Annotated in this window: 50 protein-coding genes, 1 tRNA gene, 1 pseudogene and 1 riboswitch (1 of these 53 running past the window's edge); of the genes and pseudogenes, 27 read left to right on the top strand and 25 right to left on the bottom strand. The window is 71.9% G+C overall.

Annotation, left to right across the window (positions count from 1 at the left end):
- Positions 1-1,021, bottom strand: the 5' portion of a protein-coding gene (locus ORI94_RS24190; RefSeq protein WP_266079239.1) for a sodium:solute symporter family protein. The gene continues 716 nt to the left of window position 1, outside the view; 1,021 of the gene's 1,737 nt are visible here — the first part of the coding sequence; the start codon lies at positions 1,019-1,021; its stop codon lies beyond the left edge, outside the window.
- Between the two features lie 218 nt (positions 1,022-1,239).
- On the opposite strand from ORI94_RS24190, the gene galT reads away from it, so the two are divergent.
- The 3 genes from galT to galK all read left to right on the top strand — a co-directional run bounded on the left by galT (position 1,240) and on the right by galK (position 4,527).
- A complete protein-coding gene (gene galT / locus ORI94_RS24185) occupies positions 1,240-2,301 on the top strand; it encodes a galactose-1-phosphate uridylyltransferase (protein ID WP_266079237.1) in 1,062 nt (353 codons plus the stop codon).
- The gene (gene galE, locus ORI94_RS24180) at positions 2,298-3,269 is read left to right on the top strand and encodes a UDP-glucose 4-epimerase GalE (RefSeq protein WP_266079235.1); all 972 of its coding nucleotides are present in this window, start codon (positions 2,298-2,300) and stop codon (positions 3,267-3,269) included. Before galT ends, galE begins: the two co-directional genes overlap by 4 nt.
- A 76-nt stretch (positions 3,270-3,345) precedes the next feature.
- Positions 3,346-4,527, top strand: a complete 1,182-nt coding sequence (gene galK, locus ORI94_RS24175; RefSeq protein ID WP_266079437.1) for a galactokinase — start codon at positions 3,346-3,348, stop codon at positions 4,525-4,527.
- A 136-nt stretch (positions 4,528-4,663) separates the two neighbouring features.
- Here galK and ORI94_RS24170 read toward each other — a convergent pair.
- From ORI94_RS24170 to ORI94_RS24160, 3 genes and pseudogenes are all read right to left on the bottom strand, one after another.
- Positions 4,664-5,045: pseudogene (locus tag ORI94_RS24170) on the bottom strand (helix-turn-helix domain-containing protein); the annotation flags it as partial.
- Positions 5,046-5,278: 233 nt separating this feature from the next.
- The gene (locus tag ORI94_RS24165; RefSeq protein WP_266079233.1) at positions 5,279-5,620 is read right to left on the bottom strand and encodes a beta/gamma crystallin domain-containing protein; all 342 of its coding nucleotides are present in this window, start codon (positions 5,618-5,620) and stop codon (positions 5,279-5,281) included.
- Positions 5,621-5,891: 271 nt separating this feature from the next.
- A complete protein-coding gene (locus ORI94_RS24160; protein WP_266079230.1) occupies positions 5,892-6,344 on the bottom strand; it encodes a GNAT family N-acetyltransferase in 453 nt (150 codons plus the stop codon).
- 256 nt (positions 6,345-6,600) lie between these two features.
- Here ORI94_RS24160 and ORI94_RS24155 point away from each other — a divergent pair, with 256 nt between their 5' ends.
- Positions 6,601-7,368, top strand: a complete 768-nt coding sequence (locus tag ORI94_RS24155; protein WP_266079228.1) for a response regulator transcription factor — start codon at positions 6,601-6,603, stop codon at positions 7,366-7,368.
- Here the strand turns inward: ORI94_RS24155 and ORI94_RS24150 are convergent.
- Positions 7,327-7,824: a MarR family winged helix-turn-helix transcriptional regulator gene (locus tag ORI94_RS24150; RefSeq protein ID WP_266079226.1), complete on the bottom strand. Its 498-nt coding sequence runs from the start codon at positions 7,822-7,824 to the stop codon at positions 7,327-7,329. The two genes, ORI94_RS24155 and ORI94_RS24150, sit on opposite strands and share 42 nt — an antisense overlap.
- A 193-nt stretch (positions 7,825-8,017) precedes the next feature.
- Positions 8,018-8,383, bottom strand: a complete 366-nt coding sequence (locus tag ORI94_RS24145; protein ID WP_266079224.1) for a VOC family protein — start codon at positions 8,381-8,383, stop codon at positions 8,018-8,020.
- 91 nt (positions 8,384-8,474) lie between these two features.
- Here ORI94_RS24145 and ORI94_RS24140 point away from each other — a divergent pair, with 91 nt between their 5' ends.
- On the top strand, positions 8,475-9,422 hold the full coding sequence (locus tag ORI94_RS24140; protein WP_266079222.1) for a helix-turn-helix transcriptional regulator: 948 nt from the start codon (positions 8,475-8,477) through the stop codon (positions 9,420-9,422).
- 22 nt (positions 9,423-9,444) lie between these two features.
- On the opposite strand, the gene ORI94_RS24135 is transcribed toward ORI94_RS24140, so the two are convergent.
- Positions 9,445-10,089: a dihydrofolate reductase family protein gene (locus tag ORI94_RS24135; protein ID WP_266079220.1), complete on the bottom strand. Its 645-nt coding sequence runs from the start codon at positions 10,087-10,089 to the stop codon at positions 9,445-9,447.
- Between the two features lie 113 nt (positions 10,090-10,202).
- The gene (locus tag ORI94_RS24130) at positions 10,203-10,634 is read right to left on the bottom strand and encodes a hypothetical protein (RefSeq protein WP_266079218.1); all 432 of its coding nucleotides are present in this window, start codon (positions 10,632-10,634) and stop codon (positions 10,203-10,205) included.
- Between the two features lie 86 nt (positions 10,635-10,720).
- On the opposite strand from ORI94_RS24130, the gene ORI94_RS24125 reads away from it, so the two are divergent.
- Positions 10,721-11,746 (top strand): trans-aconitate 2-methyltransferase, encoded by a 1,026-nt coding sequence (locus ORI94_RS24125; protein ID WP_266079216.1) that lies wholly within the window; start codon positions 10,721-10,723, stop codon positions 11,744-11,746.
- 234 nt (positions 11,747-11,980) lie between these two features.
- On the opposite strand, the gene ORI94_RS24120 is transcribed toward ORI94_RS24125, so the two are convergent.
- From ORI94_RS24120 to ORI94_RS24110, 3 genes are read right to left on the bottom strand one after another with little or no spacing between them, the layout of a single operon-like run.
- The gene (locus ORI94_RS24120) at positions 11,981-13,156 is read right to left on the bottom strand and encodes a CaiB/BaiF CoA transferase family protein (RefSeq protein WP_266079214.1); all 1,176 of its coding nucleotides are present in this window, start codon (positions 13,154-13,156) and stop codon (positions 11,981-11,983) included.
- A gap of 7 nt (positions 13,157-13,163) precedes the next feature.
- Positions 13,164-13,841 (bottom strand): TetR/AcrR family transcriptional regulator, encoded by a 678-nt coding sequence (locus ORI94_RS24115; RefSeq protein WP_266079212.1) that lies wholly within the window; start codon positions 13,839-13,841, stop codon positions 13,164-13,166.
- Positions 13,838-14,875, bottom strand: a complete 1,038-nt coding sequence (locus ORI94_RS24110) for an acyl-CoA desaturase (protein ID WP_266079210.1) — start codon at positions 14,873-14,875, stop codon at positions 13,838-13,840. Before ORI94_RS24110 ends, ORI94_RS24115 begins: the two co-directional genes overlap by 4 nt.
- Before the next feature lie 291 nt (positions 14,876-15,166).
- Here ORI94_RS24110 and ppc point away from each other — a divergent pair, with 291 nt between their 5' ends.
- Complete coding sequence (gene ppc, locus ORI94_RS24105; RefSeq protein ID WP_266079208.1) at positions 15,167-17,908, top strand: phosphoenolpyruvate carboxylase; 2,742 nt, start codon at positions 15,167-15,169, stop codon at positions 17,906-17,908.
- 81 nt (positions 17,909-17,989) lie between these two features.
- Here ppc and ORI94_RS24100 read toward each other — a convergent pair whose 3' ends face one another.
- From ORI94_RS24100 to ORI94_RS24075, 6 genes are all read right to left on the bottom strand, one after another.
- Positions 17,990-18,478, bottom strand: coding sequence for a hypothetical protein (locus tag ORI94_RS24100; protein WP_266079206.1), 489 nt, complete (start codon positions 18,476-18,478; stop codon positions 17,990-17,992).
- A gap of 63 nt (positions 18,479-18,541) precedes the next feature.
- Positions 18,542-19,144 carry an aminoacyl-tRNA hydrolase gene (gene pth, locus ORI94_RS24095; protein ID WP_266079204.1) on the bottom strand — a complete coding sequence of 201 codons (603 nt, stop codon included), beginning with the start codon at positions 19,142-19,144 and terminating at the stop codon, positions 18,542-18,544.
- A 145-nt stretch (positions 19,145-19,289) separates the two neighbouring features.
- Positions 19,290-19,877, bottom strand: coding sequence for a 50S ribosomal protein L25/general stress protein Ctc (locus ORI94_RS24090; protein WP_266079202.1), 588 nt, complete (start codon positions 19,875-19,877; stop codon positions 19,290-19,292).
- Positions 19,878-20,117: 240 nt separating this feature from the next.
- Positions 20,118-21,098, bottom strand: coding sequence for a ribose-phosphate diphosphokinase (locus tag ORI94_RS24085; protein ID WP_266079200.1), 981 nt, complete (start codon positions 21,096-21,098; stop codon positions 20,118-20,120).
- Positions 21,099-21,251: 153 nt separating this feature from the next.
- Positions 21,252-22,700, bottom strand: coding sequence for a bifunctional UDP-N-acetylglucosamine diphosphorylase/glucosamine-1-phosphate N-acetyltransferase GlmU (glmU, locus tag ORI94_RS24080; protein WP_266079198.1), 1,449 nt, complete (start codon positions 22,698-22,700; stop codon positions 21,252-21,254).
- A gap of 130 nt (positions 22,701-22,830) precedes the next feature.
- Positions 22,831-22,906 (bottom strand) — tRNA-Gln (locus ORI94_RS24075).
- A gap of 347 nt (positions 22,907-23,253) precedes the next feature.
- Between ORI94_RS24075 and ORI94_RS24070 the strand changes: the two genes are divergently transcribed.
- Positions 23,254-24,573: a sensor histidine kinase gene (locus tag ORI94_RS24070; RefSeq protein ID WP_266079196.1), complete on the top strand. Its 1,320-nt coding sequence runs from the start codon at positions 23,254-23,256 to the stop codon at positions 24,571-24,573.
- A gap of 90 nt (positions 24,574-24,663) precedes the next feature.
- On the opposite strand, the gene ORI94_RS24065 is transcribed toward ORI94_RS24070, so the two are convergent.
- The gene (locus tag ORI94_RS24065; protein WP_266079193.1) at positions 24,664-25,197 is read right to left on the bottom strand and encodes an SUKH-3 domain-containing protein; all 534 of its coding nucleotides are present in this window, start codon (positions 25,195-25,197) and stop codon (positions 24,664-24,666) included.
- 123 nt (positions 25,198-25,320) lie between these two features.
- The gene (locus ORI94_RS24060; protein ID WP_266079190.1) at positions 25,321-25,836 is read right to left on the bottom strand and encodes a YwqJ-related putative deaminase; all 516 of its coding nucleotides are present in this window, start codon (positions 25,834-25,836) and stop codon (positions 25,321-25,323) included.
- A gap of 354 nt (positions 25,837-26,190) precedes the next feature.
- Here ORI94_RS24060 and ORI94_RS24055 point away from each other — a divergent pair, with 354 nt between their 5' ends.
- From ORI94_RS24055 to ORI94_RS24040, 4 genes are all read left to right on the top strand, one after another.
- Positions 26,191-27,177, top strand: a complete 987-nt coding sequence (locus tag ORI94_RS24055; RefSeq protein WP_266079188.1) for an SMI1/KNR4 family protein — start codon at positions 26,191-26,193, stop codon at positions 27,175-27,177.
- A 9-nt stretch (positions 27,178-27,186) separates the two neighbouring features.
- Positions 27,187-29,751: an SUKH-4 family immunity protein gene (locus tag ORI94_RS24050; protein ID WP_266079186.1), complete on the top strand. Its 2,565-nt coding sequence runs from the start codon at positions 27,187-27,189 to the stop codon at positions 29,749-29,751.
- Between the two features lie 541 nt (positions 29,752-30,292).
- Complete coding sequence (locus ORI94_RS24045) at positions 30,293-31,081, top strand: ABC transporter ATP-binding protein (RefSeq protein ID WP_266079184.1); 789 nt, start codon at positions 30,293-30,295, stop codon at positions 31,079-31,081.
- The gene (locus tag ORI94_RS24040; RefSeq protein WP_266079182.1) at positions 31,078-33,657 is read left to right on the top strand and encodes an ABC transporter permease; all 2,580 of its coding nucleotides are present in this window, start codon (positions 31,078-31,080) and stop codon (positions 33,655-33,657) included. The genes ORI94_RS24045 and ORI94_RS24040 overlap by 4 nt, the downstream gene beginning before the upstream one ends.
- A 231-nt stretch (positions 33,658-33,888) precedes the next feature.
- Here the strand turns inward: ORI94_RS24040 and ORI94_RS24035 are convergent, their stop codons facing one another.
- Both ORI94_RS24035 and ORI94_RS24030 read right to left on the bottom strand, forming a co-directional pair.
- Entirely contained in the window at positions 33,889-34,518 is a 630-nt protein-coding gene (locus tag ORI94_RS24035) for a hypothetical protein (protein WP_266079180.1), read from the bottom strand.
- A gap of 95 nt (positions 34,519-34,613) precedes the next feature.
- A complete protein-coding gene (locus ORI94_RS24030) occupies positions 34,614-35,405 on the bottom strand; it encodes a class I SAM-dependent methyltransferase (RefSeq protein WP_266079178.1) in 792 nt (263 codons plus the stop codon).
- A gap of 216 nt (positions 35,406-35,621) precedes the next feature.
- On the opposite strand from ORI94_RS24030, the gene mfd reads away from it, so the two are divergent.
- Complete coding sequence (gene mfd, locus ORI94_RS24025) at positions 35,622-39,221, top strand: transcription-repair coupling factor (protein WP_266079176.1); 3,600 nt, start codon at positions 35,622-35,624, stop codon at positions 39,219-39,221.
- Between the two features lie 167 nt (positions 39,222-39,388).
- Here mfd and ORI94_RS24020 read toward each other — a convergent pair whose 3' ends face one another.
- Positions 39,389-39,580 (bottom strand): Rv0909 family putative TA system antitoxin, encoded by a 192-nt coding sequence (locus ORI94_RS24020; protein ID WP_266079174.1) that lies wholly within the window; start codon positions 39,578-39,580, stop codon positions 39,389-39,391.
- Between the two features lie 237 nt (positions 39,581-39,817).
- Between ORI94_RS24020 and ORI94_RS24015 the strand changes: the two genes are divergently transcribed.
- The 12 genes from ORI94_RS24015 to ORI94_RS23960 all read left to right on the top strand — a co-directional run bounded on the left by ORI94_RS24015 (position 39,818) and on the right by ORI94_RS23960 (position 52,566).
- Positions 39,818-40,561, top strand: coding sequence for an HNH endonuclease family protein (locus tag ORI94_RS24015; protein WP_266079435.1), 744 nt, complete (start codon positions 39,818-39,820; stop codon positions 40,559-40,561).
- A gap of 208 nt (positions 40,562-40,769) precedes the next feature.
- Positions 40,770-41,426: a hypothetical protein gene (locus ORI94_RS24010; RefSeq protein WP_266079172.1), complete on the top strand. Its 657-nt coding sequence runs from the start codon at positions 40,770-40,772 to the stop codon at positions 41,424-41,426.
- Positions 41,427-41,464: 38 nt separating this feature from the next.
- Positions 41,465-42,961: a serine/threonine-protein kinase gene (locus tag ORI94_RS24005; RefSeq protein WP_266079433.1), complete on the top strand. Its 1,497-nt coding sequence runs from the start codon at positions 41,465-41,467 to the stop codon at positions 42,959-42,961.
- A gap of 171 nt (positions 42,962-43,132) precedes the next feature.
- Positions 43,133-43,783 (top strand): SurA N-terminal domain-containing protein, encoded by a 651-nt coding sequence (locus tag ORI94_RS24000; protein ID WP_266079170.1) that lies wholly within the window; start codon positions 43,133-43,135, stop codon positions 43,781-43,783.
- A gap of 105 nt (positions 43,784-43,888) precedes the next feature.
- On the top strand, positions 43,889-44,878 hold the full coding sequence (locus ORI94_RS23995; protein WP_266079168.1) for a nucleoside triphosphate pyrophosphohydrolase: 990 nt from the start codon (positions 43,889-43,891) through the stop codon (positions 44,876-44,878).
- Positions 44,879-44,955: 77 nt separating this feature from the next.
- Complete coding sequence (locus ORI94_RS23990) at positions 44,956-46,242, top strand: cytochrome P450 family protein (RefSeq protein WP_266079166.1); 1,287 nt, start codon at positions 44,956-44,958, stop codon at positions 46,240-46,242.
- A gap of 331 nt (positions 46,243-46,573) precedes the next feature.
- Positions 46,574-47,509 carry a transglycosylase family protein gene (locus ORI94_RS23985; RefSeq protein ID WP_266079164.1) on the top strand — a complete coding sequence of 312 codons (936 nt, stop codon included), beginning with the start codon at positions 46,574-46,576 and terminating at the stop codon, positions 47,507-47,509.
- 331 nt (positions 47,510-47,840) lie between these two features.
- Positions 47,841-48,010, top strand: a riboswitch (cyclic di-AMP (ydaO/yuaA leader).
- Positions 48,011-48,014: 4 nt separating this feature from the next.
- Positions 48,015-48,788, top strand: a complete 774-nt coding sequence (locus tag ORI94_RS23980; protein WP_266079162.1) for a transglycosylase family protein — start codon at positions 48,015-48,017, stop codon at positions 48,786-48,788.
- A 278-nt stretch (positions 48,789-49,066) separates the two neighbouring features.
- Positions 49,067-50,347, top strand: coding sequence for a phosphopyruvate hydratase (gene eno / locus ORI94_RS23975; protein ID WP_266079160.1), 1,281 nt, complete (start codon positions 49,067-49,069; stop codon positions 50,345-50,347).
- Between the two features lie 138 nt (positions 50,348-50,485).
- The gene (locus ORI94_RS23970; RefSeq protein WP_266079158.1) at positions 50,486-50,962 is read left to right on the top strand and encodes an FtsB family cell division protein; all 477 of its coding nucleotides are present in this window, start codon (positions 50,486-50,488) and stop codon (positions 50,960-50,962) included.
- A 54-nt stretch (positions 50,963-51,016) separates the two neighbouring features.
- Complete coding sequence (locus ORI94_RS23965; protein ID WP_266079156.1) at positions 51,017-51,616, top strand: DUF501 domain-containing protein; 600 nt, start codon at positions 51,017-51,019, stop codon at positions 51,614-51,616.
- Positions 51,613-52,566, top strand: coding sequence for a Ppx/GppA phosphatase family protein (locus tag ORI94_RS23960; protein ID WP_266079154.1), 954 nt, complete (start codon positions 51,613-51,615; stop codon positions 52,564-52,566). Before ORI94_RS23965 ends, ORI94_RS23960 begins: the two co-directional genes overlap by 4 nt.
- Positions 52,567-52,603: 37 nt before the next feature.
- On the opposite strand, the gene ORI94_RS23955 is transcribed toward ORI94_RS23960, so the two are convergent.
- Both ORI94_RS23955 and ORI94_RS23950 read right to left on the bottom strand, forming a co-directional pair.
- Positions 52,604-52,873: a type II toxin-antitoxin system RelE family toxin gene (locus ORI94_RS23955; RefSeq protein WP_266079152.1), complete on the bottom strand. Its 270-nt coding sequence runs from the start codon at positions 52,871-52,873 to the stop codon at positions 52,604-52,606.
- The gene (locus ORI94_RS23950) at positions 52,870-53,142 is read right to left on the bottom strand and encodes a type II toxin-antitoxin system Phd/YefM family antitoxin (protein ID WP_266079150.1); all 273 of its coding nucleotides are present in this window, start codon (positions 53,140-53,142) and stop codon (positions 52,870-52,872) included. The genes ORI94_RS23955 and ORI94_RS23950 overlap by 4 nt, the downstream gene beginning before the upstream one ends.
- Before the next feature lie 523 nt (positions 53,143-53,665).
- On the opposite strand from ORI94_RS23950, the gene ORI94_RS23945 reads away from it, so the two are divergent.
- Together ORI94_RS23945 and ORI94_RS23940 are read left to right on the top strand one after the other, a co-directional pair.
- A complete protein-coding gene (locus ORI94_RS23945; protein ID WP_266079148.1) occupies positions 53,666-55,078 on the top strand; it encodes an NAD(P)/FAD-dependent oxidoreductase in 1,413 nt (470 codons plus the stop codon).
- A 344-nt stretch (positions 55,079-55,422) separates the two neighbouring features.
- On the top strand, positions 55,423-56,721 hold the full coding sequence (locus tag ORI94_RS23940) for an SAM-dependent methyltransferase (RefSeq protein ID WP_266079146.1): 1,299 nt from the start codon (positions 55,423-55,425) through the stop codon (positions 56,719-56,721).
- A 148-nt stretch (positions 56,722-56,869) separates the two neighbouring features.
- Here ORI94_RS23940 and ORI94_RS23935 read toward each other — a convergent pair.
- Positions 56,870-57,269, bottom strand: a 400-nt coding sequence (locus ORI94_RS23935; protein ID WP_266079143.1) for an ABC transporter permease, incomplete at its 5' end; no start/stop codon positions are given.

The following is a 57,269-nucleotide window of genomic DNA, read 5'->3' as shown; positions in this document are numbered from 1 at the left end:
CGGGGGTGCCGATCTGCGGCACCAGGACGGCCGCGACCAGGCCGGGGATCATCACCAGGAAGACGATGAAGATCTTCGGGAACGCGGCGATGAGCGGGGTGCGCTTGGCCGCGGAGAGGTTCTTCGCGGACAGGGCGCGCTGCACCTCGGCGAAGTTGGTCGTCCAGTAGCCGAAGGACAGGACGAAGCCGAGGCCGAGGACGATGGTCAGCCAGTTGGCCCCGAGCGGGTTGTCGCTGCCGATGCCGGTGCCGCCCCAGGAGGTCATGAAGTCGGCGCCGCGGGACTCGGTGAGGGAGTCGGACAGCCCGTCCCAGCCGCCCACGCTCTTCAACCCGAGCACGGTGATCGGGATGAGCGCGGCGAGGATGACGAAGAACTGCAGCACCTCGTTGTAGATGGCCGAGGACAGGCCGCCGAGGGTGATGTACGCGAGCACGAAGAAGCCCGCGACCACGATGGCCACCCACTGCGGCCAGCCCAGCAGCGCCTCGACCACGATCGCCAGCGCGTAGAGGTTGACGCCGGCGATGAGGATGGACGCGCAGGCGAACAGCAGTGCGCTGAGCAGGTGGGCCGCCTTGTCGAAGCGCAGCAGCAGGAACTCGGGGACCGAGCGGACCTTGGAGCCGTAGTAGAACGGCATCATCACCAGGCCGAGGAAGACCATCGCCGGGATGGCGCCGATCCAGTACCAGTGCGTGGTGTAGACGCCGTACTGCGCGCTGTTGGCGGCCATGCCCAGGATCTCGGTGGCGCCCAGGTTGGCGGCGATGAACGCCAGGCCGGTGACCCAGGCGGGCAGGGACCGGCCGGACAGGAAGAAGTCGAGGCTGGTCTTCACGGACTTGCGGGCCGCGAAGCCGATGCCGAGGACGACGACGAAGTAGATCGCGAGGATCAGGTAGTCGAGCCAGTTGGTGGGGAGCCGCAGCTCGGCGGCGAGGTGGAGCGTGCCGACGGGGTCGGCGGGTCCGGCCGGCACGTTCAGTGGTGCAGTCGGGTCTGTGGGGGTCTGCATGAGTACTCGCTTCGTTGCGCGAACCGATACGTCGCGGAACCTAATGCCTCCGTGTTCAGGGATTGAACACGTCCGCCGGTGCTCTTTGTTTGATTGTGATGTGCACTGTCGTGGTGAGTCGTGTTCTGGTATGTTGGTTTCTGTTGAAAGTGTGCGAAGATGTGTGATGACGGCGCCGCGAAGGCGGCGCGGCGAACGGCTCGAATGGAGCGTCCGGCGTGAAGAAGACCTCGACCCGGCTGGCCGACGGTCGCGAACTCATCTACTACGACCTCAGTGACGACACCGTGCGCGACGCGGCCGACCGCCGCCCGCTGGACGCCACCGTCACGACGTCGGAGATCCGCCGCGACCCGCTGCTCGGCGACTCCGTGGCCGTCGCCTCCCACCGCCAGGGCCGCATCTACCACCCGCCGGCCGACGAGTGCCCCCTGTGCCCCTCCGAGGGCGACCGGCTCAGCGAGATCCCCGACTCCTCGTACGACGTCGTGGTCTTCGAGAACCGCTTCCCCTCCCTGGCCGGCGACTCCGGCCGCTGCGAGGTCGTCTGCTTCACCTCCGACCACAACGCCTCCTTCGGCTCCCTGGACGAGGAGCAGGTGCGCCTGGTCCTGGACGCGTGGACGGACAGGACGTCGGAGCTGTCCCATCTGCCCTCCGTCGACCAGGTGTTCTGCTTCGAGAACCGGGGGGCCGAGATCGGCGTCACCCTCCAGCACCCGCACGGGCAGATCTACGCCTACCCCTTCACCACCCCCCGTACCGCCCTGATGCTCCGCCAAGTGGCCGCACACAAGGAGGCATCCGGCGGGGCGAACCTGTTCGACACCGTCCTGGCGGAGGAACTGGCGGGGGAGCGGGTCGTCCTGGAGAGCGACCACTGGGCCGCCTACGTGCCGTACGCCGCGCACTGGCCCTACGAGGTCCACCTGTATCCCAAGCGCCGGGTGCCCGACCTGCTGGGGCTCGACGAGGCGGCACGCGCGGAGTTCCCCCGGGTCTATCTGGAACTGCTGCGACGGTTCGACCGGATCTTCGGCGAGGGCGAGCCCCCGACCCCGTACATCGCGGCCTGGCACCAGGCCCCGTTCGGCGCGCTGGAGGAGTTCGACGGGGTCACGCGCGACGACTTCGCGCTCCACCTCGAGCTTTTCACCATCCGCCGCACATCCGGCAAGCTGAAGTTCCTCGCGGGCTCCGAGTCCGGCATGAACGTGTTCATCAACGACGTGCCGCCGGAGCGCGCGGCCGAGCGACTGCGGGAGGTAGCGAGTTCATGAGCGGGAAGTACCTGGTCACGGGTGGCGCGGGCTACGTCGGAAGTGTCGTCGCCCAGCACCTGCTGGAGGCGGGCCACGAGGTCGTCGTCCTGGACGACCTCTCCACCGGGGTACGCGAGGCCGTCCCGGCCGGTGCCTCCTTCGTCGAGGGCGACATCCGCGACGCGGCGGTCTGGCTGGACCCCTCCTTCGACGGCGTGCTGCACTTCGCCGCGTCCTCCCAGGTCGGCGAGTCCGTCGTGAAGCCCGAGAAGTACTGGGAGAACAACGTCGGCGGCACCATGGCCCTGCTCGGCGCCATGCGCGGGGCGGGGGTGCGCCGACTGGTGTTCTCCTCCACGGCGGCCACCTACGGCGAGCCCGAGCAGGTCCCGATCGTCGAGTCCGCCCCGACCCGCCCCACCAACCCCTACGGCGCCACCAAGCTCGCCGTCGACCACATGATCACCGGCGAGGCGGCGGCCCACGGCCTGGGCGCGGTCTCGCTGCGCTACTTCAACGTGGCCGGCGCGTACGGACAGTACGGTGAGCGGCACGATCCCGAGTCCCACCTGATCCCGCTCGTCCTCCAGGTGGCCCAGGGCCGCCGCGACGCGATCAGCGTCTACGGCGACGACTACCCGACGCCGGACGGCACCTGCGTGCGCGACTACATCCACGTCGCCGACCTGGCCGAGGCCCACCTGCTGGCCCTGACCGCGGCGACCCCCGGCGAACACCTCGTCTGCAACCTCGGCAACGGCAGCGGCTTCTCCGTCCGCGAGGTGATCGAGACGGTCCGCCGGGTCACCGGCCACCCGGTCCCCGAGACCGTGGCCCCCCGCCGGGGCGGCGACCCGGCGGTCCTGGTGGCGTCGGCCGCCGCGGCCCACGAGAGACTGGGCTGGAAGCCGACCCGCCCGGACCTCGCCGGAATCGTCGCGGACGCGTGGGAGTTCGCGCAGCGGCAGCAGCAGAGCAAGCAGTAGCAGGACAACCGGGTCCGGGATCGGGCCCGGGATCGGGTTCGGGATGACGAAGGGTCAGGGCCAGGGCATGAACGCCATGAGCGAGTCCACCACCGGCGAGGCGGCCGCGGGAGCGGTCGGCGAGCGATTCCGGGAACTGTACGGAGCCGAGCCGCAGGGCGTCTGGGCGGCACCGGGCCGGGTCAACCTCATCGGCGAGCACACCGACTACAACGACGGCTTCGTCATGCCGTTCGCCCTGCCGCACACCGCGGTCGCGGCGGTCTCCCGGCGCGACGACGGCATCCTGCGCCTGCACTCCGCCGAGGTGGCGGCGCCGGTCGTGGAACTGACGGTGGACTCCCTCACCCCCGGCGCGGACAAGAACTGGACCGCCTACCCGGCGGGCGTGGTCTGGGCCCTGCGCGAGGCCGGTCACGCCGTGACCGGCGCGGACATCCACCTCGCCTCGACGGTCCCGGCCGGCGCCGGCCTGTCCTCCTCGGCGGCCCTGGAGGTCGTCGTCGCCCTGGCCCTCAACGACCTGTACGCACTGGACCTGCGCGGCTGGCAGCTGGCCCGCCTGTGCCAGCGCGCGGAGAACGTGTACGTCGGCGCCCCGGTCGGCATCATGGACCAGACGGCGTCCGCCTGCTGCGAGAGCGGGCACGCCCTGTTCCTCGACACCCGCGACCTCTCCCAGCGCCAGATCCCCTTCGACCTCGCCGCCGAGGGCATGCGCCTGCTGGTGGTCGACACCCGGGTCAAGCACAGCCACAGCGAGGGCGAGTACGGCAAGCGCCGCGCCGGCTGCGAGAAGGGCGCCGCCCTCCTGGGCGTCGACGCCCTGCGGGACCTCCCGCACGCCGACCTCGACGCGGCGCTGGAGCGGCTGGGCGACGGCGAGGACGAGGTGCGCCGCCTGGTCCGGCACGTGGTGACGGAGGACGAGCGGGTCGAACAGGTCGTCGCCCTCCTGGAAGCGGGCGACACCCGCGCCATCGGCCCGGTCCTCGTCGCGGGCCACGCCTCGCTGCGCGACGACTTCCGGGTCTCCTGCCCGGAACTCGACCTGGTCGTCGACACGGCCGTCGCCTCCGGCGCCCTCGGCGCCCGCATGACCGGCGGCGGCTTCGGCGGCTCGGCCATCGTCCTGGCCGAGGAGACCGACGTCCCGGCCATCACCAAGGCAGTCGAGGACGCCTTCACGACCGCGGGCTTCAAGGCCCCCCGGGTCTTCGAGGCGGTGCCTTCGGCGGGGGCGCGACGGGTGGCCTGAGGGGACCGGGTTCAGTCCTCCGGGCTGTTCTCCCCCACCGAGCGGCCCGTCGGGCAGACCGGATGCCGGCGACGGCGGCGGCAACCGCGCAGCCGAAGCCGGCATCCCGGCGGGCGACGCCCCGCCCCCGGAACTCCTCGGCCCGGCCGTCGCCCACGCGGTCGCACTCGGCGAGGGTCCCGTCGAGCAGGACGTACTCCGGTTCATGCTCGCGCAGGGGCCTTCAGCAGGCCAGGCGCCTGGGCAGCCAGGAGGCCGATCACCGCGGCGGTGCAGGCGTGGGCGGTGCCGACCGAGATCCCGAAGCCGGCGGCTGTCCGGGCCAGGGTGTCGTGCTTGCGCAGATACACCAGAGTGACGAGCGCGCGTGGGTGCGGCGGGAGCTTGCAGCGGCGGTCACCCTCGCGGGTGACGATGAGTATGGTTACCCACTCCACCAGCGCATGGGGCAGGTCGACTGCCCCATGCGCTGGTGGACCAACGAGGCACCTGAGCTGATGAGTTGAGACTTCGAACATCTCCCTCAACGGCACAGGTGCCTAGTGCGTCGTGCCCTCGACGGCGTCACCCCACCGGTGACCACTCTGAAAACGCTCAATGAACCCATCGCGGCGACGTCATGCAGCCGTGTGGACAACTGCAGCTGCGGCCCGGCCGCGCCCCCGCCTCCGCGACACGGTGGGTTCCAGAACCGAGTGCCTGCGCCCTCGCTGACGAGGACCCGCTGTCACCTCGTTTGCGGCGACGGGCGCTACCAGATCCTGATTTTCGTGATCTTGTGGATGGGCTCACCTGGAATGTTACCGAAATGCCACTTGTCCACGGTCGCGCTGGTCGCCGGCGCGCCCAGCCTCGGCACGTACTCCAACGTGACCTTGTTGTCTCCGGTCCAGATCCGGTCCACGCCGTAGATCGCCACGCTCTGCACGCCGGCGTTGGCGAAGCAGAGGGAGCCGCCTGCGTTGTGAAGCGACAGGAGACCCAGTCCATTGCAATCGGTGCGGTTGATGGCGGACGCCGACGAAGCAGGCAGCACAACGGCCATGGCTCCGGCCGCCGCGACTACCGCGAGGCGTGTGATGAAGCGCTTCACTGGTGAGTTGTTCCTTCCATGGTGGTGTGGTGCCGCCGAGGGCCACAGCGCACGGCGGCATCGCAGGGACGCACGCGCCTCCCATCAGCGCAACGTGGGAGAAGGCGCTCCCGTTCACCACTTGAGCGCCTTTCCTCGGACGCGGTCGCGATCTCCCTCCACGTCTGTTGGCCTCTCGCCCGAAGGCGCGTCTCCACGCTCCCGGCAGAGCGCCGGAACCGGTCGCGCCCCGGCGGTTCGGAGCCCGGACGGTCCGACGAGCCCCGACGTCTCACCCCAGCGGCTTGACCAGCGTGTACTCGGTGATGCCCGGCGGGTAGTCCGGGATCACGCAGACCACCTCGTAGCCGTGGCGCCGGTAGAACTCCGGGGCCTGGAAGTCCCAGGTCTCCACGCGGGAGGAGCGGCAGCCGCGGGCCGCGGCGAGGCGTTCCGCCTCGGTCAGCAGGAGGGTGCCGAGGCCCGCTCCGCGGTGGCGTCCGTCGACCCACAGGTACGTCACGTGCAGCCAGGTCGCCCAGGTGTGGCCGACCAGGCCGCCCGCGAGACCGCCGGCCGGGTCCGACGCCCACACGTGCAAAGGGGAGTCGCGTTCCTGTGGGGTTCCGCGCAGCGCCCGCAGGACCGGCGACGCCGCCGTGTTGGTGTCCCGCAGCCGCCTGCGGAGCAGATCACGTCGGGCCTTGTCGACTTCAGTCTCCAGACGAAACATGCGGCTCACCATAAACGCGCAGGAGCGCAAGTTCTGCAAAGAGGCTTCCGCTCCCGGCCCCCGTCCGTACTCTGATGGGCAACGCCGGTGGGGGCCGGCGCCGTTCAGGGGGCGAGGCACCCGGGTACGCGATCCGGGGCGGGGCGGCGGGGACGTGCGGCGGCGGCCGGGCGGCTTCCGGCGACCCGTCCCGGTGCCGGTGCCGTCCTCCGACTCCGACGCCAGAGGTAGTCCCCTGCTCTGCGGAGAGCATGGGGGAGGGGGTTTCGTGCAACGTGTCCGAGTCCTGGTCGTCGACGACCACCGCATCTTCGCCGAGTCGCTCGCCGCGGCCCTGGCCGCCGAGCCGGACGTCGAGGTGTCCGCGGCGGGCAGCGGCCCGGCCGCACTGCGCTGCCTGGAGCGGGCCGCCGGTGAGGGGCGGCGGTTCGACGTCCTGCTCGTCGACGCCGACCTGGGGGGCAGGGTGCCGGCCGGCCGGTCCGCCGTACCCGTCCAGGCGGGCGACGAGGACGGCCCGGTCGACGGGACGTCCCTGGTCACCGGGGTGCGCTCGGTCCACCCGCAGGTACGGATCGTCGTGCTCGCCGAGAAGGACGATCCGCGCCGCGCCGCGCTCGCCCTCCAGGCCGGCGCCGGCGGCTGGGTCGCCAAGGACTGCTCGCTGAGCCGGCTGCTCACCGTCGTGCGGGGCGTGCTGCGCGACGAGACGCATCTGCCGCCCGCCCTGCTCACCGGGGTCCTGCGCGAACTCACCACCGCCCGCAAGCACCGCACCGAGAGCGAGCGGCTCGTGGAGTCCCTGACCCCGCGCGAGCGGGAGGTGCTGCGGTGCATGGTCGCGGGCCTGGGGCGCAAGGCCGTCGCCGAGCGCCTGTACCTGTCCCCGCACACCGTCCGTACGCACATGCAGAACGTGCTCGGCAAACTGGGCGTGCACTCCACCCTCGCCGCCGTCGCCCTCGCCCGGCGGGCGGGTGTCGGGCCCGTCGACCTAACCGGGGGTGTTGTCGAACGGGGCGGTCAGCTGGCGTAGCAGGCTCGCCAGTTCGGCGCGTTGGGCGCGGGGGAGTTCGGCGAGGATCGCCCGCTCCTGCGCCAGCAGCCCGGCCAGCGCCTGGTCGCCGCGGTCCCGGCCCTCGTCCGTGAGGCGGACCAGGACCCCGCGCCGGTCGTTGGGGTCGGGCAGGCGCTCCACCAGACCCTTCTTGGTCAGGCGGTCGATGCGGTTGGTCATCGTGCCCGAGGTGACCAGCGTCTGCGTGAGGAGCTGCCCCGGCGAGAGCTGGTAGGGGGCGCCCGCGCGGCGCAGCGCGGTCAGGACGTCGAACTCCCAGGGCTCCAGACCGTGCGCGGCGAAGGCCAGTCTGCGGGCCCGGTCCAGGTGCCGGGCGAGCCTGCTCACCCGGCTGAGCACCTCGAGCGGTTCCACGTCGAGGTCCGGGCGCTCCCGGCGCCATGCTGCGACCAGCCGATCGACCTCGTCCTCCATGACGATCAGTGTAGTGGTTGTGTCGACGTGAAGTCTCTTGACATCAAGTTTCTTGACGTCGGAGTGGGAGGTGCGGAGCGGCGGGCGCCCGTCAGTCCGGTCGCCGGCCGGTGGCCGATCTCCGGGAGACCCGCGCCCGCGTCCGCGCCCGCCGGGATCCCGGCGGGCGCGGACCGGTCCCGCCGGCCTGCTGTCAGTCGACGGGGGCGACCCGGATCAGGTTGCCGTCCGGGTCCGCGACGACGAAGGTGCGCCCGAACACCTCGTCGCTCGGCTCGCTGACCACTCGGACCCCTTTCCCCGTCCACCTCGCGAACCGGCGGTCGATCGCCTCGGGCCCGCCGGGCAGCATGAGACAGACCTCGCTGGTGCGCGGCACTGCCGGGGTGGGGCCGTCGGTCTGCCCGCTCCACAGCGCGAGGTCCGCGCCGCCGCCGAGGCCGAAGGCGATGTACGCGGGGCTCTGGAAGGTGGGTTCGATCTCGAGGAGGTCCGCGTAGAAGCGGGCGGCTTCCGGCGCGTCGTTGACGTAGACGATGAACGCGATCGAGGACGACATGGCTCGCTCCCTGGGTCGGTCTGACCGGACGACTGGAGCATGCGCGTCATACATGACGGATCCCGTCACGTTTTCTGGGATTCTCCCTCCCGTGACTCCGGATCGTTTCTTCTCGTTGTTGCTGGCGCTGCAGTCCCGGGAGACCGCGACGACCGCCGAGCTGGCGGCTCAAGTCGGCGTGTCGGTGCGTACCGTCCTCAGGGACGTGCAATGGCTGCAGGAAGCAGGCTTCCCCCTGCTGGTCCGGCGCGGCCGTGGGGGCGGGGTGACACTTCTGCCCGGTGGGCTGCTCGACACGGCACGGCTCACTCCGGGCGAACGGGACCATCTCGCGCTCTACGGCCTCGACGACATGCAGCGCGAGCAACTGGGAGCCACGGCCGACACCCGGCGCGCGCACCAGAAGGTGCGCCCGAGACTGCGTCCGTCGGCCGGTGACGTACTGCCGCTGAGCGCGGTCGTGACCACCGACAACAGGCCCTGGTACTTCCGGGACGCCGAGGGTCTGCCTCCGGCGGCACTGGTGGGCGACCTGCGGCGCGGCGTGCGGTTGCGTATCCGCTACCGCAGACCCGACGAGGAGGAGCCCACGTGGCGGGTGGTCGACCCCTACGGCCTGCTGGCCAAAGCCGGCCGGTGGTATCTCGTCGCCGACTGCGCGAGCCGTCCGCGCCTCTACGTGCTGGAACGGCTCGTCGACTGGGAGCCGATGCGGGCGGCCGGCCGGCTGCGTCCGGGCGCGACCCTGAAGGGTGTCGCAGCAGAACTGACGGCACGCTGGGAGAACCCGGACTCCTTCCAGATCCACGCCGAACTCGACCTGGACCGGGTGGGTCTGGCGAGGCGCGTCCTCGGCCGCCGGCTGACCCTGCGGGAGGCCGCGGGGGCGCACCGGGTGGCCATCACGGTGAGCGGTCGGGGTGTGGAAGACGTCCGCCTGCTCCTGCAGTTCGGCGCCAGCGTCACCGTGACCGGCCCCGCGGAAGCCCGGGAGCACATCCGGCGACTCGCCGCGCAGGTCCTTCAGGGGTATTCCTAGTGCTGTGACCGCGTAGCTCGCGTCACCTTCGCCAGAACAGGTGATGCGTCACGCCGCTCGGGCTGGGCACGACCTCCAGGTGGAACCGGTCGAGCAGTTCATCGGGGGTCTCCCACAGGCGTAGTCCGGACCCGAGCTTTACCGGCGAGACCGCCACATGCAGGGTGTCGACGAGGTCGGCATCAAGGAACTGCCGGATGGTGGTGACCCCGCCGCCGAGTCGGACGTCCTTGCCCTGCGCCGCTTCCCGCGCCCGTGCGAGGACCGTGGCCGGGGCGCCGTCGACGAAGTGGAACGTGGTGTCGGAGAGCGTGAACGACGGACGCTCGTGGTGAGTCATGACGAACACCGGGGTGCGGAACGGGGGCTCCTCCCCCCACCAGCCGCGCCACTCATGGTCGCTCCAGGGCCCGCGCCGGGGCCCGAACTTGTTGCGGCCCATGATCTCGGCACCGATGTCGCGTGCGAAGTCTCGCGTGAAGTAGTCGTCGAGGCCCCGGCTCCCCCCGGGATCCGTGCGCATGGGCCAGCTCGCCGTGGCTCCGGCCCAGGCGAACAGCCTCTCGGGATGGTCGTAGCCGAACGGCCGCTCGAGACTCTGGTGCTCACCGGCACCGATTCCGTCACTCGAGACGTTGAAGTTCATGACTTTCAGCAGTTGATCCACGTGTTTCCTCGTCAGGTCCTGTCGCATCATGGTGTGGCGGGGCGCCGCACATCATGACGTCGAACGGGACGTGGCCGGATCGACAGCAGCCCGCAACTTTTTTCCAAGGCGCGTCAGGAAGCGGCCTCGTCGGCGGTGGGGCCGTAGCGGACGCGGACGGCATCGGGGTGGCCGGGGTGGCTGCCGCGACCACTCACATGCGTGCGACGGACGTCACCGCCCATCCAAGGAGTGTGTCTCGTACATGCGTACCGCGACCAGCAGGCCGGAGGCGGCGGCGATGGCCCAGATGGCGGTGGTGAGGCTGTAGGCGTCGGCGAGGGCTCCGGCGAGGAGGGCGCGACGGCGAAGCCCCCGTCGCGCCACAGGCGGTAGACGCCGACGGCGCGGGCGCGCCAGGCGGGGTGGGCGACGTCGCCGATGACGGCGAGCAGGGTGGGGTAGACCAGGGCGGTGCCGATGCCGAGGAGGACCTGGGCGGTGGCCCAGACGCCGAAGGTGGTGCCGGCGGCGACGAGGGCGATGGCCGCTGCCTGCAGGAGCATTCCGGCGGTGATCAGGTGCTTGCGGCCGAACCCGTGTACCTGGACTGGAACGCCACCACCCCGTGCACCCACGGGTGGGCGGGGCGATGCGCCCGTACCTGGCGGACCGGCTCGGCAACCCCTCCACCTTCCCGGCCCCGGAGGGCGCCGTCGGGGCGGGCGACCGCCTCCGGACCGTCTCCCTCACCGACCTGCTTCCCGAAAGCCGCGTCCGGGCCGACCATCGACTCGGCACTGAGCACACCGAACCACTCAGGCAGAACGACCGAACTCCAGGAGGCTCCGCGCCCGTGGTCACCGACTCCCTCTGGGACCCCGCCCAGTACCTGCGGCACACCGGTCACCGCACCCGCCCCTTCCTCGACCTCCTCGCCCGCGTCCCCGCACTCCCCGGCGATCCGCCCCGCATCGCCGACCTCGGCTGCGGCGCCGGCAACGTCACCGCGCTGCTCGCCGAGCGCTGGCCGCGCGCCCGCGTCACCGGCTACGACAACTCGCCCGAGATGCTCGGCACGGCGGAGGCCGGCCACGCGGGCCCCACCCCCGGCGGCGGCCGGATCGGCTTCGCCCGCGCCGACGTCCGCACCTGGGCGCCCGGGCCGGGCCGGCCGTACGACCTGATCGTCAGCAACGCCGCCCTGCACTGGATCCCCGGACACGCGGACCGGTTCGCGCACTGGGTGGCGGGTCTCGCGCCCGGCGGCACCCTCGCCTTCCAGGTGCCCGGCAACTTCGACGCCCCCAGCCACACCCTGCTGCGCGACCTCGCCGCCTCCCCGCCCTGGCGCGACCGCCTGGACGGCGTCCTGCGGCACGACGGCGCCGTGCTCCGGCCGGAGGCCTACCTGGAGCGGCTGACCGGCCCCGGCTGCACCGCCGACGTGTGGGAGACGACGTACCTTCACCTGCTCCAGGGGGAGGACCCCGTACTGGACTGGGTCAAGGGCACCACCCTGCGCCCCGTCCTCACCGCCCTCGCCGACGACCCGCGGGCACGCGACGCGTTCCTCACCGCCTACCGGTCCGCCCTGCGCGCCGCCTACCCGGCCGGGCCGCACGGCACCCCGTACCCCTTCCGGCGCGTCTTCGCCGTGGCCCGGAAGGGGGAGTGATCCGGCTCGGGGGGTGCGGTCCGGATGGGTGACGGGGACATGGATCACATCGTCAATGGATCACATCGTCATCGACGACGTACCACACGCGGTGGTCGCCGACGCGCAGGCGGCGGGCTGCCGGCCCACAGGCGGCGGAGCTGGTGGGGGCGAGGTTCCTCGGCGAGGCCGTCGACCGCTTCGTGGACGGAGGCCGGCCCGGCCGGATCGTCCCGGAGGAACCGCGCGGCCCGTTCACACGACCCCGTCCGCGACGAGCGCGTCGACGGCGTCCTCGGACAGGCCCAGCTCGGTGAGGAGGGAGCGGGTGTGCTCGCCCAGTGCGGGGACGGCCTCCATGCGGGGCGCGCCCCCGGTCGGGCCCGGCGGGGCCAGTGCCGGGACGGGGCCGGCCGGTGTCGGCACCTCGTGCAGGCGGCCGCGCGCGGCCAGCTGCGGGTGCTCCCACACCTCGGCGAGGGTGTTCACCCGCGCGTTGGCCACGGGCACCGCGCTGAGCAGCTCCGTCGCCTCGGTGCCGGACAGCTCCGTGAACCGGGCCGCGATCAGCCGCCCCAACGCCTCCCGATGCGTGTTGCGGGCCGCGTTGTCCGCGTAGTGCGGGTGGTCGGCCAGCTCCGGGCGCTCCAGGAAGACCTCGCAGAACCCGCGCCACTCGCGTTCGTTCTGCACCGCCGTCATGACGACCCCGCCGTCGCCCGCGGTGAACGGGCCGTACGGGTAGATCGTGGCGTGGGCGGCGCCCGCCCGGGGCGGCGGCCCGGCACCGTCGAAGGCGTAGTACAGCGGGAAGCCCATCCACTCCACGGTGGCCTCCAGCATCGACACGTCCAGATGCGTGCCCTGCCCCGTCCGCCCCCGTTCCAGCAGCGCGCCGAGGACCGAGCTGTAGGCGTACATCCCGGCGGCGATGTCGGACACCGGGATGCCCGCCTTGGCCACGGAGTCCTCCGTGCCCGTGACGGACAGCAGCCCCGCCTCGGACTGCACCAGCAGGTCGTACGCCTTCAGCTCCTCGTAGGGGCCGGGGGCGCCGTAGCCGGAGATGTCGCACACGATCAGCTCCGGGTGCTCCGCCCGCAGCTGCCGAGCGCCGAGCCCGGCCCGGGCCGCCGCCCCCGGGGCCAGGTTCTGCAGGAAGACGTCGGCCCCCGCGATCAGGCGGCGCAGCAGCTCCGCGCCCCGCGGGTCCTTGATGTCGAGGGTGAGGGACTCCTTGTTGCGGTTCACCCACACGAAGTGCGAGCTCAGCCCTCGTACACGGGTGTCGTAGGCCCGGGCGAAGTCCCCCGTCCCGGGACGCTCCACCTTGATCACCCGCGCGCCGAGGTCGGCGAGCTGACGGCTCGCGTAGGGAGCGGCGATCGCCTGTTCGAGCGAGACGACGGTGATTCCCCGGAGCGGCTGCATGCGTGCCCTAGTTCTTCCGGTGCCCGATCAGCCGGGGCTTCTGCTCCAGGCCGTCGAGGCCGTGCCAGGCCAGGTTGACCAGGTGCGCGGCCACCTCCGCCTTCTTCGGTTTGCGGACGTCCAGCCACCACTGGCCGGTCAGCGCCACCATCCCGACCAGCGCCTGCGCGTACAGCGGAGCCAGCTTCGAATCGAAGCCGCGGTTCCTGAACTCGCGGCCCAGGATGTCCTCCACCTGCGTGGCGATGTCCGAGATGAGGGAGGCGAAGGTGCCCGTGGACTGCGGGATCGGGGAGTCGCGGACCAGGATGCGGAACCCGTCCGTGTACTCCTCGATGTAGTCCAGCAGCGCGAACGCCGCCTGCTCGCACAGCTCCCGCGGATGGCCCGCGGTCAGCGAACCCGTCACCATGTCCAGCAGACGCCGCATCTCGCGGTCCACCACCACCGCGTACAGGCCCTCCTTGCCGCCGAAGTGCTCGTACACCACCGGCTTGGACACCCCGGCCTTCGCCGCGATCTCCTCCACCGACGTGCCCTCGAAGCCCTTCTCGGCGAACAGGGTGCGGCCGATCTCCAACAACTGCTGACGGCGCTCCGCGCCGGTCATCCGGGTGCGGCGGGCACGCCGCGGCCTGTCATTGCTCGGGGTGCTGCTGGAGTCGGTCGCCACGGCGACCATCATGCCGCCTCGGCCGCCTCCCGCCCCCGCCGGGAGTCGCCTTCCCCGGTGTCACGACGCGAATCGATACGCGAGCGTGACGGCCAGCGTACGTCGTACGCCCAGCCCAGCTTCTCGAACCAGCGGATCAGCCGGGCACTCGAATCGACCTGCCCCCGCTCCACACCGTGCCGCGCGGACGTCGGATCGGCGTGATGCAGGTTGTGCCACGACTCGCCGCAGGACAGCACCGCCAGCCACCACACGTTGCCCGAACGGTCCCGCGACCTGAAGGGCCGCTTGCCCACCGCGTGGCAGATCGAGTTGATCGACCACGTCACATGGTGCAACAACGCCACCCGGACGAGTGACCCCCAGAAGAAGCCCGTGAACGCACCCCACCAGGACATCGTCACCAGACCGCCGATCAGTGCCGGCAACGCCAGCGACACCCCCGCCCACAGCAGGAACTGGCGGGAGATCGCGCGCAGCGTCCGGTCCCTGATCAGATCCGGCGCGTACTTGTCCTGCGGAGTCTGCTCCTCGTCGAACATCCAGCCGAGATGAGCCCACCACAGGCCTTTCATCAGCGCCGGCAGCGACTCCCCGTACCGCCACGGCGAATGCGGGTCGCCCTCCGCGTCCGAGAACTTGTGGTGCTTGCGGTGGTCCGCCACCCACCGCACCAGCGGGCCCTCCACCGCCATCGAGCCCGCCACCGCCAGCGCGATCCTGAGCGGCCGCTTCGCCTTGAACGAACCATGCGTGAAATGACGGTGGAAACCGACGGTGATGCCGTGGCAGCCGAGGAAGTAGAAGAACACCAGCAGACCGAGATCCAGCCAGCTCACCCCCCAGCCCCAGGCCAGCGGCACCGCCGCCAGCACCGCCAGGAACGGGACGATGATGAAGACCAGCAGCGTGATCTGCTCGACCGAACGCTTGCGCTCCCCGCCCAGCGTGGCGGAGGGGACGGCTGCGGAATCGGCGCCGGCTCCGGGGCCGGAGGACGGCGGCTCCTTCGAGGCGTCGTCAATGACGTCAGGACGTGAGGTCATACGTGTCCCCTGTGGGGTATGAGGGTTGAGGGTGGCACCGGGTCACCGGAACCGGGCAGCACTTCCTACGGGACCGTAACCTACGGCATCGTAAGTATGGCAGCGCGTGGACCGGCGGCAAGAACCCACGAGCCTGCGCTTCCCGGCCGCCACCTATCCTGGAAACCGGTCGGACAGCGCGGTCCGCTCTGATTTCTTCCCGTATGCCCGGCCCGTATGCGGCGCCAGCCGCCCGAGCCGCCGTCCGGGTTCCCCTCCAGACCAGCTTCAACACTGCAAGGAGCCGCACCTGTGAGCAGTGCCGACGACCAGGCCGTGTCCACGGCGACCACAAGCAGCGAACTGCGGGCCGACATCCGCCGCCTGGGTGACCTCCTCGGAGAGACCCTCGTCCGCCAGGACGGTCCCGAACTCCTCGACCTCGTCGAGAAGGTCCGCCGACTCACCCGCGAGGACGGCGAGGCCGCAGCCGAACTGCTGCGCGGCACCGAACTCGACACCGCCGCCAAGCTGGTCCGCGCCTTCTCCACCTACTTCCACCTGGCGAACGTCACCGAGCAGGTGCACCGCGGCCGCGAACTGCGCGCCCGCCGCGCCACCGAGGGCGGCCTGCTCGCCCGCACCGCCGACCGCCTCAAGGACGCCGATCCCGAGCACCTGAGCGAAACCGTGCGGCACCTCAACGTCCGCCCCGTCTTCACCGCCCACCCCACCGAGGCCGCCCGCCGCTCCGTCCTCAACAAGCTGCGCCGCATCGCCGCCCTCCTCGACACCCCCGTCATCGAGAGCGACCGGCGCCGCCTCGACACCCGCCTCGCCGAGAACATCGACCTCGTCTGGCAGACCGACGAACTGCGCGTCGTCCGCCCCGAACCCGCCGACGAGGCCCGCAACGCCATCTACTACCTCGACGAACTCCACGCCGGCGCCGTCGGCGACGTCCTCGAGGACCTCACCGCCGAACTCGAGCGGGCCGGCGTCACCCTCCCCGACGACACCCGCCCCCTCACCTTCGGCACCTGGATCGGCGGTGACCGCGACGGCAACCCCAACGTCACCCCCCAGGTCACCTGGGACGTCCTCATCCTCCAGCACGAACACGGCATCAACGACGCCCTGGAGATGATCGACGAGCTCCGCGGGTTCCTCTCCAACTCCATCCGCTACGCCGGCGCCACCGAGGAACTGCTGGCCTCCCTGCAGGCCGACCTCGACAACCTCCCCGAGATCAGCCCCCGCTACAAGCGCCTCAACGCCGAGGAGCCCTACCGGCTCAAGGCCACCTGCATCCGCCAGAAGCTCGAGAACACCAAGCAGCGCCTCGCCCAGGACACCCCCCACCAGGCAGGCCGCGACTACCTCGGCACCGGCGAACTCCTCGCCGACCTGCGGATCATCCAGACCTCCCTGCGCGAACACCGCGGCGGCCTCTTCGCCGACGGCCGCCTCGCCCGCACCATCCGCACCCTCGCCGCCTTCGGCCTCCAGCTCGCCACCCTCGACCTGCGCGAACACGCCGACGCCCACCACCACGCCCTCGGTCAGCTGTTCGACCGGCTCGGTGAGGAATCCTGGCGCTACACCGACATGCCCCGCGAGTACCGCACCAAGCTCCTCGCCAAGGAACTCCGCTCGCGCAGGCCCCTCGCCCCCACCCCCGCACCCGTCGACGCGGCCGGCGAGAAGACCCTCGGCGTCTTCCAGACCGCCAGGCGCGCCCTCGAGATCTTCGGCCCCGAAGTCATCGAGTCCTACATCATCTCCATGTGCCAGGGCGCCGACGACGTCTTCGCCGCGGCCCTCCTCGCACGGGAGGCCGGACTGATCGACCTCCACGCCGGCTGGGCGAAGATCGGCATCGTCCCCCTGCTGGAGACGACGGACGAACTCAAGGCCGCCGACACCATCCTCGAGGACATGCTCTCCGACCCGTCCTACCGGCGCCTCGTCGCGCTGCGGGACGACGTCCAGGAAGTCATGCTCGGCTACTCCGACTCCTCCAAGTTCGGCGGCATCACCACCAGCCAGTGGGAGATCCACCGCGCCCAGCGCCGACTGCGCGACGTCGCCCACCGCTACGGCGTACGCCTGCGCCTCTTCCACGGCCGCGGCGGCACCGTCGGCCGCGGCGGCGGCCCCACCCACGACGCCATCCTCGCCCAGCCCTGGGGCACCCTCGAAGGCGAGATCAAGGTCACCGAACAGGGCGAGGTCATCTCCGACAAGTACCTGATCCCCGCCCTGGCCAGGGAGAACCTCGAACTCTCCGTCGCCGCCACCCTCCAGGCGTCCGCCCTGCACACCGCGCCCCGCCAGTCCGACGAGGCGCTCGCCCGGTGGGACGCCGCCATGGACGTCGTCTCCGACGCCGCCCACGACGCCTACCGCAAGCTCGTCGAGGACCCCGACCTCCCCGCCTACTTCTTCGCCTCCACCCCCGTCGACCAGCTCGCCGACCTCCACCTCGGCTCCCGCCCCTCCCGCAGGCCCGACTCCGGCGCCGGCCTCGACGGACTGCGCGCCATCCCCTGGGTGTTCGGCTGGACCCAGTCCCGCCAGATCGTCCCCGGCTGGTACGGCGTCGGATCCGGCCTCAAGGCCCTGCGCGAAGCCGGCCTCGACACCGTGCTCGACGAGATGCGCGAGCAGTGGCACTTCTTCCGCAACTTCATCTCCAACGTCGAGATGACCCTGGCCAAGACCGACCTGCGCATCGCCCGGCACTACGTCGACACCCTCGTCCCCGACGAACTCAAGCACGTCTTCGACACGATCAGGGCCGAGCACGAACTCACCGTCGCCGAAGTCCTCCGCGTCACCGGCGAGCCCGGACTCCTGGAGGGCACGCCGGCCCTCAAGCAGACCTTCACCATCCGCGACGCCTACCTCGACCCCATCTCCTACCTCCAGGTCGCCCTCCTCAAGCGCCAGCGCGACGCCGCCGCCGCCGGCGACCCGGCCGACCCGCTGCTCGCCCGAGCCCTGCTGCTGACCGTCAACGGTGTGGCGGCGGGCCTGCGCAACACCGGCTGACCCCGGCGACACGGCACAGGCGACGAGACGGCACGACAGAGGTGCCCCCGAGCCGTACGGCTCGGGGGCACCCGTGCGTCCTCACCCCGTCAGGAACGCCGCCGTCACCAGCGCCACCCCCGAGACCCCCATCACCCACGCCACCCGCGTCCGCAGCAGCCCGCCCGCCACCACCACCGACGCCAGCATCAGCGCCCCGCCCAGCGGCACCCACGCGTACAGAACCCCCGCGGGACCGGAACGGACCACCTCTTTCCCGTCCGGCTTCACGACGACGGTGTACGTCCGCCCCTGCGCCACCGTCGCGTCGTTCTCCAGAGCGACCTCGGCCCGCGGCTGCGACCCCGGCGACGACGGCGTGTACGCCCCCGTACAGGTCCGCTCGCCGCAGGACGCCACCGTGACCGTCCCCTGCTCGCGCCCCTTCGTCAGCATCGCGTACTGCGCCGTACCCCACGACCCCCGCACACCCGCGACCAGGATCAGCACGGCGACCGTGCCCATCACCGCGAACCGGCCGAAGCGCAGCACGGCGGACGGACCCCGGGAGGACGAGACGGCAGAAGGCATGGCCGAGATCTTTGGCCATGCCCTTGCGGTCGGTCAACTCCGTGCGGGGTCCGACGAGGACCGTCAGGAGTTGTACGTGCCCTGCGCCCGCTCCAGACCGTCGAGCACCAGACACTCCACCGCGTCCGCCGCCCGGTCCACGAAGTAGTCCAGCTCCTTGCGCTCCGCGGACGAGAAGTCCCGCAGCACGTAGTCCGCCACCTGCATCCGTCCCGGCGGCCGGCCGATCCCGAACCGCACCCGGTGGTAACCCGGGCCGAACGCCTTCGTCATCGACTTCAGCCCGTTGTGGCCGTTGTCCCCGCCACCCAGCTTCAGCCGCAGCGTCCCGTACTCGATGTCCAGCTCGTCATGGACCGCCACCACCTGCGCCACCGGCACCTTGTAGAACTCCCGCAGCGCGTTCACCGGCCCGCCCGACAGATTCATGAACGAGGTCGGCTTCGCCAGGACCACCCGGCGGTTCGCCGGCCCCGGTGGCCCGATCCGGCCCTCCACGACCTGCGCCTGAGCCTTCCCGGCCCGCTTGAACCGGCCCGAGATCCGCTCCGCCAGCAGATCCGCCACCATGAATCCCACGTTGTGCCGGTTCCCGGCGTACTCCGGCCCCGGATTGCCCAGCCCCACGACCAGCCAGGGGGCCGCCGCATCGGTCGTCACGTCCATGTCTCCCTCGTCCCGCTTCCGCTTCCGCGTCCGCGTCCGCGTCTCGTCCTCGGTCCCGTCCCCGTACACGCGTCGGCCGCTGCCCCCGTACGGGAACAGCGGCCGACGCGCAGTGAAGACCGCGTAGCGAAGACTACGAGGAGGATCAGGCCCCGGCGGCCTCGTCCCCGTTGCCCTCCGCGGCCTCCTCGGCCTGCGCGGACAGGACCTGCAGCACCACGGTGTCCTCGTCCACCGCCAGCGTCGTACCGGCCGGCAGCTTCACGTCCTTGGCGAGCACCGCGTCACCGGCCGTCAGACCCTCGATCGAGATGGTCACGCCCTCCGGGATGTGCGTCGCCTCGGTCTCGACCGGCAGCGCGGACAGGACGTGCTCCAGCAGGTTGCCGCCCGGCGCCAGCTCGCCCTCGGTGTTCACGAAGATCTCGACGGTGACCTTCTCGCCGCTCTTGACCTTCAGCAGGTCGACGTGCTCCAGGAAGCCCTTGATCGCGTCACGCTGCACGGCCTTCGGAATCGCCAGCTGGCTGCCCTTGCCGTCGATGACCAGATCGATCAGCACGTTCGGCGTACGCAGCGCCAGCAGCAGGTCGTGGCCCGGCAGCGTCACGTGCAGCGGCTCGAGGCCACGCTCGTACACCACGCCCGGAACCTTGCCCTCACGACGGATACGACGCGCCGCGCCCTTGCCGAACTCGCTCCGCGTCTCCGCGTGCAGCTTTACCTCGGACATGCTCACCACTCCTCGAAGTCAGAAACCGCTGGGGATACCCCCCGCTCCGTGGAGCTTGGGGAAGGTCACCCGGCCACGAACGGCCTGCTACGAAGAGCGCGTCGATAACGGACCGCCGTACTCCACCCCTCGCGAAGCGGTACGGCCTCCCTCGCCGAGCAACTGGAGCAGTCTACTCGGACAGGGAGGCCGTACCCAAAACGATCAGCCGGGGCGCCGGCGGAACCCGGAGCGGGACCCCTACCGCTCGTCGAACAGGCTCGTCACCGAACCGTCCTCGAACACCTCGCGCACCGCGCTCGCGATCGTCGGCGCGATCGACAGCACCGTGATCTTGTCCAGGTCGCCGCTCAGCTCACCCGGCGTCGGCAGCGTGTCCGTGAACACGAACTCGCTCACCCGGGAGTTCTTCAGCCGGTCCGCCGCCGGACCCGACAGCACGCCGTGCGTCGCCGTCACGATCACGTCCTCCGCGCCGTGCGCGAACAGCGCGTCCGCCGCGGCGCAGATCGTGCCACCCGTGTCGATCATGTCGTCCACCAGGACGCACACGCGGCCCTTCACCTCACCGACGACCTCGTGGACCGTGACCTGGTTCGCCACGTCCTTGTCCCGCCGCTTGTGCACGATCGCCAGCGGCGCACCCAGCCGGTCGCACCAGCGGTCCGCCACCCGTACGCGCCCCGCGTCCGGCGACACCACCGTCAGCTTCTCCCGGTCCACCTTCGCGCCCACGTAGTCCGCCAGCAGCGGCAGGGCGAACAGGTGATCCACCGGGCCGTCGAAGAAACCCTGGATCTGGTCCGTGTGCAGATCCACCGTCAGTACCCGGGTCGCTCCCGCGGTCTTCATCAGATCCGCGATCAGGCGCGCCGAGATCGGTTCACGCCCACGGTGCTTCTTGTCCTGCCGCGCGTAACCGTAGAACGGCACGATGACGGTGATCGACCTCGCCGACGCGCGCTTCAACGCGTCGATCATGATCAACTGCTCCATGATCCACTTGTTGATCGGCGCCGTGTGGCTCTGGATCAGGAAGCAGTCCGCCCCACGGGCCGACTCCTCGTACCGCACGTAGATCTCGCCGTTGGCGAAGTCGAAGGCCCTCGTCGGCACCACCCCGACACCCAGCTGGCGGGCGACCTCCTCGGCAAGCTCGGGGTGGGCGCGGCCGGAGAAGAACATCATCTTCTTCTGGCCGGTCGTCTTGATCCCGGTCACAGCACTATCTCCTCAGAGGTGTCGCAGAAACTCGCGGCTCGACGGCGAGAGGCCCCCCGGACCGCTCAGGCGGTACACGAAAGGTCATCTCACCTGATGGGGTGCGGATGTGCACTTATCACGATACGACGACTCTGGCGCACCGTTTTCCGGTCAACCCTGCTCGGCCGGCCCCTGGGCAGCCTCCTCCGCGGCCCTCGCGGCAGCGCTCCCCGGACGCTTACGGGCCACCCAGCCCTCGATGTTCCGCTGCTGGCCCCGGGCCACGGCCAGCGAACCGGGCGGCACGTCCTTCGTGATCACAGAGCCGGCGGCAGTGTAGGCACCGTCCCCGACGGTGACAGGTGCCACGAACATGTTGTCCGACCCGGTCCGGCAGTGCGACCCGACCGTCGTGTGATGTTTGTCCTGCCCGTCGTAGTTCACGAACACGCTCGCCGCACCGATGTTCGAGAACGCGCCGATCGTCGCGTCCCCCACATACGACAGATGCGGAACCTTCGTCCCCTCGCCGATCGACGCGTTCTTCGTCTCCACGTACGTGCCGATCTTGCCCTTGCGGCCCAGCCGCGTCCCCGGACGCAGGTACGCGTACGGCCCCACCGTCGCCTCCGGACCCACCTCCGCACCCGACGCCACCGTGTTGTCCACCCGCGCCCCGGCGCCCACCCGCGTGTCCGTCAGCCGTGCGTTGGGGCCCACCTCGCACCCCTCGGCGAGATGCGTGGCGCCGTGCAGCTGCGTCCCCGGATGCACCACCACGTCCCGCTCGAACGTCACCGTGACGTCCAGCCACGTCGTGGCGGGGTCGACGACGGTGACCCCGGAGAGCATGGCGTCGGTCAGCAGCCGGTCGTTGAGGATCCGCCGTGCCTGCGACAGCTGCACCCGGTTGTTGATCCCCGCGATCTCCCGGTGGTCGCCCGCCACCGACGCGCCCACCCGGTGCCCCGCCTCGCGCAGAATCCCCAGTACGTCCGTCAGGTACTCCTCACCCTGGCTGTTGTCCGTCCGCACCCTCTTCAACGCGTCCGCCAGCAAAGCCCCGTCGAACGCGAACACACCCGAGTTGATCTCCCGGATCGCCCGCTGCTCCTCGGACGCGTCCTTGTGCTCCACGATCGCCGTCACCGCGCCCGAGGCCGCGTCCCGCACGATCCGCCCGTACCCCGTCGCGTCCGGCACCTCGGCCGTCAGCACCGTCACCGCGTTCCCGTCCGCGGAATGCGTGGCCGACAGCCGCCGCAGCGTCTCACCGGTCAGCAACGGCGTGTCCCCGCAGACCACGACCACGGTCCCGTCCACGGAGCCGCCCAGCTCCTCCAGCCCCATCCGCACCGCGTGCCCGGTGCCGTTCTGCTCCGCCTGGACGGCGGTACGGACGTCGGGGGCGACCTCGGCGAGGTGCGCGGTCACCCGCTCGCGGGCGTGCCCCACGACGACGACCAGGTTCTCCGGCTCCAGCTCACCGGAGGCGGCCAGTACATGGCCCACCAGGGAACGGCCGCAGAGGTCGTGCAGGACCTTCGGGGTGGCCGACTTCATACGGGTGCCCTCACCCGCTGCGAGAACGACGACGGCTGCCGGGCGATTGGCGCTCACAAGGATGCCCTTCGGCTGTGAGGGGGAGGGGGACATCCGCAGGATACCGGGGTGTTTCGAGGCGGACACGCGTGCGGGCCCTGACCGGGGGGCTGACCGGTCAGGGCCCGCACGGGGTCTTGCTGCACTGTGGCTCCCCCGCAAGGATTCGAACCTTGTCCTACTAGATCCAAAATCTAGTGTGCTGCCAGTTACACCACGGGGGACGGCGACTCAGACCTTACCGGAGAGGTGCTTGCGCGTGGGTCACGATGGCGCCCCGTCCCCCTCGACGCGGAGGTACGGCTCACCGCTCTGCCGCACGGCGAGGACGAGGCACCCGCGGTGGTGGCCACCTGTTCCCCGAGGGCTTCGGAATCGGCGTACGTGCCCGGTGCGTACGTCACGGACAGGCCGTCCGGGCGGAACGCGGGCTTCCGGACTCGGGCGGCGTGCGGCTCGGCAGCGCGAGGGATTTCGGGGTGTACCGCACCTGAACGGTCACGGGATGCGGTGGGAGCCAGTCGGGGAAAGTCCCCGGAAATCCGGCACCGGGCGCCTTTAGGGTGGAGGCATGACCGCGACGGGGGAAGAGCATGTGACGGCCTGTGGAGGGCCGTGGTGGTGGGGCAGACGGCGTAGTGCCGTGCTGGATGTGGGCCTTGCGGTGGTGTCCGCGCTGGAGTGCGGGCTGGAGGGGGTTCCGTTCGCGCGGGACGCGGGGATCCCGGTGGCCGCGGGGGTGCTGTTCGGGTTGCTGGCGGGGTCGGTGCTGGTGGTGCGGCGGCACTGGCCGATCGCCGTGGTGCTGGTGGTGATCGCCATCACACCGGCGCAGATGGGCTTCCTGATGGGCCTGGTGGGCCTGTACACGCTGGCGGCCTCGGAGTTGCCGCGCCGGATCATCGCGTCGCTGGCGGGGATGTCGCTGGTGGGGACGTTCATCGTGACGCTGGTGCGGGTGCGGCAGGACATGGCGCGGGGGGAACTGGACCTGGGGGACTGGTTCGTTCCGTTCGCGTCGGTCGCGACGTCGGTGGGGCTGACCGCGCCGCCGGTGCTGCTGGGGCTGTACGTGGGGGCACGGCGGCGGTTGATGGAGAGCCTGCGGGAGCGGGCGGACAGTCTGGAGCGGGAGCTCCAGTTGCTGGCCGAGCGGGCCGAGGAGCGGGCCGAGTGGGCGCGTAACGAGGAGCGGACGCGGATCGCGCGGGAGATGCACGACGTGGTCGCGCATCGGGTGAGCCTGATGGTGGTGCACGCGGCGGCGTTGCAGGCGGTGGCGCGCAAGGATCCGGAGAAGGCGGTGAAGAACGCCGCGCTGGTGGGGGACATGGGCCGGCAGGCGCTGACGGAGTTGCGGGAGATGCTCGGGGTGCTGCGGTCCGGCGGGGACGGTGCGGGGCGCAGGGCGGGGGCGGCGTTGCCGCTGGCGGCGGTGGGCGCGGCGGCGGCCGCGGCGGCGTCGCGGGCGGTGAGCGAGGAGGGGCCCGGTGGGGGTGAGGGGCCGAGCCTGTCGGAGATAGACGAGCTGGTGGGGCAGTCGGCGGCTGCGGGGATGGTGGTGGCTCTGTCGGTGGAGGGGGAGGGCCGGTCGTACGCGGGAGTGGTGGAGTCGACGGCGTACCGGGTGGTGCAGGAGGCGCTGACGAACGTGCACAAGCACGCGCCGGGGGCGAAGACGTATGTGCGGCTGGCGCACCGGGTGTCGGAGATCGCGATGCAGGTGGAGAACGAGCCGCCGCCGGAGGCGGGGTCCTCGGCACGGCTGCCGTCGGGCGGGAACGGTCTGGTGGGGATGAAGGAGCGGGTGTCGGCGCTGGGCGGGGTGTTCGTGTCGGGGCCTACGGACGCGGGGGGTTTCCGGGTGTCGGCGGTGATTCCGGCGTCGTAGGGCGGCCGGCGACGGCGGCTGGTGAGCGGCCGGCGTGGCGGCCGGGTGTCCGGCGGGCACGGCCCGGTGACCGGCGGGCGTGGCGGCCGGTCAGCCTGTGGTGAGGCGGGTGGGTTCGGTGCCGGAGACGAGGGCGGTGAGGCCCTGGTCGATGTCGTGGCCGAGGTACCAGTCACCGGTGTGGTCGAGGGCGTAGACGCGGCCTTCGGTGTCGATGGCGACGAGGGTGCGGGTGTCGGGGTCGGCGCCGACGGGGCAGACCTCGGTGTGGAGTGCGCGGCCCAGGTCGCCGAGGGTGCGGGCCATGTGGAGGCCGTGGAGGGGGTCGAGGTGGAGGGTGGCGGGGGCGAGTTGGCGGCCGGGACCGGTGGGGGAGATGTGGAGTCCGCCGAATTCGGCCCAGGCCTCGACGGCGGCGGGGAAGACGGTGTGGCGGTGTCCTGCCGGTGAGGTGTGGTCACGCAGGGTGTCGGCCCAGATCTCGGCTTGCCCGATGTCCCAGCGCCCCGGCTGCCAGCCGGCGGCGCGCAGGGCGGCGGCGACGGGGGCGGGGAAGCGGTGGGAGATTACCCCCGGTCCGGGTGGGGCCGGGTGGTCGGGGGAGGGTGCGTGGTCGGTGCGCATCTGCCGTTCGTTCGTTCGTCGTGGTGGTGCGGCCGGTGGGGTGTGGGGGCCGGCCGGGTGGCGGTGGTGCGTGGGTCAGGGGTGGGTACGGACCGGGCGTACGGAATCACTCACCGGGCGGGTTCACCCGGGGTCGACGACGCGGACGCCGAAGTGGGCGGTGAGGGCGGTGCAGGCCCGGCAGGGGGCGGCGTAGCCGCCGTGGAGGGGGTCACCGTCCTCGCGGATGTGACGGGCTGTGAGCTTGGCGTGTTTGAGCGCTTTGCGCGCTTCGCCGTTGGTCATGGGTCTGCGCGCGGCGCGTTTGCTGCGCGCGGAGTCGGCGGCGGTGAGGTGCCGGGAGATGAGGATCGTCTCGGCGCAGCGGCCGGTGAAGCGGTCGCGTTGGCCGCTGGTGAGGGTGTCGAGGAAGTCCTGGACGAGGGGGTGCAGTTCGGGGGGTCTGTCGGCGCGGGCGGCGGTGCCGGTGAGGGTGGTGCCGCGGATGGAGAGGGCGGCGGCGATGGTGGGCAGGATGCCGTCGCGGCGGTGGTGGAGGAGGGGGGTGCGGGCGGCGGTGCTGCTCCAGCCGATGCGGGGGTCGCCGCCGCGCGGGTCGGCGGGGTGTCCCGCCGGTGCTCCTGCTTGAGTCATGTTCATGATCGCCTTCCCCTCCTGTGCATCCCCCGGAAGCTCACAGAGTGCCAAACGGCGCGGCTGATGGGGAAGCTGGGGCGGGGCGACACGCCCGGGTTTGGGCGAGCTGTCACGGGAGGGTGACGTTTGGTCACGGAAGCGGACGGGCGGGCGACCGGCGCCCGGTGACCGGTGCCGTCGTACCGCATAGGCTGTTGGTGTCGCGATTCCTGCGGTGAACCGTGCGGACGGCGTGCGGGGAGCCGGTGGGGGTGGCGGCGGCAAGCAGTCGAGACAGACGTGACAGTCGAATACGCTCCGTGACGGCACGATGGTGGTCGGCGCGGTTCGTACAGAGTGCCGCAGGGGGCAACCGCCATGACGACAGGTCGGCTCGGGCAGAGAGCCGTGCCGCCGAATGCGGCCTATGCCGGGCAGGTCGTGCACTTCCCGGATCCGGTGCGGGCGGCCCGTCACCCGAGAGGGGTGCGGGTGGACGAGCGCGGTTACCCCGATTTCTCGCCCTACGCGCGTGTGGCGGCGGAGATCGCGGAGCCGCCGGAGGGCTTCGGCGTCGACGAACTGCGGCTGACGGACTACGTGTCGGCGAACGCGGCGCTGGCGGCGACCGGTCACGAGCTGTGGGGCACGGTGCCCGCGGTGGCGACGCCGCACGGCTGGACGTGGCACCACGCGGTGGCGTCGCGGCGGCTGGAGCTGGTGCCGGTCGAGGTGAAGGCGCTGCTGCGGCACCACGGCGGGCTGGTGACGTCGGGCGTGGACCAGGAGAAGCGGGGCACGCGGCCGTTGCAGGAGACGCGTCCGGCGCACTTCCGGCTGCCGAAGTCGGGGCTCGCGGTGACCGAGGCGCAGGTGCTGAACGTCGAGGAGGACCTCGGCTACCGGCTGCCCGGCGCGTACCGGTCGTTCCTGAAGGCGGCGGGCGGTTGCGCGCCGGTGGGCACGGCGCTGGACGCCGAGCTGGGCCTGCTGGTCGACCAGCCGTTCTTCACGGTGCGGGACGAGGCCGCGGTCAACGACCTGGTGTACATCAACAAGTGTCTGCGTGATCACCTGACCAAGGACTATCTGGCCGTCGGTTTCGTCCAGGGAGGTCTGCTGGCGGTGAAGGTGCGGGGCGACCGGGTGGGTTCGGTGTGGTTCTGCGCCTACGACGACGCGCGGGACGTGGATCCGTCGTGGCCGCCGGCGGAGCGGGTGGAGCGGCTGCTGCTGCCGTGCGGGGACGACTTCGACGCCTTCCTGGCCCGGCTGGCGGGGTCGCCGCCGGAGCTGGAGACGGTGGCGAATCTGATGGTGGACGGCGGCTTCGCGCAGGTCGTTCCGGTTGCTGCGGGGGAGTGAGGTCCGGCGATGGTGACGTTCGCGCAGGCGCAGGAGCGTGCGGAGGAGTGGGTCAACGGGGAAACGCCGTCGTATCAGCACCGTGAGGTGCGGGTGCGGGAGTTCGGCCTCGGGTTCGTGGTGTGGGCGGAGGACCGCGAGGACGGGCCGCGGTCGGACGGCGGTGGCCAGCGGCTGGTGATCGCCCGGGACAGCGGTGAGGCGACGCTGTGGCCCGCGCTGGCGGTGGGCGAGGTGATCCGCCGGTACGAGGAGGAGTACGCCCGTACGGATGAGGCGGAAGGGCCGGCGCCGGCGGCTCCGGCGCGGGTGGACCTGAATCAGACGTCGTTCCTGCTGAGTCCGCCGGAGTGGTTGCAGGAGGCGGCGGACCGGCTGGGCATTCCGGACCGGCGGGGGGAGACGTCGGACGGTTCGGAGGATGCGGCCGGGGCGGCGGGCGGGTCCGGCGGGTCCGGTACGGCCGGTTCCGGTACGGCTGGGTCCGGGGCCGCGGCTGCCGGTGCCGCGGTGCCGGGTGCGCCGGCGGCATCCGGGAGTGGCGCCGCCTGGCCCGCTGCCGGAGGGGACGGCTCCCCGGCGGGCACCGGTGCGGGCACTCCGGCCGGGGCGACGCCGTGGGCCGGTACGGACACGAACGCCGACGCCGGTGAGGACGGTTCGGTGCCGCTCCCGGTCACCGTGTTCGCGCCGCCGTTGAGCGAGTCCGACGAGGACACGCCGCCGCCCTCGGCGTCGGCGGCGGACGCACCCACGGCGCTGATGTCGGGGGGCAGCCAGCTGCCGCCGACGGCGCTGACGCCGGCGCTGCAGGACGCGGACGCGCAGACTCCGCCGGATGCGCCGGAGGTTCCCGGTACGCCTCCGCCGGCGCAGGACGCCGCGGACATCGCCGACGCCGCGACCGGCAAGGCGGCGCCCCCGCGCCGCCCCGCGGGTCCGACGCCGCCGCCTCCGCCGGGCCCCCCGGGCCCCCCGGGTGCGCCGGGTGCGCCGGGCGGTCCGGCGGGCGGGTACGTGCCGACGCAGATGGTGTCGTCCCTGGGGTCCAACGGCCTCGGCGGTTTCGACGGCCAGGGAGGTCCGGCAGGCCAGGGAGGTCCCCCGGGCGGTCCGCAGCCGCCCGGGGCCCCGGCGCCTCCGCCCGGTGCCCCGCCGGTGCCGGGCACGCCGCCCGGCGGTGTCCATCACGCCGTGACGATGTTCGCCGACCCCGGCCGACCGGGTGCCGGTGCGCCGCAGCCTCCCGGGCCTCCCGGTGTTCCGGGTGCGCCGCGGCCTCCAGGGCCTCCCGGCGCCCCTGGCGCCCCTGGCGCCCCGGGTGCGCCGCATCCGCCCGGCGCTCCGGGGGTTCCGGGGGCCGCGGCGGGCGGGCGTGGTCCCGTGCATCACGCGGAGACCGTGCTGGCGGGCACTCCCGTCGGTGGGCCCGGTACGCCTCCGCCGCCCTCGGCCCCCGGTGGCCCGGGTGTGCCGCCGCCTCCCGCCCCGCCGGGGGTGCCCGGCGGGATGCCGCCCGGGATGCCGGGTGCGGTGCCGCCGGGTGTGCCCGGACCCGGTCGGCCACCGGCCTACGGCTATCCGCCGCAGCCGGTCGGGCAGCCGACGGTCGGTCCCGGCTATCAGGCCGTGCTGCGCTACCGGGCGCAGGACGGTTCCGAGCAGCAGCTGATCCGGCGTTCGGCGCCGGGCACGCCGCATCCGGAGTGGCAGATCTTCCACGAGCTGCGGGCGATGAACGTGCCGCCGGACCAGGTGCTGGAACTGCACACGGAGTTGGAGTCGTGCGAGCTGCCGGGCGCGTACTGTGCGCGGATGATCCGGGAGCAGTGGCCGCAGGCGCGGATCACGAACATCGCGCCGTACGGCACGGATCATGCGAGCCGGCAGCAGGGCATGCAGCAACTGCTCGTCCATCAGGGCGAGTTGCACCAGGTGGCGGACGGGCCCGCCCGGCCGGCGCCGGTGCGCGCGCCGTTGGCGCCGGTGCAGCCGGCGCCGCCGCTCCCGCCGGAGGCCGTCGGGCAGGAGCTGGCGGGGGCGTTCGGGCCGGGGGTGTTCCGGTTCGAGCAGCAGGCGGTGTCCCGGCAGGGGGTGCCGCCGGTGGTGGCGCACACGCTGGTGGTGGCCGGGCTGCCGCTGGACATGGGCCCGTTCTTCTGGGCGCAGGCCCAGCCGGGCCGTCCGGTGCCGACGCTGGCGGAGCTGGCCGCGGAGCGGGGTGTGCAGCCGGCGTCGGACGCGGGCTCGTACCTCGTCATGGGCAGCGACTTCGGCAAGGCGATCTGTGTGCAGTACGGCACGGCGAACATCGTCGCGGTGCCGGTGGAGGCGGGACCGGGCGGTGCGCCCGTACCGCCGCAGTTCGTGAACACGGGGCTGCCGGAGTTCGCGCGTTGTCTGGCGTTGCTGGGGCGGATGTGGCGGCTGCGGTTCGGGCTGAACCAGGAGCAGGCGGGCCGCTGGACCGTCGACTTCCAGATGCAGCTGGCGGCGCTGGATCCCGCGGCGCTCGGTTCGCCGGAGAGCTGGTGGTCGGTGCTGCTGGAGCAGATGTGGGACGGGCTGCTCTGATCCGTCGTTCCCGTTTCCGCCGCTGAGGCGGAGGGCGGGGCGGGGGGGGGGGGGGCGGCGGGGGCCGGCGGGGTCCGCGCCCCCCGCCGCCCCCGGCCGCCCGTCCGTGTGCCCCGCCCTTCGCGGCCGCGGACGTTTCCCCAGGCCCGTTCGCCGGTGCGGTCCTTGACCCTGACGTGGGGTGAGGGCGGAGGCCGGCCGGGGCCTCCGGAGGAGGAACCCCGAGAAGGGCTCCGCCTGCCGGTGGAGAGCCCCTAGGGGTACCTCCGCACTACGGCTCGGGGAGGGCTCGTACCGGCGGAGGACGAGACGGGGCGAGGTCGGTCCTTAACCTGGCTTTATGCCGCTGGGGGGCGGCGAGCACGCCACCGGGAGGTGGGGTTTTCCCCCGAGGAAGACTGCGCCGGGCACCAGGGCGCCCGGCCTTCCCCGCCACCAGACTGCATCACGTCGAACGAACACGCACGGAGCGGCCGTCGGGCACGACGGCGGTCGCGCGGGCACCGCTTTCCCCCTTGCTGACCGACATAGGAGACTTACCGTGACATCGGCTGTGACCCTTCCCAAGCACGGAGGAACCGGTGGGCCTACGGCCGTTGCCGCGCGGGCCCGGCAGGTCGTGAAGGCGTACGGGTCCGGGGAGACCCGCGTCGTCGCCCTCGATCACGTGGACGTGGACATCGCCCGCGGCCGGTTCACCGCGATCATGGGCCCGTCGGGGTCCGGCAAGTCCACGCTGATGCACTGCCTGGCCGGGCTCGACACGGTGACCAGCGGGCAGATCCACCTGGACGAGACGGAGATCACCGGGCTGAAGGACAAGAAGCTGACGCGGCTGCGCCGGGACCGGATCGGCTTCATCTTCCAGGCGTTCAACCTGCTGCCGACACTGAACGCGATCGAGAACATCACGCTTCCCATGGACATCGCCGGCCGTAAGCCGGACCAGCCGTGGCTGGACCGGGTGGTGGAGACCGTCGGCCTGTCCGACCGGTTGAGGCACCGACCCACCCAGCTCTCCGGCGGGCAGCAGCAGCGGGTGGCGGTGGCGCGGGCCCTGGCGGCCCGGCCGGAGATCATCTTCGGTGACGAGCCGACCGGAAACCTCGACTCGCGCGCGGGTGCCGAGGTCCTCGGCTTCCTGCGCCGCTCGGTCGACGACCTGGGCCAGACCATCGTGATGGTCACGCACGACCCGGTCGCCGCCTCCTACGCGGACCGGGTGCTGTACCTCGCCGACGGCCGCATCGTCGACGAGATGCACAAGCCGACGGCCGAACAGGTCCTGGACCGCATGAAGGACTTCGACGCCCGGGGGCGTACGTCATGACCGTGCTGAAGACCTCGATGCGCAACTTCCTCGCGCACAAGGGGCGGATGGCGCTGTCGGCGGTGGCGGTGCTGCTGTCGGTGGCGTTCGTGTCCGGGACGCTGGTGTTCACGGACACGATGTCGACGACGTTCGACAAGCTGTTCGCGGCCACGGCGTCGGACGTCACGGTCAGCGCCAAGGACGCCTCCGACGGCGGCGAGACCACCTCCGACACCGGCAAGCCGCCGGTCGTCGCGGAGTCCGTGCTCGCCCGGGTGCGGGACGTGGACGGGGTGAAGTCGGCCGAGGGGGCGCTGCACTCCACCGCGCTGACCGTGGTCGACCGCGACAAGGAGAGCCTCTCGCCCACCAGCGGCGGCCCGACCATCGTCGGCAACTGGACCGCCAACGACGCCCGCACCATGAAGATCACCTCCGGTGCGCCGCCCGAGGGCCCCGACCAGGTCATGGTGGACGCCGACACCGCCGACAAGCACGGCCTGGAGCTCGGTGACGCGATCAGTGTCATCAGCGTGGTCGGCACGCACACCGCGAAGATCTCCGGCATCACCGACTTCACCGTCACCAACCCCGGTGCCGCGATCTTCTTCCTGGACACGGCCACCGCCCAGCAGGTCCTGATCGGTGAGAGCGGTGTCTTCACCAACGTCAACGCCACGGCCGCCGACGGCGTCAGCGACGCACAGCTGAAGCAGAACGTCGTGGCCGCTCTGGGCGGCGACTACAAGGTGCTGACCGCCAAGGAGAGCGCGGAGGCCGGCCAGCAGGACGTCGAGGGCTTCATGAGCGTCCTGAAGTACGCGATGCTCGGCTTCGCCGGGATCGCGTTCCTCGTCGGCATCTTCCTGATCATCAACACGTTCTCCATGCTGGTCGCCCAGCGCACCCGGGAGATCGGCCTGATGCGGGCCATCGGCTCCTCCCGCAAGCAGGTCAACCGTTCGGTGCTGATCGAGGCGCTGCTCCTCGGCCTCGTCGGGTCGGTGCTCGGGGTGGCCGCGGGCGTCGGGCTCGCGGTCGGGCTGATGAAGCTCATGGGCGCGGTCGGCATGGAGCTGTCCACCGACGACCTCACGGTCGCCTGGACGACCCCGGTGGTCGGACTGCTCCTGGGCGTCGTCGTCACCGTCCTGGCCGCCTACCTGCCCGCGCGGCGGGCCGGGAAGATCTCCCCGATGGCCGCCCTGCGTGACGCGGGTGTCCCCGCGGACGCCAGGGCCGGCTGGATCCGGGGCGGCATCGGCACGTTCCTGACCGCGGTCGGCGCGTTCGCGCTGTACCTCGCCTCGGCGGCGGACAAGGCCGCCGAGGGCTCGATGTGGCTGGGCCCGGGTGTGGTGCTCTCGCTGATCGGGTTCGTGCTCATCGGCCCGCTGCTCGCCGGCGGTGTGGTCCGGGTGCTGGGCGTCGTCGTGCTGCGGGTCTTCGGTCCCGTGGGGCGGATGGCCGAGCGCAACGCGCTGCGCAACCCGCGCCGCACCGGCGCCACCGGTGCCGCGCTGATGATCGGGCTGGCCCTGGTGGCGTGCCTGTCGGTGGTCGGCTCGTCCATGGTGGCCTCCGCCACCGACGAGCTCGACAAGACCGTCGGCACGGACTTCATCATCCAGTCCGACAGCGGCCAGCTCCTCACCCCGCAGGCGGTGAAGGCGGTGCAGGACACCCCGGAGCTGGAGCGCGTCACCGAGTACAAGTGGACCGAGGCGGACTTCACCACACCCGACGGAAAGCGGCTCGAGGACACGGCGATCACGGCGGCCGACCCGACGTACGCCACCGACCTGCGGGTGGAGACGGTGGAGGGGAAGCTCTCCGACGCCTACCGGCCCGACTCGATGTCCGTCCACGAGAAGTTCGCCGAGGACCACGGCATCGGCCTCGGCTCGACGATCGACGTCGCGTTCAAGGACGGGGAGACCGGCACCCTGACCGTCCGGGCGATCACCAGCAGCGAGGCCGTGATCGACGCGGGTGCGATCTACACGTCGATCGACACCCTCGCGACGTACGTCCCGGCCGACAGGCTGCCGCTGGACACGCTGCTCTTCGCCACGGCGAAGGAGGGGCAGCAGGAGGCCGCGTACACGGCGCTGAAGGACTCGCTGCGCGACTACCCGCAGTACACCGTGCGCGACCAGACCGACTACAAGGAAGCGCTCAAGGACCAGATCGGCCAGCTGCTGAACATGATCTACGGCCTGCTGGCCCTGGCGATCGTCGTCGCGGTCCTGGGTGTGGTGAACACCCTGGCCCTGTCGGTGGTCGAGCGGACGAGGGAGATCGGCCTGATGCGGGCCATCGGTCTCTCGCGCCGCCAGCTGCGCCGCATGATCCGCCTGGAGTCGGTCGTCATCGCCCTCTTCGGCGCCCTGCTGGGCCTGGGGCTCGGCATGGGCTGGGGCGCCACCGCACAGCAGCTCCTCGCACTGGAGGGCCTGAAGGTCCTCGAGATCCCGTGGCCGACGATCATCGGTGTGTTCATCGCCTCGGCGTTCGTGGGACTGTTCGCGGCTCTGGTCCCGGCGTTCCGGGCGGGCCGGATGAACGTCCTGAACGCGATCGCCACGGAGTAGCCGCGGCCGCGGACGGCCACCGCACACGGGGGTTGCGGGGGAACGCCCGGCGCCGGGGAGCCCAGGAGGGCCACCGGCGCCGGGCGGCTTCGCGCGTGCGGGGTCCGGGAGACGCGGGGGCCCGGGAGACGCGGGCCGAGCCGGTCGGGGTCGAGGCCGGGCTGCTTCGCGCGTGCGGGGCCCGGGGGTGGTCCGGAGCCCGCGTGTCGGCGACGGCCTCCGGCCCCGTCCTTACCCGCCGGCGCACGCCTCACGCACGGTGGTCGCCCCGCCCGTGCTGTCAGCCCCGTCAGCCCCGTCCGTCCCCTCCGTGTCGGCGGGAAAGTAGGCGGGACTGAACGTCTCCCGTACGAAGATCAGCGGCCCGCCCGCGTCGCACATCACGTACGTCTTCGACGCACAGGGCTTGTCCGGTGCCTCGGGCCAGGCGGCACGCCCGACGTGGAGCAGTCGCCGCTCCAGCCGGCCGCCCCGGCCGGCCAGCGCGTACCCCAGGGGCCGCGGGGCCAGCATCGCGGCGTCCACGTCCGCGTCGCGGCCGGCCGCGGCGACCACGACGTTGGCGGAGACGGGCACACCGGCGGGTGTGACCAGCCGGGTCCGGCGCAACAGGCACGGCCGGCCCGCCTCGAGACCCAGCGCCGCCCGGGGGGCGGAGTCGTCGAGGGCGTGCGCGGGCAGTCGGGTGGTGTGGGTGATCCGGACGTGCAGGGACGCCTTCACCACCGCTTCGAGCAGGACGGTCGTCAGGCCGTCGCTCGCCAGGAGCATGCGCGTGCGGGCCGAGGCGAACTCGGCGATGCGCCGGTCGAGGCCGGGCGTGGAACCGGGGGGAGGAGCGTAAGGAGGAGCTGTGGTCATCTGATATGCGGCCTGCTTCCGTTGAACGCGGCGGGTGGGAGGTCCTCCCACAGCGCGGTGGAGCGCGGGAAGGAGTACGCGGGGGCGGGACGGGTCTACCGGGCGGCCTCGTGCGGTCTGCGGCCCCACGCCGTCAGCATCGCGATGAACATCTCCCGGGTCGAGGGCCGGCGCACGTGGGCGACGGCCTCGTCCAGCGTGGCCCTGGCCACCCCGTCGGCCAGCAGGTGGCTCTCGGACTGCTCGAGCGTGTGCGCGACGAAGGTGCCGAACCCCGGATTCATCCCGATGATCGGATGGTGGGCGAGCAGGCCGACCTTGGCCAGTCCCAGGTCCGTGAGGATCTGCGGGTACCGGGAGGCGAAGTGGAGGTCGCTGCCGATCACGTTCGCCATCATGCGGAAGTGGCCCGTCATCACCTCGCGGTAGGCGGGGTGATGGTACTGCTCGGGGTGCAGGGCGACACCGTCGGTGAGCACCAGCAGCCCGCCCGGCCGCACCCAGGACAGCATGCGGGGCAGCAGTTCCTCCCGCTGCCGCAGGTGCATCACCAGCAGCCTGGCGTGGACGAGGTCGAACGCGCCCGGAGGGAAGTCGGTGTCGTTGACGTCGGCGTGGACGACGTCGAGGTGCGACCGCTTGCGCGCGAGGAAGGTGATGTCGCGGTCGAGCGCGGTGACCGGCCCGTGGACGGTCCGGCTCAGCCAGGAGCTGACGGTGCCGGTCCCCGCTCCGACGTCGAGACAGCGCCAGCCGGGCCCGACACCCAGGTCGTGCAGGGTTTGGAAGGAGACAGGGTCCAGGGCCCGGGTGAGCCCGTCCAGACGTGTCTGTTCGTTGTCGCGTGCCGAGGAGAAGAGCACATCGCCGTAACTTTCCGTAGCCACGGTCGGATCAACGATCTACCGGTTGTGACGACACGGGCGGCCCGACGTGGGCCGCTCATTCGCCGTTCGCCCGCCGTTCGCCGCCCCGTCCGCCCGCCGCCGCCCCGCCGGACGGGGCGGCGGGGCCGGGGCCGGGCGTCGTACGCTGGAGACCCCCGGCCCGCGGCGCGTGTCGGGCCCGTCGTGTTGCACACCTCCGGAGGGAAGCCGCCCCGAATGAGCCTGCACGGTCTGTTGGACGCCGTCGTCAAGGACACCGCCCTCGCGGAAGCGATCTCGGCGGCCGCCGACGGCAACCGCATGCATGTCGACCTGGTCGGCCCCTCGGCCGCCCGCCCGTTCACGGTCGCCGCCCTCGCCCGGGAGACCGGCCGCACGGTGCTCGCCGTGACGGCGACCGGCCGGGAGGCGGAGGACCTGGCGGCGGCCCTGCGCTCCCTGCTCCCGCCCGAGGAGGTCGTGGAGTACCCGGCCTGGGAGACGCTGCCGCACGAGCGGCTCAGCCCGCGCAGCGACACCGTGGGACGCCGCCTGGCCGTGCTGCGCCGACTGACGCACCCCCGCGCGGACGACCCGGAGACGGGTCCGGTGTCGGTCGTCGTCGCGCCCGTACGGTCCGTGCTCCAGCCGCAGGTCAAGGGCCTGGGCGAGCTGGAACCGGTCGCGCTGCGCAGCGGAGGGAGCGTCGACCTGGACGAGACGGTCGAGGCGCTCGCCGCCGCCGCGTACGCGCGGGTGGAGCTGGTCGAGAAGCGCGGTGAGTTCGCCGTACGCGGCGGCATCCTCGACGTGTTCCCGCCCACCGAGGAACACCCCCTCCGGGTGGAGTTCTGGGGCGACGAGGTCGAGGAGATCCGTTACTTCAAGGTCGCCGACCAGCGCTCCCTGGAGGTCGCCGAGCACGGCCTGTGGGCCCCGCCCTGCCGCGAGCTGCTGCTCACCGAGGACGTACGGGAGCGGGCGCGGGTGCTGGCCGAGCGGCACCCGGAGCTGGGCGAGCTGCTCGGGAAGATCGCCGAGGGGATCGCGGTGGAGGGCATGGAGTCCCTCGCGCCGGTCCTGGTCGACGACATGGAGCTGCTCCTCGACGTCCTGCCCGAGGGCAGCATGGGCGTCGTGTGCGACCCGGAGCGGGTGCGCACCCGCGCCTCGGACCTGGTGGCGACCTCGCAGGAGTTCCTGCAGGCGTCCTGGGCGGCCACCGCCCAGGGAGGCGAGGCGCCCATCGACGTCGGCGCGGCCTCCCTGCGGTCCATCGCGGACGTCCGGGAGCGGGCCCGTGAACTGGGGATGATGTGGTGGTCGGTGTCGCCGTTCGCCGCCGACGAGTCGTTCGCGTCCGACGACGGCGACGGGACGGGTGGCGCGGCGGAGGGCTCGGACACCCTCAAGCTCGGCATGCGCGCCCCGGAGGCCTACCGGGGCGACACCGCGCGGGCGCTCGCCGACACCAAGGGCTGGCTCGCCGGCGGCTGGCGCACGGTGTTCGTCACCGAGGGCCACGGCCCGGCCGCCCGCACCGTGGAGGTGCTGGGCGGCGAGGGCATCCCGGCGCGCCTGGCCGGGGCGGCCGACGGGAAGGCGGGGACGGGAGAGCTCGGCGAGATCGCCCCGGCCGTCGTCCACGTTGCCTGCGGCTCCCTCGACAACGGCTTCGTCGACCCCGTGCTCTACCTGGCCGTGCTCACCGAGACCGACCTGTCCGGCCAGAAGGCGTCCGGTCGCGAGGGCGCCCGGATGCCGGCCCGGCGCCGCAAGACCATCGACCCGCTCACCCTGGAGCCGGGCGACCACATCGTCCACGAGCAGCACGGCGTCGGCCGCTACGTCGAGATGGTGCAGCGCACCGTGCAGGGCGCGACCCGCGAGTACCTGGTGGTGGAGTACGCCCCCGCCAAGCGCGGCCAGCCCGGCGACCGCCTCTACATCCCCACCGACCAGCTGGAGCAGATCACCAAGTACGTCGGTGGCGAGGCACCCACCCTGCACCGGCTCGGCGGTGCCGACTGGACCAAGACGAAGGCCCGCGCCAAGAAGGCCGTCAAGGAGATCGCCGCCGACCTGATCAAGCTGTACAGCGCGCGCATGGCGGCCCCCGGGCACGCCTTCGGCGGCGACACGCCCTGGCAGCGCGAGCTGGAGGACGCCTTCCCGTACGCGGAGACGCCCGACCAGCTCACCACGATCGCCGAGGTCAAGGAGGACATGGAGAAGACGGTCCCGATGGACCGGCTGATCTGCGGCGACGTCGGCTACGGCAAGACGGAGATCGCGGTGCGGGCCGCGTTCAAGGCCGTCCAGGACGGCAAGCAGGTCGCCGTCCTCGTCCCCACCACGCTGCTGGTGCAGCAGCACTTCGGGACGTTCGGCGACCGGTACGCGCAGTTCCCGGTGAACGTGCGGGCGCTGTCCCGGTTCCAGACCGACACGGAGGCGAAGGCGGTCCTCGAAGGGCTGAAGGACGGCTCGGTGGACGTCGTCATCGGCACCCACCGGCTGTTCTCCTCGGAGACGAAGTTCAAGGACCTGGGCCTGGTCATCGTCGACGAGGAGCAGCGGTTCGGCGTCGAGCACAAGGAGCAGCTGAAGAAGCTGCGCGCCAACGTCGACGTGCTGACCATGTCCGCCACCCCGATCCCGCGCACCCTGGAAATGGCGGTCACCGGCATCCGTGAGATGTCGACGATCACCACGCCGCCGGAGGAGCGCCACCCGGTGCTCACCTTCGTCGGCCCGTACGACCAGCGGCAGATCGGCGCGGCCGTCCGCCGTGAACTGCTGCGCGAGGGGCAGGTCTTCTACATCCACAACCGGGTCGAGTCGATCGACCGCGCGGCGGCCCGGCTGCGCGAGATCGTGCCCGAGGCGCGCATCGCGACCGCCCACGGGCAGATGTCGGAGTCGGCGCTGGAGCAGGTCGTCGTCGACTTCTGGGAGAAGAAGTTCGACGTGCTGGTCTCGACGACGATCGTCGAGTCCGGCATCGACATCTCCAACGCCAACACCCTGATCGTGGAACGCGGCGACAACTTCGGCCTGAGCCAGCTGCACCAGCTGCGCGGCCGGGTCGGCCGCGGGCGGGAACGCGGTTACGCGTACTTCCTGTACCCGCCGGAGAAGCCGCTGACGGAGACCGCGCACGAGCGCCTCGCGACGATCGCCCAGCACACCGAGATGGGCGCGGGCATGTACGTGGCGATGAAGGACCTGGAGATCCGCGGCGCCGGAAACCTGCTCGGCGGCGAGCAGTCGGGCCACATCGCGGGCGTCGGCTTCGACCTGTACGTCCGGATGGTCGGCGAGGCCGTCGCGGACTACCGGCGCCAGCTGGAGACCGGCGGGATCCAGGAGGAGCCGCCGCTCGAGGTCAAGATCGAGCTGCCCGTCGACGCGCACGTCCCGCACGACTACGCGCCCGGCGAGCGGCTGCGTCTGCAGGCGTACCGGGCGATCGCCGCCGCCGACAAGGAGGAGGACGTCACGGCGGTGCGCGAGGAACTCGTCGACCGCTACGGCGCGTTGCCGGAGCCGGTGGAGAACCTGCTGCTGGTGGCGGGGCTGCGCATGCTCGCCCGCGCGTGCGGTGTCGGCGAGATCGTCCTGCAGGGCAACAACATCCGGTTCGCGCCGGTGGAGTTGCGCGAGTCCCAGGAACTGCGCCTCAAGCGGCTCTACCCGGGCACGGTCATCAAGCCGACCACGCGCCAGGTGCTGGTGCCCCGCCCGAAGACCGCGAAGGTGGGCGGGAAGCCGCTGGTCAGCCGGGAGTTGCTGGCGTGGGTCGGGGAGTTCCTGACGTCGGTCCTGGGGTCGTGACCGGCCCCGCCCCGTTCCGGGCCCCGGACCCGCGAAACGGCGGACCCGCGAAACGGCGGACATGCGAAACCGCCCACGGGAAGGGGGTCCGTGGGCGGTTCCCGGCCCTGGGCCACGTCGGGTTCCGGTGACGTGAGGTCGGACGGCTGAGCTTGGGGACCCGGGGTCTATGCCTGGTCGTGGCGGCCCCGGTCCCGGTGCAGGCCGAACCGTTTCTCGGCCTGCCGCTGTCCGGCGTCGACCTGGCCCTCGTGCTTGCCGCGGGTCCTCTTGTTGATCTTCTTCTCCGCGGTGTCGGAGGCCTTCTTCGCCTTGTCCTGCGCCGAGCGATTGCTCTTGAACTTGTCGAGGATGCCCATCCGGAGCTCCTTCCCGGGTGACTCAGCACCGACCCTACGCGGAATGCGCCCTTCATGCCCGATTTGTGCCGATGTGGTCTGGACCTCTCTCTGGCTACGGTGGGACCAGGTGCGACCCGGCCGTTCGGAGGCGGGTGCAGAGGGGCAAAGGGGTGGTGCGCCGTGGGGCGGTACTCGACGACGTTCTCGGCGTGCGCGGCACGGGGCGGGACGCGGGGCGCGGCGGGACGCGCGGGGGTGGCGGCGCTGGCCGCCGTACTGCTCCTCGCCGGCTGCGAGGTCCTGGAGGAGGGGAGCGGCTCTCCCGCCGGGGGCGGAGGCGGCGGCGCGGCGCAGGCGCCGGACGGACGCGCCGTCAGCCCCCTGGACAACCCGGACGGCACCGAACCGGGCCTCGCCCCGCTGACCGGGGAGACGGACCGCGCCGACGGGCGTGAACTCATCGAGGCCGTGCGGACCAAGGGGCGCGGGCCGAAGACCGGTTACGACCGCGACGAGTTCGGCTACGCCTGGAAGGACACGGCCGACGGAGTGCCGTTCGCCCGCAACGGTTGCGACACGCGGAACGACTTGCTGAAACTCCACGGGCGCAACGTCGAGTTCCGTACCGGGTCCGACTGCGTGGTCGTCTCGATGGACGTGTACGACCCGTACACGGGCAAGGACATCGCCTGGAAAAAGGCGAAAGCCACCGAGGTCCAGATAGACCACGTGGTGCCGCTCTCGTACAGCTGGCAGATGGGCGCCTCCCGCTGGTCCGTGGACAAACGGGAACAGCTGGCGAACGACAGCCTCAACCTCCTCCCGGTCGACGGCGGCGCCAACTCCTCCAAGAGCGACTCCGGGCCCGCGGCCTGGCTGCCGCCCAACAAACGGATCCGGTGCGCGTACGCGGTCCGCTTCGCCCAGGTCGCCGTCAAGTACGAGATGCCGGTGACCGCCGACGACAAGGAGATGATGCTGCGGCAGTGCGGCGGCTGACCGCCCTGACGGCACCGGTCGGCAACGGTTCGGTACACACCGGGACCGGTTGTCCCCATCGGCCTATACGCTCGGACTTCCCGGCGCCTTCCGCTCGCGCGGTTTCGCCCACCCGCACCACCCGTACCACGCGTGTCACTTGCGCGCTCGTACCCCTCGCACTACTCGCACCACTCGTCCCATCGGCTACACCGGTCCAGGAGCAGTCATGTACGGCCACGGCGCGGCGCCGCCCCAGCGCAGCACGGCAACGGTCATCTCCCTGCGCGTGCTGATCGCCGCCGCCGGCGTCCTGTCGTGCGGGCTGCTGGCCTGCGTGCCGCTGTTCCGGGTCGCGGTCCTGCGGGGCCGCCTCCCCGACTGGCTGATGGCCTGGGTGAGCCTGCCGGTCTCCCTCTTCCCGCTGATGGTGATCGGTTCGCTCCCGGAGTCGGACCCCCGGACCGATGTCGCCCTCTTCGGCCTCCTGCTCCTGGGTGCCGCCGCCGCCGCGTACTACCTGACCGTGGACATCCGCCACCACCACCGGTTGCGCCAGTACGGGGTGCACGGCATGCCGTCGCCCCACGCCACGACGATGCACGCGCACGGTGGCGCCCCCGCCCCGTACGGCTACCCGCAGCCCGCATCGCCGTACGCGCACACGCCGGTGCCGCAGCCCCAGCCCGGGACGCCCCCGCAGATGCCCCGGCCGCCCGTGCCGCACCACGACGGGGCCCTCACCCCCGTACCTCCGGCCCGGTCGCCGCAGCAGCCCGGGCCGGCCCGGATCGACCAGGTGCGCGCCGAACTCGACGAGCTCAGCGACTACCTGCGCAGAAGCGACGGCGGCCGGGGCGACGGCAACAAGCAAGGGGGCGGGTGAGGGTGGCGGCGGGACGTGTCGTCGCCGGCCGCTACGAGCTGTCCACGCTCATCGGGCAGGGCGGCATGGGGCAGGTCTGGACGGCTTACGACAAGCGGCTGGACCGGCGGGTCGCGGTGAAACTGCTGCGCCCGGACAAGGTGGCCGGCCAGGAGGCCGACGAACTGCGCCGCCGCTTCGTGCGCGAGTGCCGGGTGACCGCGCAGGTCGACCACCCCGGCCTCGTCACCGTGCACGACGCGGGCAGCGAGGGCGACGAGCTGTTCCTCGTCATGCAGTACGTCGACGGCGCCGACCTCGGCGACCACCTCGCCGAGCACACCCCGTACCCGTGGCAGTGGGCGGTGTCGGTGACCGCGCAGCTGTGTGCCGCGCTGAGCGCGGTGCACGCCGTGCCGATCGTCCACCGTGACCTCAAACCGCGCAATGTGATGGTGAAGCAGGACGGCACGGTCACGGTGCTCGACCTGGGCGTCGCCTCCGTCATGGACAGCGACACCACGCGCCTGACCCACACCGGTTCGCCCATCGGCTCGCCCGCCTACATGGCCCCGGAGCAGGCGATGGGCGGCGTGGTCGGCCCGTACACGGACCTGTACGCGCTCGGCGTGCTGCTGCACGAACTGCTCAGCGGCGACGTGCCCTTCGCGGGCTCGACGGCGCTCGGCGTGCTGCACCGGCACCTCTACGAGGCGCCGCAGCCGGTGCGCCAGGTCCGTCAGGAGGTCCCCGAGGCCCTGGAGGCGCTGGTCCTGCGTCTGCTCGCCAAGGACCCGCAGCACCGCCCCGCCTCCGCCCAGGAGGTCTACGAGCACCTGACGCTGCTGCTGCCGTCGCGGGGCACACCCACCGGAGCGCCCCTCGACCCCACGCGTCCCTTCCTGCGTCCGCACGCCCCCTGGCCGGACCGTGCGCGCACCCCCGCGCCGCAGCCCGTCCCCGCCGCACCGCCCGCGCCCGTCACGGAGAAGGCCGATGTCGCCGCCGCCGTGGACGAGGTCAAGCGGCTGCTCGGCGAGGGCCGCATCACCCAGGCGGTGGACATTCTCGGCGGCATCCTGCCCGTCGCCGCCGAAGAGCACGGCGAGCACTCCCCGGTCGTCCGCACCCTGCGCAAGCAGTACGCCGCCACCCTCCTGGACGACGGCCAGTACCGGCGCGCGCTGCCCGAACTGCGCCGCCTCGCCGACGAACGCGCCACCGAGGCGGGTCAGGCCGACCCGCAGTCCCTGCGCTACCGCTACGAGGTGGCCCAGTGCCTGGAGCAGCTCGGCCAGCCGGCAGCGGCGCTCTCCGAGTACCGGGCGCTGCTGCCGTACTACGAGAACCAGTACGTGGCCGCAGGCGACCCCCAGCTCGCCCATGACGTCCGCCGCCGCATCGGCCACCTCCTGCTCGCCCTCGGCGACCGCCCGGCCGCGCACGAGACCCTGGCCCGGCTGCTGCACGACGTGGAGCGCTCCCAGGGCCTCGGCCACCCGCTCGCCGGGGAGATCCGCCGGACCCTGCAATGGCTGGGGCAGGTGCACGGATAGCGGGGCAGGACGCCCTTTTTCACCACCCGGGCGGGCCGGCGGGGGTGCGGCGGTGCCGGAAGTCCTGGTGAATCGTTGGTCGAATGGGTTGGCCGGAGCCCGGCCGCTGCCTACCATCGATCACCGCAGGACTTTGTGCACCGCCGCACAAGCTCTCCTCAGGAGGTTTCCTTGCACCGCCGTCGCCGCACCGCGCTCCTCCTCACCGCCGCCCTCACCGCGGCGGCCCCCCTGCTCACCGCCTGCGGGAACGACGCCCGTCCCGGGGCGGCGGCCGTCGTGGGCGGCCAGCGGATCACGGTGTCGCAGCTGGAGAGCCGGGTCGGCGAGATCCGCGCGGCCCAGCGGGAGGCGGTGCCGGACGAGGCCCAGTACGAGCAGGTCATCGCCCGCACCGGCAGCCTCACCCGCGACACCCTGCAGGGCATGGTCCTGGACCGGGTGCTGGAGCGCGCCGCGCGCGACGCCGGTGTGACGGTCACCCCCAAGGAGGTCCAGGAGATGCGCTCCGGTCTGGAGGAGCAGGCCGGCGGGGCCGAGGAACTGGAGACGGCCTGGCTGCAGCAGTACGGCATCCCGCCGGAGCGGCTCGACGGCAACCTCCGCCTGCAGCTCCAGGCCCAGAAGCTCGCCCAGCGGCTCGGCACCGACACCAGCAGGCCCGAGTTCTGGCAGGCGCTGTCCGAGGCGAGCAAGGAGCTCGACGTCGACCTCAACCCGCGCTACGGCACCTGGGACGACGAGAAGAGCAGCCGCGTCGACGCCAGGACCCCGTGGGTGCGGGACGTCACGGGGGAAGCCGCGGCCCAGCCGGTCGCCTGACGAGCCGGGCGGTCGCCCGACGAGCCGGGCGTACCGTCACACCGCGCCGGTCCCCCTGTGGACAACCTCCGGAGGACCGGCGGCGCCGTGGGTTAGTTTCTGATCGTGAACGCAACCAGCCCCGCGGCACCCCCCGCGGCCCCGACCGGCCGCATCGTCCTGCTCACCACCAGCCACCGCGTCGCGCCCGGCCTGCTGTCCTGGCCCGCCTGGCAGACCCTGCGCGCGGCCGACACGGTGCTGTGCGCGGACGGCACCCATCCGCAGCTGCCGTATCTGCGGGAGGCGGGCATACCGGTCGAGGAGACCTCCCCGGCCGCCGGGGAGCTGGTGGACGCCTGCGCCGGCGGGCGCACGGTGGTGGTCGTGGCGACCGGCGAGGGCGAGCCCGCCCTGACCGACGGACTGGCACGCCTCGCCGGCACCGGCCGCGTCCCGATGCCGGAACTGGAACTGCTCCCCGCCTCCTACGACCTGCCGGGCGCCCGCCTGCTCGACCTCGTCCAGGTCATGGACCGCATCCGCGCCGAGTGCCCCTGGTCCTCCCGGCAGACCCACCAGGGCCTGGCGAAGTACGGCATCGAGGAGGCGTACGAACTCGTCGAGGCGATCGAGGAGGGCGACCGCGACGAACTGCGCGAGGAACTGGGCGACGTCCTCCTCCAGGTCGTCTTCCACGCCCGGATAGCCGAGGAGCACCCCGAGGAGCCCTTCTCCGTCGACGACGTGGCAGGCGGCATCGTCGCCAAGCTCATCCACCGTCACCCCCACGTCTTCGGCGACGAGACGGCGACCACCCCCGAGGAGGTCAAGGAGCACTGGCTGCGCACCAAGGCGGTCGAGAAGCGGCGCACCTCGGTCACCGAGGGCGTCCCGCTCGGCCAGCCGGGACTGGCTCTCGCCGCCAAACTCGCCTCCCGCGTCCGCACGGCGGGCCTGGACGTCCCCCTGCCCCGGGCGGAGGGCATCGGCTACGAACTGCTCGGCCTCGCGGCGCGGGCCGAGGCGGAGGGCGTCGACCCGGAAGCGGCGCTGCGCGCGGCCGCCCGGGCCTACCGGGACGCGATACGGGCCGCCGAGGGCGTGGGGGAGTAGGGCGCGGTCCCCCGGTGCCGCCGGGCACCGGGGGAGCAGGTCGTACCTGCCCGCGTGCCGCCGGATACGGTCGAGCGGTGACCGACCAGCACCAGCCTCAGCCCCGGCCCGAGCACGGCGCCCCCGAACTCTTCACCTGGGAGTTCGCGAGCGACCCCTACCCCGCGTACGCCTGGCTGAGGGAGCACGCGCCGGTGCACCGGACGCGGCTGCCCAGCGGGGTGGAGGCCTGGCTGGTCACCCGGTACGCCGACGCCAAGCAGACGCTCGCCGACCCCCGTCTCTCGAAGAACCCGGCGCACCACGACGGGCCCGCCCACGCCAGGGGCAGGACCGGTATCCCCGGTGAGCGCAAGGCCGAGCTGATGACGCATCTGCTCAACATCGACCCGCCGGACCACACCCGGCTGCGCAGGCTGGTCAGCAAGGCGTTCACACCGCGCCGGGTCGCCGAGTTCGCGCCCCGGGTGCAGGAGCTCACCGACGGGCTCATCGACCGGTTCGCGGAAGGCGGCTCCGCCGACCTCATCCACGACTTCGCCTTCCCGCTCCCCATCTACGCCATCTGCGACCTGCTCGGCGTCCCGAGGGAGGACCAGGACGACTTCCGCGACTGGGCGGGCATGATGATCCGGCACGCGGGCGGGCCCAGGGGCGGTGTCGCCCGGTCGGTCAAGAAGATGCGCGGCTACCTGGCCGACCTGATCCACCGCAAGCGCGAGGCCCTGCCCGCCGAACCCGCCCCCGGCGAGGACCTCATCTCCGGCCTGATCCGCGCCTCCGACCACGGCGAGCACCTCACCGAGAACGAGGCCGCAGCCATGGCGTTCATCCTGCTGTTCGCCGGCTTCGAGACCACCGTCAACCTCATCGGCAACGGCACCTACGCCCTCCTCACCCACCCGGGGCAGCGCGAGCGCCTGCAGACGTCCCTCGCCGCCGGGGAGCGCGGGCTGCTGGAGACCGGGCTGGAGGAACTCCTGCGCTACGACGGGCCCGTGGAGCTGGCCACCTGGCGGTTCGCCACCGAGGCGCTCACCGTCGGCGGGCAGCACATCTCCGCCGGTGACCCGGTCCTCGTCGTCCTGGCCGCCGCGGACCGCGATCCGGAGCGGTTCGCCGACCCCGACGCGCTCGACCTCGCACGGCGCGACAACCAGCATCTGGGGTACGGCCACGGCATCCACTACTGCCTCGGCGCCCCGCTGGCCCGCCTGGAGGGCCAGACCGCGCTCGCCACGCTGCTGACCCGGCTGCCGGACCTCGAACTCGCGGCGGATCCGGCCGAACTGCGCTGGCGCGGCGGCCTCATCATGCGCGGACTGCGCACACTGCCGGTGAAATTCACCCCGCCCCCGATGTGATGTTGCGAACGGGGGCGACGCGCCCGGAAAGCATTCCGAAATGCCCCGGATGGTCTTTGGAAGGGCCCCGGAAAAGCCCTCGGCGTGACCGTCGGCCGCGGCTCAAGTGACCGTCAGGACCCCCTCGGACACGGTCCGTCGACCGTTGGTAGGACGTCCGTAAAGGTGACACCCACTCAATTCTGTGATCTTCGTGTGATCTGCGCGGCATGAACTTGTGACAGACGTTCGACTGCCTATACGTTCACCCATCAAGCGCGGCGTCCCGCTTTTCACACGCCATGGTTCGAAACGCCGTGCGAGCAACTGTTCTCCTGCGAAAGGTCTCCGCATGCTCTCCGGGAACGGTCGTCACCGTCGCCCCCGCCAGGCTCCGGCTCTCCTCGTCGCGGCCGGAGTGACCGGCTCGGCCATCGCGATCCCTCTCCTCGGGGCCGGCGCCGCCAGTGCCGCCGACGGCTCGACCTGGGACCGGGTGGCCGAGTGCGAGTCGGGCGGCTCTTGGAGCCAGAACTCCGGCAACGGCTACTACGGCGGCCTGCAGTTGACCCAGGAGGACTGGGAAGCCTACGGCGGCCTCGACTACGCGATCAGCGCCGACCAGGCCAGCCGCGGCCAGCAGATAGCCGTGGCCGAGAAGATTCTCGCCGACCGGGGTGTCGGCGTGTGGAGAGCCTGCGGGCTGCTGGGGGGCCTGGACCAGGACGCGCCCGCGCTCGACGTCGACACCGGCGTGGAGGGTGACGCGTCGGGTGCGTCCGGCTCCGAAAGATCCGCCACTCCGTCACCCTCCCCGTCCGCCGGCTCCTCGTCGGACGCGAAGGGTGCCGGGGGTGACGAGGACGACGAGGACGGCCAGGAGAAGGAGAAGGAGAAGGAAGCGGGAGCGGATGCCTCTCCCTCCCCCTCCGCGTCTCCTTCCACCCAGGGGGACGACTCGGGCAAGCCGGGGCAGAAGGCCGACGCTTCGGAATCGGCCGACGGTGAGGACTCCGGCAGCGGCCGTCACCGCGGCGCCAGTGCCGAGGAGGAGGCGCGTGAGGACCGTGATGCCGGATCCTCCGGGCGGCACGCGTCGCGCGGCGGTCTCGGCTTCGCGCGCGGCCTCGACAGCTCCTCCCCGTCGAGCGACTCCGGCTCGGGCTCCGCGAGCGGCTCCTCGGCCGCCTCCGACTCCCTTGCCCTCGGCGGCGGATGGCTCGCCCAGTACGGCGGGGGTGACGAGGCCGAGGGTGCCGCCACCCCGCATCTCACCCTTTTCGGTTAAGGGATCGCATTCTGGTTTGAGTCGGTTGAATTCTGACATTCCCGCAGCGGTGTCCGGTCGCTCGGGTGTCGGCCCTGCGCCGGTCGGGTGATGACGTCGCGCCGACCGGGTGACAGGTGGCCCGGAGTGCGAAAAAGCGCGCCGATGGCGGAAGTTGAGAGTCATGGTTCGCAACAAATGTCCGGTTTAAAGGTGATGAGAGATAGGTCTCAGAAGCCCTGATCGTCTTTGATAATCCGCTGCGAGCGTGTCTACGGTCGTGACCGCTCGTCATCACGGGCCCCGGCTGCCGCCACGCCGAATCCTGCCAGTGGCAGCACGGGAACAGTCGTCGCGTCATGCGCCGTAGGCAGGAGCGGGGGACCCAAGGTAGGCGCCGGATCCGGTGAAGTACGCCGGACACGGCTCGGGGTGAAGCCGCGTCCCGCAAGGGAACGCGGCCGGGCAACTCAACCGGCCCGAACCCGACAGCTCACCTCGTAGGCGTCGGTGAGGGGATCCAACCATGCTGTTTTCCAGCAAGGGCAAGCACCGTCGTCCGTCCAAGGCCACCCGTGCCATCGCCGTCGCCGGCGTCACCGGTGCCGCCGTCGCCGCCCCGCTGATGGCGGCCGGCAACGCCTCCGCCGCCACCGCCGCCGAGTGGGACACCGTCGCCCAGTGCGAGTCCGGTGGCAACTGGTCGATCAACACCGGCAACGGCTACTACGGCGGCCTGCAGTTCTCCGCCTCCACCTGGGCCGGCTACGGCGGCACGAAGTACGCCGCCACCGCCGACCAGGCCAGCAAGGCCCAGCAGATCGAGATCGCCGAGAAGGTCCTCGCGGGCCAGGGCAAGGGCGCCTGGCCGGTCTGCGGCAAGGGCCTGTCCGGCGCCGCCTACACCGGTGGCGGTTCCGCCGGGAGCCCGGGCAGCCAGAGCTCGGGCAGCCAGAACTCCGGCAGTCAGGGCAGCGGTCCCTCGCAGGGCTCCCAGCAGCAGGCGCCGGAGCAGCAGGCGCCGGAGCAGAGCACCGAGGCCGCTCCCGAGCGTTCCGCCGGGCAGAAGGCCTCCCGCTCCGACGAGCGTCCGGCCGCCAGGAAGACCGTCACCACCCCGACCGGCGAGAAGGTCAAGAAGGGCGACGGCGAGTACAAGGTCCTCAAGGGCGACACCCTCAGCTCGATCGCCTCGGAGAACGACGTCAAGGGCGGCTGGGGCAAGCTGTTCAAGCTGAACGACGACATCGTCGAGGACGCCGACCTCATCTACCCGGGCCAGCAGCTGCACCTGAAGTAGGACGTCGGCCGCGGGTCCGGGCCCCGGCCCCGCGGAGGTCCGCCCCGCCCCGGCGCGCGTCCCCCGTGCGCGCCGGGGCGGGGCTTTCCCGTGGTCGGAGCGGGCCTCCCGTTCCCGGGTTTCCCGGACACGTCTTTGTTTCGTTCGGAAACAATTTACTCTCGGTTCTGTCCGCGAAGCGGCCGGCCGGATGGCCGATCGCCCCGAGCCGGATAGGCTCGGGTCCGCAGGGCCCCGTGGCCCCGCTGAACCACGTCACATCCATGAAGGAGATGCTCGTGCCGTCCATCGACGTCGTCGTAGCCCGGGAAATCCTGGACTCCCGAGGCAACCCCACGGTCGAGGTCGAGGTCGGCCTCGACGACGGCAGCACGGGTCGTGCCGCCGTCCCGTCCGGCGCCTCCACCGGCGCCTTCGAGGCCATCGAACTCCGTGACGGAGACCCCGACCGCTACCAGGGCAAGGGCGTCGAGAAGGCGGTCCTGGCCGTCATCGAGCAGATCGGCCCGGAGCTCGTCGGCTACGACGCCACCGAGCAGCGCCTGATCGACCAGGCGATGTTCGACCTGGACGCCACCGACAACAAGGGCTCCCTCGGCGCCAACGCCATCCTCGGCGTCTCCCTGGCCGTCGCCCACGCCGCCTCCGAGGCCAGCGACCTGCCCCTGTTCCGCTACCTCGGCGGCCCCAACGCGCACCTGCTGCCGGTGCCGATGATGAACATCCTCAACGGCGGTTCGCACGCGGACTCCAACGTGGACATCCAGGAGTTCATGATCGCCCCGATCGGCGCGGAGTCCTTCTCCGAGGCCCTGCGCTGGGGCACCGAGGTCTACCACACGCTGAAGAAGGTGCTGAAGGGCCGCGGCCTGTCCACCGGCCTCGGCGACGAGGGCGGCTTCGCCCCGAACCTCGGCTCCAACCGCGAGGCCCTCGACCTCATCCTCGAGGCCGTCAAGGAAGCCGGTTACACCCCCGGCGAGCAGATCGCCCTCGCGCTCGACGTCGCCGCCTCCGAGTTCTACAAGGACGGCACGTACGTCTTCGAGGGCAAGGAGCGCTCCGCCGCCGAGATGACGGAGTACTACGCCGAGCTGGTCGCCGCGTACCCGCTGGTCTCCATCGAGGACCCGCTGTTCGAGGACGACTGGGACGGCTGGAAGGCCCTCACCGACAAGCTCGGCGACAAGGTCCAGATCGTCGGCGACGACCTGTTCGTCACCAACCCGGAGCGCCTGGCCCGCGGCATCGAGGACGGCGCGGCCAACGCCCTGCTGGTCAAGGTGAACCAGATCGGTTCGCTGACCGAGACCCTGGACGCCGTCGAGCTGGCCCAGCGCAACGGCTTCAAGTGCATGATGTCGCACCGCTCCGGCGAGACCGAGGACGTCACCATCGCCGACCTGGCCGTCGCCACCAACTGCGGCCAGATCAAGACCGGTGCCCCGGCCCGCTCCGAGCGTGTCGCCAAGTACAACCAGCTGCTGCGCATCGAGGAGATCCTCGACGACGCCGCGGTGTACGCCGGCCGCAGCGCCTTCCCGCGGTTCAAGGGCTGATCCGCCGAACCGACGGCCCGCGCCGGGTGACGACCGAGGTCGTCGTGTCCTGGCCGGGCGTCCGTACGTCCCCGGACGCGGTCCCGTACCGTGTCCGGGGACGTACGCGCGTATGACAGGGGAACGGGAGGCGGGGAGATGGCCGTGAAGGACCGGGACCGGTTCTCCACCGCGACCAGGATCCGGCTGATCGGCGAGCAGACCGCCGCCCGGGTCTACCGCTCGCAGACCAAACGCCAGGCCCGCCGCTCCCGGCTGACCGGCCGGGCCGCGCTGCTCGCCCTGGTCGTCTGCTCGCTGATCGTGGCCCTCGCCTATCCCATGCGGGAGTACGTGTCCCAGCGCGCCGACATAGCCGACCTCCAGCAGGAGCAGGACGCGGCCAGGCAGCGGGTCGAGCAGCTGCGCGACCTGAAGGCGCGCTGGCAGGACGACGCCTACGCCGAGCAGCAGGTCCGCGCCCGGCTGCACTACGTCATGCCCGGCGAGACCGGCTACATCGTGATCGGCCCGGGTGCGGCCGAGCAGCCGCGCGCCGACCGCGGATCGGCCGACCGCCCCTGGTACGCCAACGTCTGGGACGGCGTCGACACGTCCGATGCGGCCGGGCGATGAGCCCGGCGCCGTAGCCTTACTCCTCACGAGCACCAGCACCGCAGAAAGACAGGTATGGAAACGCCCCCGCCCACGACCCCGCGCACCGACCCGACCGACGCGGACGTCGAGGCGTTCACACAGCAGCTCGGGCGGCCCCCGCGCGGGCTGCGCGCCATCGCGCACCGATGCCCCTGCGGCCAGCCGGACGTCGTCGAGACCGCACCGAGGCTGCCCGACGGCACCCCCTTCCCGACGCTGTACTACCTCACCTGCCCCCGGGCCGCCTCGGCGATCGGGACGCTGGAGGCGAACGGCGTGATGAAGGAGATGACGGAGCGGCTGGCGACGGACCCGGTGCTGGCGGCCGCCTACCGCGCGGCGCACGAGGACTACGTCCGGCGCCGCGACGAGATCGAGGAACTGAAGGACTTCCCGAGCGCCGGCGGGATGCCGGACCGGGTGAAGTGCCTGCACGTCCTGGTCGCCCACTCGCTGGCCGCCGGCCCCGGCGTCAACCCGCTGGGCGACGAGGCGCTCGCGATGCTGCCGCAGTGGTGGCGCAAGGGCCCGTGCGTGACGGCCGCCGAGCCGCCCGCCGGTGAGGGATGGCAGGTGGAGAGCTCGGACGGCGGCTACTTCGCGGCCAGGCCGCTCGAGGAGGACGACCGATGACCCGCGTCGCCGCCATCGACTGCGGTACCAACTCGATCCGGCTCCTGGTGGCCGACGTCGACCCGCGGACGGGTGAACTCGTCGACCTGGACCGGCGCATGACGATCGTTCGGCTCGGCCAGGGCGTCGACCGTACGGGCCGGCTCGCCCCCGAGGCGCTGGAGCGGACGTTCGCCGCCTGCCGCGCGTATGCCCGGGTCATCAAGGAGCACGGCGCGCAGCGCGTCCGCTTCGTCGCCACCTCCGCCTCCCGCGACGCCGAGAACCGCGACGCGTTCGTGCGCGGGGTGCTGGACATCCTCGGCGTGGAGCCCGAGGTCATCACCGGCGACCAGGAGGCCGAGTTCTCCTTCACCGGCGCCACCAGGGAACTGACGGGCCGTGCGGACCTGCACCGCCCGTTCCTGGTCGTGGACATCGGCGGCGGCTCCACCGAGTTCGTCGTGGGCGACGACCGCGTACGGGCCGCCCGGTCCGTCGACGTGGGCTGCGTACGGATGACCGAGCGGCACCTGCTGCGGGACGGGGTGGTGCAGGACCCGCCGTCCGAGGAACGGATCGCGGCGATGCGGGCCGACATCGAGGCTGCCCTCGACCGGGCCGAGCGGACGGTCCCGCTGCGTGAGGCCCGCACCCTGGTCGGCCTGGCCGGTTCGGTCACGACCGTGTCGGCGATCGCCCAGGACCTGCCCGCGTACGACTCGACGGCCATCCACCACTCCCGGGTCACCCGGGAACGCGTCCGCGAGATCACCGACCGCCTGCTCCACGCCACCCACGCCGAACGCGCGGCGATCCCCTCCATGCACCCGGGCCGGGTCGACGTCATCGGGGCGGGCGCCCTCGTCCTGCTCTCCCTCATGGAACGCACCGGCGCGAAGGAGGTCGTCGTCAGCGAACACGACATCCTGGACGGGATCGCTCACTTCACGGCGAGCGAGGTGCGCTGAGGGGCGGTGCCCGGCGGTCTCGGTGTCGGGTGGGGCGTCACAGGTTGCGGTGGACGTCCCGCCGGTAGCCCACCTTGACGACGAGAACGACGAGTTCACCATCGTTGATCTGGTAGGCGATCCGGTAGCTTCCGACCCGGAGCCGGTAGAGGCCCGACGGGCCGGTGAGCTTCTTGACGTCGGCATCCTGGCGGTACGGGTCGTCACCGAGTGAGGTCAGCGCGGTCAGGATGCGCATGGCGTCGGGTCGGCTGATGGCCCGGAGTTGCCGCTGCGCAGCCGTGGTGAACCGGAAGGCGTACTTCACGTCGCCTCGCCGTCCTGCTCGGTGAACAGGTCCGCCAGCAGTTCCGCCATGGTGACGGTGCTGCCTCCCTCGGCCAGCACCGCTTCGGCCTCGCGCGCCAGCATCACGTCGGCCGCTTCCTCCAACGCTTCGAAGTCCGAGATCGGCACCACGGCGGCCACCGGGGCGCCATTGCGCGTGATGACAGTCGGCACGCCTTCTGCAGCCCGGTTGATGTGGTCGGCGAGGTGTGCGCGGGCTTCCCGCACGGTCACTGTGTTCTCACTCATGAGGTCAGCGTACGCGCGCACGTGTACACGCGACACCTGTCGGGAGTCGCGTTCGTGAGCGATGCTGGACCGGATCGCCCGGTCCGTCGCCACTGACGCGTAGTGCTCTGCTGAGCAGCGGGAACACGCTTTGAGCGGTGATCGGAAGGGCCGGTCGGGCCCTTCCGCGGAGTGTCGGCGGGAAAGTTCGTGAAGTTCTTCACAAGGAAATCGGCCCGGCAGGTCGAAGAACCGGGTCCGGTTGCCCCTTTCGGGCTCCCTGGGCCGCTTTGAACATGTTCAGGAGGCGCGGGCGGGGGGTCCTCAAGGGGTCGCCGCCGACCCTCCGCGCGCGACCTCACGGGGGCCTCGGGATCGAAGAGAGGCAGCTCACGCGGCATTGACAACGGGTCGCGTACGGCCCTGGTTCCCGGATCCCGGCATGGGCTTGATCACAAAAGCCGGGAAGTGTAACACGAGCACTGTCCGAGCTTGTGAAGGGGCGCACGAGCCCACCCCCCGGGGCGGGTGGATACTCGATGGCATGAGCACCACGGAGCGTCCCAGGATCCTCGTAGTAGGCGGTGGGTACGTAGGCCTGTACGCAGCTCGGCGCATCCAGAAGAAGATGCGTTACGGCGAGGCGACCGTCACCGTCGTCGACCCGCGGTCGTACATGACCTACCAGCCCTTCCTCCCCGAAGCCGCCGCCGGCAACATCTCCCCGCGGCACGTCGTCGTCCCCCTGCGACGCGTGCTCCCCAAGGCGGAGGTTCTCACCGGCCGGGTCACCACCATCGACCAGGACCGCAAGGTCGCCACGGTCGCGCCGCTCGTCGGCGAGGCCTACGAGCTGCCCTTCGACTACCTGGTCATCGCGCTCGGCGCGGTCTCCCGCACCTTCCCGATCCCCGGCCTCGCCGAGCAGGGCATCGGCATGAAGGGCATCGAGGAGGCCATCGGCCTGCGCAACCACGTCCTCGAGCAGCTCGACAAGGCCGACTCCACCACGGACGAGGAGATCCGCCGCAAGGCGCTCACCTTCGTCTTCGTGGGCGGTGGCTTCGCGGGCGCGGAGACCATCGGCGAGGTCGAGGACATGGCCCGGGACGCGGCCAAGTACTACAGGAACGTCTCCCGCGAGGACATGCGCTTCATCCTCGTCGACGCCGCCGACAAGATCCTCCCCGAGGTGGGTCCCAAGCTCGGCGCGTACGGCAAGGAGCACCTCGAGAGCCGCGGTGTCGAGGTCTACCTCTCCACCTCCATGGACTCCTGCGTCGACGGCCACGTCGTGCTGAAGAACGGCCTCGAGGTCGACTCCCACACGATCGTGTGGACGGCGGGCGTCAAGCCGAACCCGGCACTGGCCCGCTTCGGCCTGCCGCTGGGCCCGCGCGGCCACGTCGACACCCGGCCGACCCTCCAGGTCACCGGCACCGACTACATCTGGGCCGCGGGCGACAACGCCCAGGTGCCGGACCTCGTGGGCCGCAAGGCCGGCAACGAGAACGCCTGGTGCCCGCCGAACGCCCAGCACGCGCTGCGCCAGGCCAAGGTCCTCGGCGACAACGTGGTCTCCGGCATGCGGGGCTTCCCGCAGAAGGACTACAGCCACGCCAACAAGGGCGCGGTGGCGGGCCTCGGCCTGCACAAGGGCGTCGCGATGATCGTCATGGGCAAGATGAAGATCAAGCTCAAGGGCCGTCTCGCCTGGTACATGCACCGTGGCTACCACGGCCTCGCGATGCCGACCTGGAACCGCAAGATCCGCGTCTTCGCCGACTGGACGCTCGCCGTCTTCCTCAAGCGCGAGGTCGTCTCGCTGGGTGCGATCCAGTCCCCGCGCGACGAGTTCTACGAGGCCGCGAAGCCGGCGCCGCTGCCCGCGGCCGCCGAGCCGGTCCCGGCCGGGAAGGCGGAGAAGGCCGGGAGCGAGAAGGCCAAGGCCTCCTGACCGCAGGCTTCCTGACCGCAGGCTTCCTCACCGCAGGCTTCCTCACCGCAGGCCGCCCGACCCGCAGGCCCCGCCGGGCCCGCGCCCGGCCGGGCGGCCTGCGGTCCGCCCGACCCGAAGGCCCGTCCGACGGCCCCCGGTTCGCCCGTCGGGAGTGACCGGCCGTCTGCCGGGCCGTCTTCGGCTCCTCGAAAGGGCCGCCCGCCATCCGTGGTGCGGGCGGCCCTTTCCGCGTTTTGCCCACGCACCGTGGGTGTTTTCTTGGTGAGGACATTCCGGGATTTCCCCTCCCCAGGCTCTCGACCTCGCTCGAGCAGGGGACGGCCCTATCGGAGGTGTACACCATGAGAGACGCCGCTCCGCGGCTGAAGGGCCTTGTCGAACAGCTGGTGGGGGCGCCCCTCCCGCTGCGCATCCGCGCCTGGGACGGATCACAGGCCGGTCCGCCCACCGCCCCGATCCTCGTCGTACGCAACCGCCGTGCCGTGCGCCACCTGCTGTTCAAGCCGGGCGAACTCGGCCTCGCCCGCGCCTGGGTGACCGGTGACCTCGGCGTCGAGGGCGACCTGTACACCGCCCTCGACGCCATCGCCGGCCTCGTCTGGCAGCGCGGCGAGGACGCCCCCACCCTCGCCCGGTCCCTGCGTGACCCGGGCGTCCGCTCCGCCGTCCGCGGCCTCGCCGCGCTGGCCGGCCCGCCGCTGCCGCCCGGCCCGCCCCCGGAGGAGGTCCGCAGGCCCCGCCGCGGCCTGCACACCAAGCACAGCGACCGGCGGGCCATCAGCCACCACTACGACGTCGGCAACGACTTCTACGAGATCGTCCTCGGCCCGTCCATGGTGTACTCCTGCGCCTACTGGCCCGCCCCGCCGCCGCGGGCGACCCTCGAACAGGCCCAGCGCGACAAGCTCGAACTCGTCTGCCGCAAACTCGCCCTGACGCCCGGGCAGCGGCTGCTGGACGTCGGCTGCGGCTGGGGCTCCATGGCGATCCACGCCGCCCGCGAGCACGGCGTGAGCGTCGTCGGCGTCACCCTCTCCCAGGCGCAGGCCGGGTACGCCCGCAAGCGCGTCGCCGAAGAAGGACTCACCGACCGCGTCGAGATCCGCGTCGAGGACTACCGGGACGTCACGGACGGCCCCTACGACGCCATCTCCTCGATCGGCATGGCCGAACACGTCGGCTCCCCGCGCTATCTGGAGTACGCCACCGCTCTGCACCGCCTCCTGAGGCCCGGCGGGCGGCTGCTGAACCACCAGATCGCGCGCCGCCCGCAGCGGGACGAGACGGAGTACGAACTGACCCCGTTCATCGACGCGTACGTCTTTCCCGACGGTGAACTCGCCCTCGTGGGCACCACCGTGTCCCTGCTGGAGCGGGCCGGCTTCGAGACGCGCGACGTCGAGTCGATCCGCGAGCACTACGCACTCACCCTGCGCCGCTGGGTGGCGAACCTGGAGGCCGACTGGGACCGGGCGGTCTCCCTCGCGGGGCCCGGCCGTGCCCGCGTCTGGCTGCTGTACATGGCCGCCTCCGCGCTCGCCTTCGAACGCAACCGCCTCGGCGTCAACCAGGTCCTGGCCGTGCGGACCCCCGGATCCGGCACCTCCGGTCTCCCCTTGCGCGCCCGCACCTGGAACTGACGGAGCGGTGCCCGTCCCTCCGCCCCTCGGATGGCACCCGGCACGACGAAGGGCCCTGGTCCGGCGACCGACGCCGAGCCGGCTTCGGCCACCGGAACAGGGCCCGCGCCCCGCCCCCCGTACTGCTCCACCCTCCGGCCGCCGATGGCTACTCGGCCTTGATCGCCCCGAGCACGTTCAGCCGTGCCGCCCGCCGGGCCGGCCACAGTGCCGCGAGGATGCCCACGGCGCCGGACAGCAGCAGGAAGACCGCCAGCCGGTCCCAGGGCAGGATCAGTTCGTACGTCGCCACCGTGGAGCCCACCAGCCGGCCGGCCGCCCAGCCGAAGAACACGCCGAGGCCGATGCCGAGCACCCCGCCGAACAGGGAGATCACCAGGGACTCCAGGCGGACCATCCGCTTGACGCCCTTGCGGTCCAGGCCGATCGCGCGGAGCATGCCGATCTCCTGGGAACGCTCGAACACCGACATGGCCAGGGTGTTGACGACCCCGAGGACCGCGACGAGCACGGCCATCGCCAGCAGCCCGTAGACCATGTTCAGAACC

This window comes from Streptomyces sp. NEAU-W12 (assembly GCF_026242095.1).
In the GTDB taxonomy this organism is placed as follows: Bacteria; Actinomycetota; Actinomycetes; order Streptomycetales; family Streptomycetaceae; genus Streptomyces.
This window is presented reverse-complemented; position numbering and strand designations above follow the sequence as displayed.

Excerpts from the sequence above, each read along its gene's own strand:
- ORI94_RS23980 (WP_266079162.1), top strand. The coding sequence starts at position 48,015 with ATGCTGTTTTCCAGCAAGGGCAAGCACCGTCGTCCGTCCAAGGCCACC.
- ORI94_RS24070 (WP_266079196.1), top strand. The coding sequence starts at position 23,254 with ATGACCGCGACGGGGGAAGAGCATGTGACGGCCTGTGGAGGGCCGTGG.
- ORI94_RS23965 (WP_266079156.1), top strand. The coding sequence starts at position 51,017 with ATGGAAACGCCCCCGCCCACGACCCCGCGCACCGACCCGACCGACGCG.
- ORI94_RS24130 (WP_266079218.1), bottom strand. The coding sequence starts at position 10,634 with ATGCTCCTGCAGGCAGCGGCCATCGCCCTCGTCGCCGCCGGCACCACC.
- ORI94_RS24145 (WP_266079224.1), bottom strand. The coding sequence starts at position 8,383 with ATGTCGTCCTCGATCGCGTTCATCGTCTACGTCAACGACGCGCCGGAA.
- ORI94_RS24055 (WP_266079188.1), top strand. The coding sequence starts at position 26,191 with ATGACGACAGGTCGGCTCGGGCAGAGAGCCGTGCCGCCGAATGCGGCC.
- galE (WP_266079235.1), top strand. The coding sequence starts at position 2,298 with ATGAGCGGGAAGTACCTGGTCACGGGTGGCGCGGGCTACGTCGGAAGT.
- ORI94_RS23985 (WP_266079164.1), top strand. The coding sequence starts at position 46,574 with ATGCTCTCCGGGAACGGTCGTCACCGTCGCCCCCGCCAGGCTCCGGCT.
- ORI94_RS24040 (WP_266079182.1), top strand. The coding sequence starts at position 31,078 with ATGACCGTGCTGAAGACCTCGATGCGCAACTTCCTCGCGCACAAGGGG.
- ORI94_RS24090 (WP_266079202.1), bottom strand. The coding sequence starts at position 19,877 with ATGTCCGAGGTAAAGCTGCACGCGGAGACGCGGAGCGAGTTCGGCAAG.
- ORI94_RS24120 (WP_266079214.1), bottom strand. The coding sequence starts at position 13,156 with ATGCAGCCGCTCCGGGGAATCACCGTCGTCTCGCTCGAACAGGCGATC.
- galK (WP_266079437.1), top strand. The coding sequence starts at position 3,346 with ATGAGCGAGTCCACCACCGGCGAGGCGGCCGCGGGAGCGGTCGGCGAG.
- ORI94_RS24035 (WP_266079180.1), bottom strand. The coding sequence starts at position 34,518 with ATGACCACAGCTCCTCCTTACGCTCCTCCCCCCGGTTCCACGCCCGGC.
- ORI94_RS24060 (WP_266079190.1), bottom strand. The coding sequence starts at position 25,836 with ATGAACATGACTCAAGCAGGAGCACCGGCGGGACACCCCGCCGACCCG.
- ORI94_RS24050 (WP_266079186.1), top strand. The coding sequence starts at position 27,187 with ATGGTGACGTTCGCGCAGGCGCAGGAGCGTGCGGAGGAGTGGGTCAAC.
- ORI94_RS24100 (WP_266079206.1), bottom strand. The coding sequence starts at position 18,478 with ATGCCTTCTGCCGTCTCGTCCTCCCGGGGTCCGTCCGCCGTGCTGCGC.
- pth (WP_266079204.1), bottom strand. The coding sequence starts at position 19,144 with ATGGACGTGACGACCGATGCGGCGGCCCCCTGGCTGGTCGTGGGGCTG.
- ORI94_RS23945 (WP_266079148.1), top strand. The coding sequence starts at position 53,666 with ATGAGCACCACGGAGCGTCCCAGGATCCTCGTAGTAGGCGGTGGGTAC.
- ORI94_RS23960 (WP_266079154.1), top strand. The coding sequence starts at position 51,613 with ATGACCCGCGTCGCCGCCATCGACTGCGGTACCAACTCGATCCGGCTC.
- ORI94_RS24020 (WP_266079174.1), bottom strand. The coding sequence starts at position 39,580 with ATGGGCATCCTCGACAAGTTCAAGAGCAATCGCTCGGCGCAGGACAAG.
- ORI94_RS24010 (WP_266079172.1), top strand. The coding sequence starts at position 40,770 with ATGTACGGCCACGGCGCGGCGCCGCCCCAGCGCAGCACGGCAACGGTC.
- ORI94_RS24125 (WP_266079216.1), top strand. The coding sequence starts at position 10,721 with ATGCGCCCGTACCTGGCGGACCGGCTCGGCAACCCCTCCACCTTCCCG.
- mfd (WP_266079176.1), top strand. The coding sequence starts at position 35,622 with ATGAGCCTGCACGGTCTGTTGGACGCCGTCGTCAAGGACACCGCCCTC.
- ORI94_RS24160 (WP_266079230.1), bottom strand. The coding sequence starts at position 6,344 with ATGGTGAGCCGCATGTTTCGTCTGGAGACTGAAGTCGACAAGGCCCGA.
- ORI94_RS23970 (WP_266079158.1), top strand. The coding sequence starts at position 50,486 with ATGGCCGTGAAGGACCGGGACCGGTTCTCCACCGCGACCAGGATCCGG.
- ORI94_RS24065 (WP_266079193.1), bottom strand. The coding sequence starts at position 25,197 with ATGCGCACCGACCACGCACCCTCCCCCGACCACCCGGCCCCACCCGGA.
- ORI94_RS23950 (WP_266079150.1), bottom strand. The coding sequence starts at position 53,142 with ATGAGTGAGAACACAGTGACCGTGCGGGAAGCCCGCGCACACCTCGCC.
- ORI94_RS23940 (WP_266079146.1), top strand. The coding sequence starts at position 55,423 with ATGAGAGACGCCGCTCCGCGGCTGAAGGGCCTTGTCGAACAGCTGGTG.
- ORI94_RS24150 (WP_266079226.1), bottom strand. The coding sequence starts at position 7,824 with ATGGAGGACGAGGTCGATCGGCTGGTCGCAGCATGGCGCCGGGAGCGC.
- ORI94_RS24115 (WP_266079212.1), bottom strand. The coding sequence starts at position 13,841 with ATGATGGTCGCCGTGGCGACCGACTCCAGCAGCACCCCGAGCAATGAC.
- ORI94_RS24110 (WP_266079210.1), bottom strand. The coding sequence starts at position 14,875 with ATGACCTCACGTCCTGACGTCATTGACGACGCCTCGAAGGAGCCGCCG.